45 protein-coding genes are annotated in these 46,233 nt (G+C 67.5%); 19 read left to right on the top strand and 26 right to left on the bottom strand.

The window, feature by feature from the left end; all coding sequences use genetic code 11:
• Positions 1 to 1,084: class I tRNA ligase family protein (locus RMO01_RS08110; protein WP_309628538.1), on the top strand; the 1,084-nt coding region annotated here is incomplete at its 5' end.
• Positions 1,085 to 1,481: 397 nt separating this feature from the next.
• On the opposite strand, the gene RMO01_RS08105 is transcribed toward RMO01_RS08110, so the two are convergent.
• On the bottom strand, positions 1,482 to 2,408 hold the full coding sequence (locus tag RMO01_RS08105; protein WP_309628537.1) for a hypothetical protein: 927 nt from the start codon (positions 2,406 to 2,408) through the stop codon (positions 1,482 to 1,484).
• A 99-nt stretch (positions 2,409 to 2,507) separates the two neighbouring features.
• Here RMO01_RS08105 and RMO01_RS08100 point away from each other — a divergent pair, with 99 nt between their 5' ends.
• Both RMO01_RS08100 and RMO01_RS08095 read left to right on the top strand, forming a co-directional pair.
• Complete coding sequence (locus RMO01_RS08100) at positions 2,508 to 2,966, top strand: RidA family protein (protein ID WP_309628536.1); 459 nt, start codon at positions 2,508 to 2,510, stop codon at positions 2,964 to 2,966.
• The gene (locus RMO01_RS08095) at positions 2,963 to 4,120 is read left to right on the top strand and encodes a GNAT family N-acetyltransferase (RefSeq protein ID WP_309628535.1); all 1,158 of its coding nucleotides are present in this window, start codon (positions 2,963 to 2,965) and stop codon (positions 4,118 to 4,120) included. Before RMO01_RS08100 ends, RMO01_RS08095 begins: the two co-directional genes overlap by 4 nt.
• 170 nt (positions 4,121 to 4,290) lie before the next feature.
• Here RMO01_RS08095 and RMO01_RS08090 read toward each other — a convergent pair whose 3' ends face one another.
• On the bottom strand, positions 4,291 to 4,641 hold the full coding sequence (locus tag RMO01_RS08090) for a hypothetical protein (RefSeq protein ID WP_309628534.1): 351 nt from the start codon (positions 4,639 to 4,641) through the stop codon (positions 4,291 to 4,293).
• A 118-nt stretch (positions 4,642 to 4,759) separates the two neighbouring features.
• On the opposite strand from RMO01_RS08090, the gene mutL reads away from it, so the two are divergent.
• A complete protein-coding gene (gene mutL / locus RMO01_RS08085; RefSeq protein WP_309628533.1) occupies positions 4,760 to 6,601 on the top strand; it encodes a DNA mismatch repair endonuclease MutL in 1,842 nt (613 codons plus the stop codon).
• An 18-nt stretch (positions 6,602 to 6,619) separates the two neighbouring features.
• Here the strand turns inward: mutL and RMO01_RS08080 are convergent, their stop codons facing one another.
• Positions 6,620 to 7,210 carry a helix-turn-helix domain-containing protein gene (locus RMO01_RS08080; protein WP_309628532.1) on the bottom strand — a complete coding sequence of 197 codons (591 nt, stop codon included), beginning with the start codon at positions 7,208 to 7,210 and terminating at the stop codon, positions 6,620 to 6,622.
• 97 nt (positions 7,211 to 7,307) lie between these two features.
• Between RMO01_RS08080 and RMO01_RS08075 the strand changes: the two genes are divergently transcribed.
• From RMO01_RS08075 to RMO01_RS08065, 3 genes are read left to right on the top strand one after another with little or no spacing between them, the layout of a single operon-like run.
• On the top strand, positions 7,308 to 8,138 hold the full coding sequence (locus RMO01_RS08075; protein WP_309628531.1) for a sterol desaturase family protein: 831 nt from the start codon (positions 7,308 to 7,310) through the stop codon (positions 8,136 to 8,138).
• A complete protein-coding gene (locus RMO01_RS08070; protein WP_309628530.1) occupies positions 8,135 to 8,977 on the top strand; it encodes an ABC transporter six-transmembrane domain-containing protein in 843 nt (280 codons plus the stop codon). The genes RMO01_RS08075 and RMO01_RS08070 overlap by 4 nt, the downstream gene beginning before the upstream one ends.
• Before the next feature lie 57 nt (positions 8,978 to 9,034).
• Positions 9,035 to 9,502: a low molecular weight protein-tyrosine-phosphatase gene (locus RMO01_RS08065; protein ID WP_309628540.1), complete on the top strand. Its 468-nt coding sequence runs from the start codon at positions 9,035 to 9,037 to the stop codon at positions 9,500 to 9,502.
• Here RMO01_RS08065 and RMO01_RS08060 read toward each other — a convergent pair.
• Positions 9,475 to 10,272: a MerR family transcriptional regulator gene (locus RMO01_RS08060; RefSeq protein ID WP_309628529.1), complete on the bottom strand. Its 798-nt coding sequence runs from the start codon at positions 10,270 to 10,272 to the stop codon at positions 9,475 to 9,477. The genes RMO01_RS08065 and RMO01_RS08060 overlap by 28 nt on opposite strands.
• Before the next feature lie 110 nt (positions 10,273 to 10,382).
• Between RMO01_RS08060 and RMO01_RS08055 the strand changes: the two genes are divergently transcribed.
• Positions 10,383 to 10,970: a hypothetical protein gene (locus RMO01_RS08055; protein ID WP_309628528.1), complete on the top strand. Its 588-nt coding sequence runs from the start codon at positions 10,383 to 10,385 to the stop codon at positions 10,968 to 10,970.
• Here the strand turns inward: RMO01_RS08055 and RMO01_RS08050 are convergent.
• A complete protein-coding gene (locus RMO01_RS08050) occupies positions 10,948 to 11,562 on the bottom strand; it encodes a heme-binding protein (protein ID WP_309628527.1) in 615 nt (204 codons plus the stop codon). The genes RMO01_RS08055 and RMO01_RS08050 overlap by 23 nt on opposite strands.
• A 157-nt stretch (positions 11,563 to 11,719) precedes the next feature.
• Positions 11,720 to 12,283, bottom strand: coding sequence for a 16S rRNA (guanine(966)-N(2))-methyltransferase RsmD (gene rsmD / locus RMO01_RS08045; RefSeq protein ID WP_309628526.1), 564 nt, complete (start codon positions 12,281 to 12,283; stop codon positions 11,720 to 11,722).
• A 45-nt stretch (positions 12,284 to 12,328) separates the two neighbouring features.
• Here rsmD and RMO01_RS08040 point away from each other — a divergent pair, with 45 nt between their 5' ends.
• Positions 12,329 to 13,273, top strand: coding sequence for a CPBP family intramembrane glutamic endopeptidase (locus tag RMO01_RS08040; protein WP_309628525.1), 945 nt, complete (start codon positions 12,329 to 12,331; stop codon positions 13,271 to 13,273).
• On the opposite strand, the gene RMO01_RS08035 is transcribed toward RMO01_RS08040, so the two are convergent.
• Positions 13,250 to 14,803, bottom strand: coding sequence for a pseudouridine synthase (locus RMO01_RS08035; RefSeq protein WP_309628524.1), 1,554 nt, complete (start codon positions 14,801 to 14,803; stop codon positions 13,250 to 13,252). The two genes, RMO01_RS08040 and RMO01_RS08035, sit on opposite strands and share 24 nt — an antisense overlap.
• A gap of 12 nt (positions 14,804 to 14,815) precedes the next feature.
• Here RMO01_RS08035 and tadA point away from each other — a divergent pair, with 12 nt between their 5' ends.
• From tadA to RMO01_RS08020, 3 genes are all read left to right on the top strand, one after another.
• Complete coding sequence (gene tadA, locus RMO01_RS08030; RefSeq protein ID WP_309628523.1) at positions 14,816 to 15,274, top strand: tRNA adenosine(34) deaminase TadA; 459 nt, start codon at positions 14,816 to 14,818, stop codon at positions 15,272 to 15,274.
• Positions 15,275 to 15,296: 22 nt separating this feature from the next.
• A complete protein-coding gene (locus RMO01_RS08025) occupies positions 15,297 to 15,701 on the top strand; it encodes an MliC family protein (RefSeq protein WP_309628522.1) in 405 nt (134 codons plus the stop codon).
• 106 nt (positions 15,702 to 15,807) lie between these two features.
• Positions 15,808 to 16,986 carry a cell wall hydrolase gene (locus RMO01_RS08020; protein WP_309628521.1) on the top strand — a complete coding sequence of 393 codons (1,179 nt, stop codon included), beginning with the start codon at positions 15,808 to 15,810 and terminating at the stop codon, positions 16,984 to 16,986.
• A gap of 26 nt (positions 16,987 to 17,012) precedes the next feature.
• On the opposite strand, the gene RMO01_RS08015 is transcribed toward RMO01_RS08020, so the two are convergent.
• Both RMO01_RS08015 and RMO01_RS08010 read right to left on the bottom strand, forming a co-directional pair.
• Positions 17,013 to 17,747 carry a transglutaminase-like cysteine peptidase gene (locus tag RMO01_RS08015; RefSeq protein ID WP_309628520.1) on the bottom strand — a complete coding sequence of 245 codons (735 nt, stop codon included), beginning with the start codon at positions 17,745 to 17,747 and terminating at the stop codon, positions 17,013 to 17,015.
• A gap of 491 nt (positions 17,748 to 18,238) precedes the next feature.
• On the bottom strand, positions 18,239 to 18,385 hold the full coding sequence (locus tag RMO01_RS08010; RefSeq protein ID WP_309628519.1) for a hypothetical protein: 147 nt from the start codon (positions 18,383 to 18,385) through the stop codon (positions 18,239 to 18,241).
• A gap of 320 nt (positions 18,386 to 18,705) precedes the next feature.
• Here RMO01_RS08010 and RMO01_RS08005 point away from each other — a divergent pair, with 320 nt between their 5' ends.
• A complete protein-coding gene (locus RMO01_RS08005; protein WP_309628518.1) occupies positions 18,706 to 19,290 on the top strand; it encodes a sugar transferase in 585 nt (194 codons plus the stop codon).
• A 117-nt stretch (positions 19,291 to 19,407) separates the two neighbouring features.
• Here the strand turns inward: RMO01_RS08005 and RMO01_RS08000 are convergent, their stop codons facing one another.
• The 3 genes from RMO01_RS08000 to RMO01_RS07990 all read right to left on the bottom strand — a co-directional run bounded on the left by RMO01_RS08000 (position 19,408) and on the right by RMO01_RS07990 (position 24,938).
• Positions 19,408 to 22,641 (bottom strand): TonB-dependent receptor domain-containing protein, encoded by a 3,234-nt coding sequence (locus RMO01_RS08000; RefSeq protein WP_309628517.1) that lies wholly within the window; start codon positions 22,639 to 22,641, stop codon positions 19,408 to 19,410.
• 426 nt (positions 22,642 to 23,067) lie between these two features.
• The gene (locus tag RMO01_RS07995) at positions 23,068 to 23,847 is read right to left on the bottom strand and encodes a LytTR family DNA-binding domain-containing protein (protein ID WP_309628516.1); all 780 of its coding nucleotides are present in this window, start codon (positions 23,845 to 23,847) and stop codon (positions 23,068 to 23,070) included.
• Positions 23,844 to 24,938 carry a histidine kinase gene (locus tag RMO01_RS07990; protein WP_309628515.1) on the bottom strand — a complete coding sequence of 365 codons (1,095 nt, stop codon included), beginning with the start codon at positions 24,936 to 24,938 and terminating at the stop codon, positions 23,844 to 23,846. Before RMO01_RS07990 ends, RMO01_RS07995 begins: the two co-directional genes overlap by 4 nt.
• A gap of 254 nt (positions 24,939 to 25,192) precedes the next feature.
• On the opposite strand from RMO01_RS07990, the gene RMO01_RS07985 reads away from it, so the two are divergent.
• Entirely contained in the window at positions 25,193 to 25,555 is a 363-nt protein-coding gene (locus RMO01_RS07985; protein WP_309628514.1) for a MarR family winged helix-turn-helix transcriptional regulator, read from the top strand.
• Here the strand turns inward: RMO01_RS07985 and RMO01_RS07980 are convergent.
• The 3 genes from RMO01_RS07980 to RMO01_RS07970 form a co-directional block, all read right to left on the bottom strand.
• On the bottom strand, positions 25,552 to 26,259 hold the full coding sequence (locus tag RMO01_RS07980; RefSeq protein ID WP_309628513.1) for a response regulator transcription factor: 708 nt from the start codon (positions 26,257 to 26,259) through the stop codon (positions 25,552 to 25,554). The two genes, RMO01_RS07985 and RMO01_RS07980, sit on opposite strands and share 4 nt — an antisense overlap.
• An 86-nt stretch (positions 26,260 to 26,345) precedes the next feature.
• Entirely contained in the window at positions 26,346 to 26,555 is a 210-nt protein-coding gene (locus RMO01_RS07975; protein WP_309628512.1) for a hypothetical protein, read from the bottom strand.
• A gap of 139 nt (positions 26,556 to 26,694) precedes the next feature.
• Complete coding sequence (locus RMO01_RS07970) at positions 26,695 to 27,993, bottom strand: hypothetical protein (RefSeq protein WP_309628511.1); 1,299 nt, start codon at positions 27,991 to 27,993, stop codon at positions 26,695 to 26,697.
• A gap of 243 nt (positions 27,994 to 28,236) precedes the next feature.
• On the opposite strand from RMO01_RS07970, the gene RMO01_RS07965 reads away from it, so the two are divergent.
• Positions 28,237 to 28,869, top strand: a complete 633-nt coding sequence (locus RMO01_RS07965; RefSeq protein ID WP_309628510.1) for a TetR/AcrR family transcriptional regulator — start codon at positions 28,237 to 28,239, stop codon at positions 28,867 to 28,869.
• Between the two features lie 127 nt (positions 28,870 to 28,996).
• On the opposite strand, the gene RMO01_RS07960 is transcribed toward RMO01_RS07965, so the two are convergent.
• The 7 genes from RMO01_RS07960 to RMO01_RS07930 all read right to left on the bottom strand — a co-directional run bounded on the left by RMO01_RS07960 (position 28,997) and on the right by RMO01_RS07930 (position 38,089).
• A complete protein-coding gene (locus tag RMO01_RS07960; protein WP_309628509.1) occupies positions 28,997 to 29,755 on the bottom strand; it encodes an A24 family peptidase in 759 nt (252 codons plus the stop codon).
• Between the two features lie 16 nt (positions 29,756 to 29,771).
• Positions 29,772 to 31,658, bottom strand: coding sequence for a ferrous iron transporter B (locus tag RMO01_RS07955; RefSeq protein WP_309628508.1), 1,887 nt, complete (start codon positions 31,656 to 31,658; stop codon positions 29,772 to 29,774).
• Entirely contained in the window at positions 31,659 to 31,931 is a 273-nt protein-coding gene (locus RMO01_RS07950) for a FeoA family protein (protein ID WP_309628507.1), read from the bottom strand.
• A gap of 94 nt (positions 31,932 to 32,025) precedes the next feature.
• Positions 32,026 to 35,262 (bottom strand): efflux RND transporter permease subunit, encoded by a 3,237-nt coding sequence (locus tag RMO01_RS07945; RefSeq protein WP_309628539.1) that lies wholly within the window; start codon positions 35,260 to 35,262, stop codon positions 32,026 to 32,028.
• Positions 35,262 to 36,410: an efflux RND transporter periplasmic adaptor subunit gene (locus RMO01_RS07940; protein ID WP_309628506.1), complete on the bottom strand. Its 1,149-nt coding sequence runs from the start codon at positions 36,408 to 36,410 to the stop codon at positions 35,262 to 35,264. The genes RMO01_RS07945 and RMO01_RS07940 overlap by 1 nt, the downstream gene beginning before the upstream one ends.
• A gap of 129 nt (positions 36,411 to 36,539) precedes the next feature.
• A complete protein-coding gene (locus tag RMO01_RS07935) occupies positions 36,540 to 37,325 on the bottom strand; it encodes a hypothetical protein (RefSeq protein WP_309628505.1) in 786 nt (261 codons plus the stop codon).
• Positions 37,325 to 38,089, bottom strand: coding sequence for a class II aldolase/adducin family protein (locus RMO01_RS07930; RefSeq protein WP_309628504.1), 765 nt, complete (start codon positions 38,087 to 38,089; stop codon positions 37,325 to 37,327). The genes RMO01_RS07935 and RMO01_RS07930 overlap by 1 nt, the downstream gene beginning before the upstream one ends.
• A 158-nt stretch (positions 38,090 to 38,247) precedes the next feature.
• Here RMO01_RS07930 and RMO01_RS07925 point away from each other — a divergent pair, with 158 nt between their 5' ends.
• The 3 genes from RMO01_RS07925 (at position 38,248) to RMO01_RS07915 (ending at position 40,760) form a co-directional block, all read left to right on the top strand.
• Entirely contained in the window at positions 38,248 to 39,384 is a 1,137-nt protein-coding gene (locus RMO01_RS07925; protein ID WP_309628503.1) for a DUF2336 domain-containing protein, read from the top strand.
• Positions 39,385 to 39,435: 51 nt separating this feature from the next.
• Positions 39,436 to 40,215 carry an NAD kinase gene (locus RMO01_RS07920; protein ID WP_309628502.1) on the top strand — a complete coding sequence of 260 codons (780 nt, stop codon included), beginning with the start codon at positions 39,436 to 39,438 and terminating at the stop codon, positions 40,213 to 40,215.
• A 65-nt stretch (positions 40,216 to 40,280) separates the two neighbouring features.
• Entirely contained in the window at positions 40,281 to 40,760 is a 480-nt protein-coding gene (locus RMO01_RS07915) for an Hpt domain-containing protein (RefSeq protein ID WP_309628501.1), read from the top strand.
• A gap of 260 nt (positions 40,761 to 41,020) precedes the next feature.
• Here the strand turns inward: RMO01_RS07915 and RMO01_RS07910 are convergent, their stop codons facing one another.
• On the bottom strand, positions 41,021 to 42,166 hold the full coding sequence (locus RMO01_RS07910) for a DUF2336 domain-containing protein (protein ID WP_309628500.1): 1,146 nt from the start codon (positions 42,164 to 42,166) through the stop codon (positions 41,021 to 41,023).
• 75 nt (positions 42,167 to 42,241) lie between these two features.
• Positions 42,242 to 43,033: a transglycosylase SLT domain-containing protein gene (locus RMO01_RS07905; protein WP_309628499.1), complete on the bottom strand. Its 792-nt coding sequence runs from the start codon at positions 43,031 to 43,033 to the stop codon at positions 42,242 to 42,244.
• Positions 43,034 to 43,224: 191 nt separating this feature from the next.
• On the opposite strand from RMO01_RS07905, the gene RMO01_RS07900 reads away from it, so the two are divergent.
• Positions 43,225 to 43,968 (top strand): TonB family protein, encoded by a 744-nt coding sequence (locus RMO01_RS07900; protein ID WP_309628498.1) that lies wholly within the window; start codon positions 43,225 to 43,227, stop codon positions 43,966 to 43,968.
• Here the strand turns inward: RMO01_RS07900 and RMO01_RS07895 are convergent.
• Together RMO01_RS07895 and RMO01_RS07890 are read right to left on the bottom strand one after the other, a co-directional pair.
• The gene (locus RMO01_RS07895) at positions 43,949 to 44,968 is read right to left on the bottom strand and encodes an FAD-binding oxidoreductase (RefSeq protein ID WP_309628497.1); all 1,020 of its coding nucleotides are present in this window, start codon (positions 44,966 to 44,968) and stop codon (positions 43,949 to 43,951) included. The genes RMO01_RS07900 and RMO01_RS07895 overlap by 20 nt on opposite strands.
• 38 nt (positions 44,969 to 45,006) lie before the next feature.
• The coding region (locus tag RMO01_RS07890; protein ID WP_309628496.1) for a phosphoenolpyruvate carboxykinase (GTP) at positions 45,007 to 46,233 on the bottom strand (1,227 nt) is incomplete at its 5' end.

Below are 46,233 nucleotides of genomic sequence, written 5' to 3'. Positions count from 1 at the left end.
CTGGTTCCAGTCCAACCTGCTCGAAGGCTCCGGCACCCGCGGCCGCGCCCCCTATGACGCCGTCCTGACCCACGGCTTCACCCAGGACGAGAACGGGGAGAAGATGTCCAAGTCGCGGGGCAACACGACCGACCCCGCCGTCGTCATCAAGGAATCGGGCGCCGACATCCTGCGCCTCTGGGTCGCCCTGGTGGACTACGCCGAGGACCAGCGGATCGGAAAGCAGATCCTCCAGACCACAGTCGACGCCTACCGCAAGCTCCGGAACACCGTCCGCTACCTGCTGGGCGCCCTGGCCGATTTCGACGAGGCCGAGCGCGTCGACTACGCCGAAATGCCGCCGCTGGAACGGTTCGTCCTGCACCGCCTGTGGGAACTCGACCTCCAGGTGCGCGGTGCCTACGAGACCTACCGCTTCCAGGACGTCGTCCGCCCGGTGCTGGAGTTCTGCGCCGGCGACCTCTCGGCCCTCTATTTCGACATCCGCAAGGACAGCCTCTACTGCGACCGCCCCGACGCGATCCGCCGTCGCGCGGCCCGCACGGTGATGCATGAGGTGTTCATCCGCCTGACCGCCTGGCTGGCCCCGCTGACGCCCTTCACCATGGAAGAGGCCTGGACGACGCTCTATCCGGACGCCGGGACCAACTGCGCGCGGGTGATCCCGCAGACGCCCGACGAGTGGCGTAATCCGGATGAGCAGGAGCGGTGGCTGAACATCCAATTGGTCCTGAACGTCGCAAACGACTCTCTTGAGGAAGCGCGGCGCGAAAAGCGGATCGGCGGCGCGTTGGACGCTTGGCCGAAGGTCTCGATGCGTCAGAAGCTGGCTGATCTCTTCGAAGGCCGGGCGTTGGATGGATCCGCGATTCCGCCCGTGGACTTGGCTGAGGTGCTCAGGACATCAGGAGCCGACCTGGTCCTCGATGAGACCCAACTGGCAGTCGAGGTACACTTGGCCGACTATCCGAAGTGCGCCCGCTCCTGGCGCCGCGTCCCCGACGTCGGCTCCGACCCGGAGTACCCCGATCTCTCCGCCCGCGACGCCGACGCGGTTCGGTGGTGGGATAGCAAGCACGCCTGACGGCGCCCCTCTCCCGGCGGGAGAGGGTGTTCCTTACTTTCGTCATTCCGGGCGCAGCGTAGCGAAGACCCGGAACAGGGCGGCGCCGAAGCGAAGCGCAGGCGATGGTTCAGCAAATACACTCGCGACAGGTTCGCGCTCTCGCGCGCCGCATCGTTCCGGGTCTGCTACGCTACGCGCCTTCGCCCGGAATGACGAAAGAAGAGCCCTTACCCATCATCAGACGCCCGAATTCGCTGAACGAATTCAACGCCCGGCGCTAACGAGAGGCCTTTTACCCATCACGGTCTGAAACGGCCATACACTGTCGCGCTCCAGAGAAAGGGAGGCGCAGCAAATCAACCCGTCCGGACGCTTCGAACGCTTCGAACGGTGTTTTGGAGTCCGGATCGAACCCTCAGGCCGCCTCGGCCATCGCCATCGCGGCCTTGCGCTGTTCCGCCCACGGAATCAGCGTCGATTTCGGCCAGGCCACCAGCCACGAGCTCGGCGTGTATTCGCCGCTCTCGATCATCGCCTTCCGCGTCGGCGACGACGCACTGGCCCGCTCCGAATGGATCGGCGCCGGGCCCTGATGGATGATGAAGGCCCCGCCCTTCAGCGGGTTCAGCCTGAGATAGGCCAGGCGCGGACTGATGGTCTCCAGCGGCGGGTCGTAGAACCAGCTCGAACCGATCATCCCGGCCAGTTCCGGCCGCGTCTTGCAGATCGCCGCCGCCGTCGCCCAGGCCCGGTCCCAGCCGGCCTCGTTGAAATCGGCCAGCTGGCGGCTTTCGGTATGGACCTCGAGCCAGGGCTTCTTCCAGCCCTGGGCTCGCGCATAGGAGACCAGCTGCGACCAGCCGTGGCCCTCGCGCCCGTTCCGCACCACCTGACCGGGCCCCATGGGCGACGACAGGTCGATGGTCTGGGTCAGGGCGCCCGGCACGCTCAGAACCAGGGCCATGCGCACGTCCTTGGCCCAGTGATCCGCGTCATAGGCGGCATCCGTATCGGCAGCCCCCGTCAGGAACTCGGCCATCCTGTCCATCCAGTAGGGATAGAGTTCCATGACCTCGCCCGGCAGGGCCGCCTGTTTCGCCCGCCCCGGCAGCTCCAGCGCCCAGGTCGCGACCAGGGCGCGGCGCATGGCGTCGGTGGCGTCCTCGCCCATCGCCTTGTGGGCGGCATGGGCCGGCAGGTCGAAGTTCCAGTGCGAGGCCGAGGCCGCCGCCGGATCCACGGCCTCGACCGAGGCGATGTGGACCCGCGTCCGCTCTTCGGCGGTCAGTCGGGCCCGGATGGCCTTGAAGGCCTCGATCTGTGTCTTCGAGAGCGTTTCCATGCGCCGATCATGGCACACGCCGGTTGGCGAAGACTTAAAGGGTGGCGGGGTGTCGCGGCCCCGCGCTAAACCGCCGCAAACGCCTATATGGAGCCTACGATGAGCATCGCCGCCCGCCTCGCCGAACTCGGCATCGCCCTGCCCCAGCCCGCTGCGGCCGTGGCCAACTACGTGCCGTTCGTGCGCACCGGCAACCTCGTCCACATCTCGGGCCAGCTGTCGAACGACGCTTCGGGCGGCCTCAAGGGCACGGTCGGCGAGGACGTCTCTCCGGAACAGGCGAACGCCGGCGCCCGCCTGTGCGGCATCAACCTGCTGGCCCAGCTGAACGCCGCGCTCGACGGCGACCTCGACCGGGTCGTCCGCGTCGTCAAGCTCGGCGGCTTCGTCCAGGCCGGCCCCGGCTTCACCGCCATCCCCGCCGTCATCAACGGCTGCTCTGACCTGATGGTCGAGGTGTTCGGCGACGCCGGCCGCCACGCCCGTTCGGCCGTCGGCGTCTATCAGCTGCCCCTCGGCTTCGCCGTCGAGGTGGACGCCATCGTCGAGGTGCGGTGAGTCCACAGCCCGAGTTCACCCTCCAGGTCCATGACAGCCTCGCGGCCATCGGTCGCGAGGCGTGGGACGCCTGCGCCGCCCCGACCGGAGATCCCTTCGTCTCGTTCGACTTCCTGAACGCCTGCGAGGCCTCGGGCAGCGCCGTCGCAACGGAAGGCTGGGGCCCTCGCCACCTGACCCTGATGGGGCCGGACGACACGGTCCTCGGCTGCATGCCCCTCTATCTCAAGGGCCACAGCCAGGGCGAATACGTCTTCGACCACAGCTGGGCCGACGCCTACGAGCGTGCCGGCGGCCGCTACTATCCCAAGCTGCTCGGCGCCGTCCCCTTCACCCCCGCCACCGGCCCGCGTTTCCTGCATGCTCCGGGTACGGATGAAGACGCCGTCCGCGCCGCCCTGATCCAGGGCGCCCTGACCCTGACCGAGCGCCTCGGCGTCTCCTCCCTGCACGTCAACTTCCCGACCGGGCCGGAATGGACCGCCATGGGCGAGGCCGGGATGCTGCGCCGCCAGGACATGCAGTTCATCTGGCGGAATGACGGCTACCAGACCTTCGACGACTTCCTGTCGGCTCTGTCGTCCAACCGCCGCAAGACCATCCGCCGCGAACGTCGCGAGGCCCAGGCCGATCTCGACATCCGCGTCCTGACCGGGAACGACATCACGGACGCCCACTGGGACGCCTTCTTCGACTTCTACCAGGACACCGGCGCCCGAAAATGGGGCCGGCCCTACCTGACCCGCGACTATTTCAGTCTTGTCGGCCAGACGATGGCTGACCGCATCGCCCTGGTCATGGCCTTCCGCGACGGCGCGCCGATCGCCGGGGCCCTGAATTTCATCGGTCGCGACGCCCTCTATGGCCGCCAGTGGGGCGCACTGGACGACGTGCCCTTCCTGCATTTCGAGCTCTGCTACTATCAGGCCATCGAATTCGCGATCGCGCACGGCCTGTCCCGCGTCGAGGCGGGCGCGCAAGGCGAGCACAAGATTGCGCGCGGCTACCTGCCCTCCCCCGTCTACTCCGCCCACTATATCGTCGACCCCGCGTTGCGCACCCCGGTGGCGCGGTATCTGGAGCAGGAACGGGTGGGCGTGGAGGCGGAGATCGCGGCGATGACCAAAGAGCACTCGCCCTACCGCACCGCCTGATCGCCAGGCGCCGCCGCGGCGGGTCATACTCCGGAACCCCGACCTTCAGCCTTCCTGTTGAACGCCGCAACCGCGACCAGCCGCCCGGTCAGTCGGGCGCTGGTTTCACAGGCGGCCTAGCAATTGAAAACGGCCGGGACCTTCGCCCCGGCCGTCCCCGAAAGTCAGTTTCAGCCGCCGTCGTTGAGGTCCAGCGACTCGCCGTTGATGGCGCAGAAGTCGACGCCCATCACGATCAGGTCGGGGGTCTCGTCGTCGAACACGACCTTGATGTCGTATTCGCAGTCTTCCAGGCCGTCATCGATGGTGACCTGGACGCTGTCGCCGCTGCCGACGACCTGGTCGCCGAGAATGTCTTCTTCCCAGTCGTTGGTCGACGGGACGGAGATGAACAGCTGGACGACGACTTCGCTGGTGCCGTTATTCAGGGTGAAGTCCAGCGGGCCAGTCTGGGCCGAGGCGCTGGAGGCGACGCAGGCGAAAGCGAGCGCGGCGGCCGCCGACAGAAGCTTGATGGTCATGGTGGTCTCCCCAGGCCCGACGCGGACCCTGGCGCATATGGCTACACCGGTTTTCGCCACGAGCAAGCCACGCAATCTGACGACCGCGCAGGCTTTAGGCGCTAGGATCGCGAATCCCATGCCTATCCGCCGCCTCCCGCCCGAGACCGTCAACCGCATCGCCGCCGGCGAGGTGGTCGAACGCCCGTCCAGCGCCATCAAGGAACTGGTCGAGAATGCCCTCGACGCCGGCGCGACGCGGATCGAGATCCAGGCGGACGGCGGCGGCCTGTCGCGCATCCTGATCGCCGACGACGGCCACGGCATGGCTCCGGATCAGCTGGCGCTCGCCGTCGAACGCCATGCGACGTCGAAGCTTGAGCCCGACGACGCCGGCGACGTCGACCTTCTGCGAATCTCCACCCTCGGCTTCCGGGGCGAGGCCCTGCCGTCGATCGGCTCGGTCGCGCGCCTGACGATCACCAGCCGCGCGCCCGGCGGCGACGCCCACCAGATCACCGTCGAAGGCGGCGACCAGCGCGCGGTCGCCCCCGCCGGCTTCCCGGGCCCCCACGGCGCCCGCGTCGAGGTCCGCGACCTGTTCTACGCCACCCCGGCCCGGCTGAAGTTCATGAAGTCGGAGCGCTCCGAGGCCATGGCCATTTCGGAGGAGATCAAGCGTCAGGCCATGGCGCATGAGGGCGTCGCCTTCACCCTCGACCTCGATGGCAAGACGACGCTCCGCCTGCCGGCCGAACACCCCGGCGACGAGGGCCGGCTGAAACGTCTCGCCGCCCTGCTGGGTCGCGATTTCGAAGCCAACGCTCTGCTGATCGATCAATCGAGGGAAGGCATCCGCCTGTCGGGCTACGCCGGTCTGCCGACCTATTCGCGCGGCAACGGCGGGCACCAGTATCTGTTCGTCAACGGCCGCCCGGTGCGCGACCGCCTGCTGCAAGGGGCCCTGCGCGGCGCCTACGCCGACTTCCTCGCCCGCGACCGGCATCCGGCGGCGGTGCTATTCCTCGAGATCGATCCCCTGTTCGTCGACGTCAACGTCCACCCCGCCAAGGCCGAGGTCCGGTTCCGCGATCCGGCCCTGGTGCGCGGCCTGATCGTCGGGGCTCTGCGTCACGCCCTGCACGCCGCCGGACACCGCGCCTCCACCACCGTGGCCGACAATGTGCTGGCCGGGTTCACCGCGCACACGGGCCCGGCCTACAGTCCTTCGTCTCCAACCGCGCGAGGCTTCAGCGGCTGGACCGGTTGGGACCGCCCCGCTGCGGCCAATCAGGATATCCCCGGCCTGTCGGAGATGTCGGTCCGCGTCGAAAGTCCTCCGCCCGGCTTCTCGGCCTGGCCCGATCAGTCCAGCCCCGCCAGTGTCCCGGACCCGATCGACCAGCCGCTGGGCGCCGCCCGGGCCCAGGTCCACGGCACCTATATCGTCGCCCAGACGCGCGACGGCATCGTCGTCGTCGACCAGCACGCCGCCCATGAAAGGCTCGTCTACGAGCGGATGAAGACCCAGATGGCCGAGGGCTCCGTCGTCCGTCAGGCCCTGCTGACGCCTGAGGTCGTCGAACTGGACCCCGCCGAGGCCGACCGCGTCATCGCCCGCGCCGATGAACTGGCCCAGTTGGGTCTGATCGTCGAACCGTTCGGCGGTGGAGCGGTGCTGGTGCGCGAGACCCCGGCCCTACTGGGCGACACCGACGTCCAGGGCCTGATCCGCGACATCGCCGACGACCTGGCCGAACACGGGGCGGCCCTGGCCCTGTCCGAACGTCTGGGCGAGGTCTGCGGCACCATGGCCTGCCACGGCTCCGTCCGCGCCGGCCGCGTCCTGTCCGCCCCCGAGATGAACGCCCTGCTCCGCCAGATGGAGGCCACCCCGCATTCGGGACAGTGCAACCACGGCCGCCCGACCTATGTCGAGCTCAAGCTCAACGACCTCGAGAAGCTGTTCGGACGGCGATGAGGGGGCGGGCCAGCGAGACTAGGGCTGCAGCGACCTGATCGACGGAGAGAAAGGGCCTATCAATGCGGTGATGGACTGGCCGGGTTCGAAGCGGAGCCGCAGGGCGAGGGCGTCGGCAAGGGTCAGATACAGTAACGCAAACGAAGGCAGATCGGCATCGGCGCTGAGCCGTCCTGCTGCCTGATGCGATGACAGGGCGGCGACAAGTGCCGTGTGCAGCGCCCGCTCGTCTTCTTGAAGGACCGCGGCGACGCGGGGGTTGCGACAGGCTTCGGCGGCGACCTCGGTGACGAGGTCGATATAGCCCGGCTCACCCGCGACATTGACCATGTCCGCCAGAAGGTTTTCGAGGCCTGCAACGGGATCCGTGATGTCCGCCAGAGCCGCGATCTCGGCCAGCAGGGGCGCGCGATCGATAGTCGCCGCTGCCGCAATGAGCGCCGCCTTATCCTCGAAATAGCGATACAGCAGCCCCATGCTCACGCCCGCCTCGCGCGACACGTCCTGCATACTGGCTCCGTGAAACCCCTTGGCCAGAAACACGCGTGCGGCCGCGATGGCGATTTCACCCGATCGACGTCGGTGAAGGTCGGGGTCAGCAGTGCGCAAGACGGCTCTCCATTCGATAAGCGAACGCTCACTTTCTGTTGACGCGTGTTTTCGCTCGAGTCAAAATGTGAGCGTTCACTCATCAAAAGGTGCAGGTGTGACTGTCATTACCTTTTTCGAAGCCCTGGCCGCAGCGCTGTCTGCGGCCATCCTGATCATGCTGCCGATCGAGCTCTGGTCTCGCCGGCGGTCTCTCAACATTGCGGCCCTTAAAGAAATGGCCGCCAGCGCCGGCGTCCTGCTGCCCGCCCTGGCCACCAGCGGTCTGGTGCTCGCCTTCGTCTCCGCGCTCATGACCACGGCCGATGCCCTGACGCCCTGGCGCATTCCCACGACATGGTGGAGCGCCCTGCTATGCCTGCTGCTGGTCGACTTCCTGTTCTATTGGGATCACCGCATCGCCCACCGGGTCCGCTCGATCTGGGCGGTGTCCCACTCGGTGCATCACTCGTCGCATCAGTTCGACCAGACGACCGGGCTGAGGGTGTCATTCGCGGACGGATTCATCTCGCCGTGGTTCTACCTGCCGGCCGTGCTGACCGGCTTTGACCCCCTGTTGGTGGCGGCCTCTTTCGGGGTGATGGTGGGCTATCAGCAGTGGCTTCACACCGAGACGATCGGACGGCTGGGCTGGTTTGACCGGGTATTCAACTCGCCGGCCAATCACCGCGTCCATCACGGCTCGCAGGATCATTATCTCGACAAAAACTACGGCGGCATTCTGATCGTCTGGGACCGGCTATTCGGCACCTGGGAACCGGAGGGCGAACAGCCGGTCTATGGCCTGACGACGCCCATCGGCTCCTCCCACCTGTGGACGGTCCATACCGCTGAGATCGGGACCCTGTGGCGGGATCTGAAGGCCGCCGGCTCGTGGCGGGACCGCCTGCGCCTGCTGCTCGCCCCGCCCGGAACGGTGGCGCCATGACGGCGTCCTCGCTGACCCTTTTCGGGCCCGAGCGGCTGCGGGTCCTGCTCGCCTATGGTCTGCTGCTGATCGAGGAGATCTCGCTTCTCGCCCTGCCGGCCCTCATCGGCCTGACGATCGATCGGCTGCTGGCCTCGGACCGGAGCGGCCTGTTCCTGCTGGCCGGAGGGGTCGCGGCCATCCTGCTGTCCGGGGCCCTGCGCCGCTTCTATGACACCCGGGTGTTCGCCACAGCCGAACAGCGGCTGTCGCAGGCGGTGATGTCGGCGCCCGACCTGCCGGGTGTGAAGGTCGCCCGGCTGCGTCAGGTCCATGAGGTCGTCCAGACATATGAACGCAGCGTGCCCGAGGGTCTTGCCGCCATCATGGCGGGCGTCGGCTCACTGCTCGTTTCCGCCTTGTACGACTGGAGGGTGGGCTTTGGGGCGCTTGTCGCGACTGTAGCCCTCATCGGCATGGACAGGCGTTATGCCTGCAAAGTCGAGCGGCTGAACACCGCCTTGAACGACCGGACCGAGCGTGATCTTGATGTGCTGAACCAGTCCGGGCCGGGGAGCCTGCGCGCTCATCTGACGGAGCGGCGCGCATTGCGGGTGGCGCGCTCGGATGCAGAAATCGGGGTCTATCTGCTGAACTGGATTGTGCTTCTGGCGCTGATCGTCGGCACGCTGGCGCTGATTGCAACGCCCGGCGTCACACCGGGCGCCGTCTTCGCCCAGCTCTCCTACATCCTTGCCTTTGCCGAGAGCTGGAACCGCTGGCCCCTGCTGACCGAGAGGCTGTCACATGCGCGGGACGTGACGCGTCGTCTGCAGAGCTGTTTGCAGGCGGACGGTTGAGGCCACTGCCGCAGACCGACTTTTGCCGAAGGCCTGGCGATGCCCTATCTCCCCCCAATGCCCTCCGTCCTCTTCGTCTGCCTCGGCAACATCTGTCGCTCTCCGCTGGCCGAGGCCGCCCTGCGCGCAGAGGCCACACGGCTGGGCCTCGATGTGGTCGTCGAATCAGCCGGAACCGGCGACTGGCACATCGGCGATCCGCCCGACCCCCGCGCCCGCGCGGTCGCCGCCCGCCAGGGCATCGACATCTCGGGATATCAGGGCCGGCAGGTGAAGCCGGCGGATTTCCGCCTCTTCACCCACATCGTCGCCCTCGATCACGACAACCTCGCCAACCTTCGCCGGCTTGCTCCCGCCGACGCGGTCGCCCGGCTCAGCCTTTTGCTGGACCATGTGCCGGGTCGGGAGGGCCAGCCGGTGACCGATCCTTATTTCGGCGACGACGACGGCTTCGACGTCACCTGGGCCGAAGTCACGGCTGCGGCGGCGGGGCTGGCTCAGGTGCTGAGAACCCGCGCTCCATAGGCCGCCATCGCCTCGGCCATCCATTCCGCCAGACCCGGGAGGGCGGCGTCGTACATGGCCTTGAACTCCGCGTTCTCGACATTGAGCCGCCCCAGCGCTGCGTAGCCCTCAGCCGTCGGTGGAACGCCGGTAGTCACCGTCACCCACGCGTGGTGTCGCTGAAGCAAAGGCTCCAGCGCGGCGTCATCGGGAGCTATGCCGTCGGCCATCGCCTTGGCGAAAGCGTCTCTCAACGCGGTCGCCTCGGCCATCCACTGCGATTTCTGCTCGGGCGACATCGCCGCAATCGCCTCAAGGCCCTGCGCCATGCGTTCCCGCCCCGCGCTCTCGCCGTGTTCGTCGATCAGCCAGTCCTCGTAGTCGGCCTCAAGCTTGGGGCTGAAGCCGTCGAAGAGATGCTTGTCCATGATGGTCGCTCGTCCTTCCAGTTCGGCGATCGTGCGGTCGATCGTCCGGGCCAGACGGCGATAGCGGTCCGCTTCCTGTTCCAGTCGCGACCGCTGCTCACGCAGGGCCGACAGCCGGTCGGGGTCCCCGGCGTCCAGCAGGGCCGGGATGTCGCTGAGCGCGACCCCGAACTCCCGATGGATCAGGATCTGCTGCAACCGCAGCAGTTCCGTTCGCCCATAGTAGCGGTATCCGTTCTCGCCGACCGTCGCGGGCTTCAGCAATCCAGTGGCGTCATAGTGGTGCAGCGTCCGGACCGAGGTCCCGGACAGCCGCGCCAGCTGGCTGACGGTGTAGGTTCTGAAAGCCGCGTTGTTCCGCATGGACAGACCTATGAGGCCTCACGCGGCGTGAGGGTCAAGCCCTCAGTTCGACTCGTCCCCCCCCCTGCTGCGTCCGATTCTGACGTGGATATATGGCAGGCTGCCTCCCCATGACCGACCTCTATCGCATCCGTCCCGCCGACGTCTGGGTCCAGGCCCGCGACGACTATCTGTCCGGCCTCAGCGCCGAGACGGTCTGTCGCCGGCATGACCTGGGCCTGTCCGCCTTCCGCCGCCGCGCCCGCAAGTTCGGCTGGCGGCGCAGCGATCAGGTCGAACCCGACCTCTGCGCGACCGACCTGTCGCTCTATGACGACATCCAGCTGGAGGAACAGATTCAGACGGCCCGGCTGCGGTTCGTCCAGGCGCTGGAGATCGGCAAGGCGATCGAGGCCAGCCGGTGGCGCCGTCTGTGGCTGGACCTGCGCGAGGCCGCCGATATCCTGCATACAGAGTTCTACGCGGGCATGAGCTCCGAGGAGATCGCCGACAGTCGGGGGGCTGATACATCTGACGAGACGGAGGACGAGGCGATGCTGCTGGGGCCGCCGGCGTCCTCGACCGCCTTGCTGTCGGCACCCCCGGCGCCAGCGCTCCAAGCCCCCGGAATGTACACCAATCTGCACCCGGAAAAATTACCGGCTCCCGATCCGGTCGGAACCGACCCCTCCGCGATCAGCGCGCGACCGGGGCCATGACCTCGTTGCGGCGCATGAACCACAGGGTCCAGGGCGGGTCATACTGGGCCAGGGTGGTCGGGCCGGTGCGGCGCAGCCCCCGCCGGGCCAGCTGTTCGTCCAGTTCCTGCTCGCGTCTTTCGACCTGACGGCCGTCGGCGATGCCCGAAAACCGGATCACCGCCATCCGCTGCGCCGGTTCCTCACGCAGGGTGATCCGGCCGTCATCGGGCACAGGCAGGGTCGCCATCGTATATTCCGAGGGCATGATGAACCGCACGGCCCAGTTGCCGCCCGTGGCCGTCTGGGTGACCGGGGCGGTCATGGCGATAGTCTCACTGGTCCGGTTCTGGGCCACCGGGGCCGTCATGGCGATCGACTGGCGCCGTGTATTGCCGCCGAAGATATAGCCGGCCAGGATTCTGAAGCCCTGACTGGAGGCCCGGTCCTGACTGCCCGACACCGTGACCTCGGCCACCACATTCGGCAGATAGTCGCGGATCTCGAAGTCCCCGTCCTTCATCACCAGGGTGAATTTGGGTTCCTCGGTGGCCATGGCGGGCGTTCCAACTGTGCAGAGCATCAGTAACAGGGTCAGGATCAGGCGTTTCATCGGCGACTCCATCAGGCCTTCGGGACCGACCCGCGTCCCGGAGGATGCAACAGGCCAGTGAAATCGCCGTTATGCGATCCTGACAGATACGCCAGCGCCCCGGACCGGATCGGGTTCCGCATCATTTTCCCGATATCGGCCGGACGAGGCTGGCCCTTCAGGCGACCTTGAGGAACAACACCCGGGCCGCCCCATAATCCCGCGCATCCAGCCGCTCATAGCCCGGCGTGTCGATCTCCGGTTCGTCGGAGCCGCGTTCGAACACGACGATGGCGCCGGGCTTCAGCCAGTCGCCCTCAGCCAGCCGTTGCAGCGCCTGTTCGCCCAGGCCCTTGCCGTAGGGCGGGTCGAGGAAGGCGACGTCAAACGCCTCTCCGTCCGAGCCGGGTCGCACGCCCAGTTCGACGGCGCTCCGCCGGTGGACCCGTGTCGCGCCCATCAGGCCATAGGCGTCGGCGTTCTCGCGGATCGAACCGCGCGCATCGTCGTCGATCTCCACGAAGACACAGAAAGTCGCGCCCCGGCTCATCGCCTCGAAACCGAGCGCCCCCGACCCGGCGAACAGGTCCATGACCCGCGCGCCCTGCAGCGGCTCCGCCCACGAAGCATGCTCCAGCACGTTGAACACGGCCTGACGCGCGCGGTCGGACGTCGGGCGGGTGCCCTGTCCCTCCGGCGCCACGATGGCCCGACCTTTCAGCTTTCCGGCGACGATCCTCATGGCCTGCCTCTGGACCGAAACGCCGACGCAATGCAACGGTCGGTCATGTCCCCGTATGAAGCGCTCGTCCGCGCCGTCCCCGTCGCGCGCCGGTCGCCCATGATCACCGGCTTCAAGCCGGACCGCCCCTGGCTCAAGCTGGGCGGCTTCATCGCCCTGGCCATGCTGTTGATGGTCGTCGTCACGATCATCCTCGACATCATCGTCCGCATCATTCCCGGGGCGACCGATCAGCTGAGCCTGTCCGGGCCCTTTCCGGAAACACCCCTGCGGTTGATCGACGAGAGCGTGAATACCCTTCTGCTGGCGGCGATTCTCGGCGGCATGGCCCTGGCCATTCTGGCGGCGGCGGCCCTGATCTATCGGCGGCGCCTTTCGGACTTCCTGTGGCCCGGCCGCAGATTCAACGCCTGGGACCTCGGCGTCGGCTTCCTCGCAATGGCCTGCGTCAGCGTGATCCTGTTTCCCTTCTATCTGCTTATGGGCGGAGAGTGGACGCCGCCGCTGCTCGGCCCGACCTATGCCGACTGGACGCGGCCGGTCTTCGTCGTGGCGAGCATCATCGGCCTGCTCGGCGCGGCGGCGGCGGAAGAGGTCATCTGTCGCGGCGTCCTGTTACGGCTCACCACACAGCTGATGCGCCATCCGGTCGTCGTGTGCCTGATCAACGGCCTGCTGTTCTCGGCCCTGCACCTGGACCCGGATCCGGTAGCCTATGTCGCGCGGGCCCTGTCCGGCGCGATCTGGACCTGGGCCGCGATCCGGCTGGGCGGGCTGGAGTTCGCCATCGGCGCCCATCTGGCCAACAACCTGATGATCTGCCTGTTCTGGCAGCCCCTCTCGGCGATGGAAGTGGGCGCCGACTCAGAGTGGATCCAGCTGGCGCCCGAGGTCTTCGTGGCCGTCGTCATGCTGGTCGTCGTGGAGCGACTGGCCGACGGCCCGCGCGACTGGCGACCCGCCCGGTCAGCCCCGCGAGGGACCGCGTGATCCGCCCGGCTTGCCGCCGGTAGGGCGAGACGCGCCGGGACCAGACCTCGGTCCGCTGGAACGCGGCGCGGCGCCATCACGCGGCTTGAAGTCGCGTTTCGGCCCAGCCTTGCCGGATTTGTCCCCGTCGCGAGCCCAGGTCGCCGACTTCGGCCCGATGATCTTGTCCTCGCGCGGCTTGAACACGCGGGCAGGCCGTTCGTCGGCGGCGCCTTCGCGAGGGGTCCAGGCCTTCTTGGTCGAGGGCCCGCGCGGATTGGGAGCGCCCGCCTTGGCCCAGCCGGCCTTCTTCGGCGGCCGGTTGGCGCGTTCGACGCCCTGGACGTGAGCGTCCTCGGCGGCGCGCACACGGCTGGGCTTGCGCGACGGGTCCGACATGGCCGAACCCGAGACGCCCGCCACCCTGGGCGTGCTGGTCCGGCGACCCGGCACGGGCGCGGGCGTGGCGACGGTGTTGCCCTCGGGCAGGTTGTCGGGGCGGATGTGCTCGCCCAGCAGCTCGCGGATCACGCGGGGGCCGATTTCCTCGACCGAGCCGGTCGCCAGGGTCCCCAGCTGGAACGGGCCATAGGCCAGGCGGATCAGGCGGTTGACGGTCAGGCCGACCGATTCCAGCACCTTGCGGACTTCGCGGTTCTTGCCCTCGGCGATCTGGACGCTGATCCACAGGTTGGCGGCCTGCGAGCCGTCCTCCTTGGTCGTCGCCTTGTCGATGGTGGCCTCGACCGGGCCGTAGCGGACGCCGTCGACGGTCACGCCGTCTTTCAGCTTGTCCAGATCGGCCTGGGTGACGCGACCCCGGGCCCGCGCCCGGTACTGACGCACCAGGGCCGTCTCGGGCAGTTCCAGCGCCCGGCTCAGCTCGCCGTCATTGGTCAGCAGCAGCAGACCTTCGGTGTTGATGTCCAGACGCCCGACCGAGATCACCCGCGGCAGGCCGCTGGGCAGGGCGTCGAACACCGTGGGGCGGCCCTGCGGGTCGTTGTGCGAGGTCAGCAGGCCGACCGGCTTGTTGTAGCGCCAGACCCGCGTGGCCTGGGCCGCCGCGATCGGCTTGCCGTCCACGGTGATGACGTCGTCGCGGGTCACCAGGGTGGCCGGCGTATCCAGGATACGGCCGTTGACCGCCACCTTGCCCAGACCGATCAGACGCTCGACCTCGCGGCGCGAGGCGATGCCCGCGCGCGCCATGGCCTTGGCGATCCGCTCGCTGCGTTTCGGTTCTGCGGGCGCGGCGTCCTTGCCCGGCTTGCCGCCCGCAGGCTTGCCGCCGGCCTTGGGGCCCTTGGAGTCGTCAGAATAGCGCTTGCCCTTGATCGGCTTCTCGGGCCGCGCGCCCTTGTCGGGCGCATAGGCGCGACCGCTTGAGCCCCGGCCGCCCTCGAGCGATTTGGTGACCGTCTGGAAGCTTGCGGCGGAGGCCGAGCCGGGTCGCGCGGACCCGCTCTTGGGCCGGTCGCCGGGCTTGTGCGCCCTCAGGTCTTGACTGGGGCGGGGCTTCTTGTCGTTGTCGTCGGTATGGCGGGCCATGATGAGCGGTTCATGCGCATGGCATTGGACCTGGCGCAAGCGGCGGCGGACGCCGGAGAGGTGCCCGTGGGCGCCGTCGTGGTCGATGAAGCGACGGGAACCGTCGTCTCGACGGGCGCCAACGGCCCTGTCGCGGCCCGTGATCCCACCGCCCACGCCGAGATCGTGGCGATGCGCGCGGCGGCGACGGCGACCGGGAATTATCGCCTGACCGGCCTCACCCTCTATGTGACGCTGGAGCCCTGCGCCATGTGCGCGGGAGCCATCAGCCACGCCCGAATCGGCCGCGTGGTCTGGGCCGCCGACGATCCCAAGGGCGGCGCGGTGATCCACGGTCCCCGGTTGTTCGAGCAACCGACCCTGCATTCGCGCCCGGCGACCGAGGGCGGCCTGCTGGCCGAGGAGGCGGCGGCGATGTTGCGCAGCTTCTTCCGGGAACGACGCTCATCCAGGCCCGTTAGCCAAGCCTGACCGTTACGCGCTAGAGGACCCGATGCGTCTCCTGTTCCCCGTCCTCGCGACCGCCGCCCTCCTCGCGGCCTGCGGCCAGCAACCGGCCAAGGCCCCCACTGATGGCGAAGCGGTGCGCCAGCGCGCCATCGACGCCCAGACCGCGCGCCGTCGCACCGGCGCAGAGGTCCAGGACCGGGCCCTGAACCGCGTCATCCGCACCGTCTATCTATGCGACAACGGCGAGCGGCTCTCGGTCGATTTCGACAATCCGCGCGCCATGGCGACGGTCCGCAACTCCAACGGCGAGGCCGTTGATCTGTATCAGGAACGCGCCGCCGACGGCATCTGGTACAAGTCCAGCGCCTATGAGTTGCGTGGCAAGGGCATCCTCGCGACGTGGACGGCTGACGGCCGTCAGCCGACAGAGTGCCGCGCGATCGACTAACGCCTGGCGATGACATTCGCCTTATCCGTGTATTGAGAACGCTTTGGCGACTGCATCGCCTATGCTACGTGTGCAGTGCACCATGGGCTTGGCGGGGGCGGCGCCGATGACGGTTTCAAGGCTGACCTCTGATCCGGAAGCGCCGAGAACCCTGACGGGTCGCGCTGTGGTCGTCGCCAGGCGGATCCGGGCCTGGGCCTCGACCGAAGCGGGCGGCTGGACCATCGTCGGCGTGCTTCTGGTGTGCGCGCTCGCGGCTGCCTGCGCCACCGTCGTCCTGCCGAAGATCAACGCGGCCAGGCCGCTCCTGACCGCCGACGCCTCACTGGATCCGACATCCGGATCCGCGCCGGCCCAGATCATCGCGGACTTCACCCTTGCCCCCGAAGCTGTGCAGGACATCAGCCAGGACGCCGCCCGCGCCTGGAACGCCGCCCTGCCCTTCTCGACCGATCCGGTCCGGCCGTCGGCCCCCTTCTTCGCTCCGGCGGTCGACGTCGAAAGCTACAGCCGGGCGCTAGATTGCCTGACGACCGCAATCTACTATGAGGCCGCATCGGAAAGCGCCGCCGGCCAGGCCGCCGTCGCCCAGGTCGTGCTCAACCGCGCGCGTCATCCGGCCTATCCGCGAACCGTCTGCGGCGTCGTCTTCCAAGGATCCGAACGGACCACGGGCTGCCAGTTCAGCTTCACCTGCGACGGAGCCATGGCCCGCCCGCCGTCGATCGCGGGCTGGCAGAGGGCGCGGGCCGTGGCTTCGGCCGCCCTGAACGGACATGTCGCGACGGCCGTCGGCACGGCCACCCACTATCACACCGACTGGGTCGCGCCCTACTGGGCGGCCCGGCTGTCAAAGGTCGTCAAGATCGGGACCCATATCTTCTACCGCTGGACCGGCGCATGGGGCCTGCCGGCCGCCTTCCGCGGTGTCTATGCGGGGGCCGAGCCGGTCGTGGCCAGGATGGCCGCATTGTCCACGATCTCGTTTGAACCCCCGGCGGAGGTTCTGGACGCGTTTGTCCCCCTGCCGCTTTCGGCGGAGACCGATCTAGCGTCCCCGACCCTGCGGCTGGCGTCACGGCTTTCGCTTCTGGAAGGCGACGACGCAGCGAACGTGACCGGTGTCGTGGAAGAGTCGGACCTTCCCGCCGCGACGCCCGAGGCGCCGGTCGGCCGGCCGGTGGTGCTTCAGCGCGATGCGCCGATCATGGCCGATCCGCTGGCCAGTCCAGGCGCGACGCCGCCCCGGCAACGCCAGCGCATCGCAGCGCCGTCAGGCTGGTAGCCTGGCCGGCGATCGCGCGTCGTGGGCTATGCAGACGCCCGGGTCGCCGCCTGAACCCAGACCAGTGGCTGGCCCGGAGCCTGCCGCTCGAGCCATTCGTAGGGCGCCTCGTTCCACAGCAAGACCCAGGGCGTCAGGTTGTCCAGAACCCGCTCGCCCTCCGGCGTGGCCACCAGAAGGACGGCGTGAAGCTCGCCGCCCCGCGTGCGGACGATCGCGATCGACATCGCGGCCGGATCCACGCCGACTTCGATCAGGGCGCGGCGCTTGGCCAGGACATAGTCCTCGCAGTCGCCCACGGCGCCGCGTCCCTGCGGGACGACCCAGATATCCGCGCGTCCATGGGCGTCGGCGTCGGAGGCCCGGCGGATCGCCCGGTTGACACGTCGGCTGACCGTCTCGAGGCGCTGAACGGTGACGTCAGCGAGCGGCGGGACCGGAGCCGTCGTCACGGGCGGTGGGGCGGCAGGCGGCGGGGCCTTGGCTCTCGCGACGCGGCGGTGTTTCCGACGCCCGTCCTTCAGGGCGCGGATATCCTGAGGCGTCGGCTTCAGGCGAGGGGAGCCGGCGGTCGAGCGCTCCGCGACGGCGACGGAGACGGGATCAAGGTCGCTGGCCGGCGCGGCGGGAACCGCGATCGCAGGGGCGGGAATGGCCGCTGGCGCGCTCGACACGCCCGCAGTCTGGAAGACGGCGCTCCAGCGCGCGCGTCCGGCCCAGGTGCGGACCTCGGAAAGCATGGCGTCGGTGGGACGGGTCACGGCGAGGCATTCGGACGGCGTGCGCTCGCACATCTCCATGAATCCCGCTGGAGCTGAGGACGCAGGCCCCAGAGGCATGGCGCCTGGTTGGCCGTCGGCGGCCCAGGCCGTTCCGAAGGCCAGCCCGAAGAGAACAACGGCCAATGGTGCGGCGCGGGCCAATATTTGACAAGTCATTCGAAGCCCCATCTGCTGGGGCTACTACTGCACGATGACTTATAAGGTTCGGATTATAGACTTGGTTCAGTCTGTATTTAAGATTATGGTTTTCGGTAGTTAACCTTACTGTCTGTCAACTTTATTTCGGCGCGGCGCATCATTGACATTTCGTCGGTCTCCGGTTTCGCACTGCGGCCCACTTTGACCCGATCCGTCGAAAGCGCGCGGGCAACTTGCAAGAGCGTGGACGATCACACCGGCAACCTTCGGATTTCGTCCGGAGCGGCGGAGTCAGCCCCGGAAAGCACTTTCCGCTGAACTCCAGACGGCGTTCAGACCAGCGCTGAAAGCGCCAGCGCTGCGGCACCCCAGACCAGAGCCGAGCCGCCGATCATCAAGCTGTAGCCGAAACGCGGCGACCAGCGCCGGGTGTCGCGACCTGGCGTCACACCGGTCCGGCTGAGGGAAGGATGGGTCACGCTCGAACTCCGACGATCAATGTCGCATCCTGTTTGCGTCAGGCCAGGTTGCGATGCCCGTAACGCATTGGGTTAAGAGTGATTCATCCCCACGGTTGTGTGCCCTGCATGACACAGACCATCGTTCCCTGAACGGCAGGCCGCCAAATCTATTGCGCTGCAACATCGGACCACGCTTAACTCCCCATTAAGTAAACCCTTGGGGAAAGGGCTATCTCGATATGTTTGACGGCGTTGTCTCGCACCGATCCCGCTCTGCCGTCGTCTACCGCGCTGACGGCGCCCACTGGCGGCCGCGGTTCGGTCGTTCGGTCCTCTGCATGTCGCTCAAACGGGCCTTCGATGTTGTTGCGGCGTCACTGCTGCTGCTGTTCCTGTTGCCGGCCTATGCCCTGATCTCCGCGGCGATCGCTCTGGACAGCCCGGGTCCGATCTTGTTCCGCCAGCAACGCACCGGCCGGCACGGGCGGATTTTCAACATCTACAAGTTTCGCTCGATGACGGTAGCCGAGCCCGGCGTTTCCGCCAGCCATGCGACGCGGGACGACGCCCGGGTGACCCGCGTCGGTAAATTCCTGCGCGAAACGAGCCTGGACGAGGTTCCTCAACTCCTGAACGTGCTCCGCGGCGAAATGGCTCTGGTCGGTCCGCGTCCGCATGCGGTGGAGCATGATCGGCACTACGCCGCCATCCTGCCCAACTACGACCGCCGCTTCGCCGTCCGCCCCGGCCTGACCGGCTTGGCCCAGATCCAGGGACTGCGCGGCGAGATCCACGATATCACCAGCATGGCCCGCCGGGTCGACGCCGATGTCCTGTACGCCAGTCACTGGAGCTTCCCGGGCGACCTGGCGATCATGATCCGCACCGTGCCCCTGCTGCTCGCACGGGTGAACGCCTACTAGCGTCCTGCACCGGGCACCCTCCCCCGCGCGTTCGAACCACGCGACGAACCCCTCCGCTGAAACAGAAACGGGGCGGCTCTTTCGAGCCGCCCCTCCCGCCTGTACGCCGGACTGGTTTCACCAGACCTTGTAGTTGACGTTGACGAAGAAGCGACGGCCGAACAGGTCGAAATTGTCGGCCGTGGTGTTGCCCAGCCATCGGGCCGGTTCCTGGTCAAAGGCGTTGATCACCCCGGCATTGACCGTCAGGTCGTCGAGGATCTGGTAGCGCACGGTGAAATCGTGCTGGCTGAACGCACCGGTCTCCAGATATTCGACCGAGTCATAGCGGTCCGGGTTGGCGACCAGGACATCGACATCCTCGATCTCCTGGCTGGACTGCCAGTCCCAGTCCCACGACACGGAAAGACGATCCGTCGGGGACCAGGCGACGGTCGACAGGAAGCGGACCACCGAGTCGTTGTACAGGAAGGAGGCGGTTGGATCCTGATAAAGGCCTTCCCGGTCGAGGTGCACCGCCGGATTGGCGATGTTGGTGAAATCCTGACGCTGGATATTGTAGGATCCACGCGTGTTCCAGTCGATCCGGCCCCAGTCGTGGCCGAAGACATCCTCCAGCTCGAAGTTGAACCGGGTCGCGAAGTCGACACCCTCGGCGGTCAGCTTGGCGTAGTTCAGCGAGCCCTGAACGAAGGTCGTCACCAGCCAGGTGTTCGGGTCGCGGGTCAGGGTGGCGCAGGCGGCGGCGTTGATGGTCGCGCCGCTCACGCACTGGGTGGCGTTCTGCTGAGCCGTGGTGGCGGCGATCGCGTCGTTGATCACGATGTCATAATAGTCGAGCACCAACGAGAAGTTCGGGAACATACGGGGCGTCCAGACCATCGAGACGGTGAAGGAGTCCGACGTCTCCGCCTGGAGGAAGGGATTGCCCCCCGCAAGACCGGCAATACCGCCCGTTCCATAGGCCGGAAGATAGGCGTCCGGGGCCGTGGTGGAGTTGAAGCTGAAGTTGAAGCCGGCCGCCCTCGACAGGGCCTGACAGTTGGCCCGCTGGTTCGCCTGGGTCGTGGGGTCGGCCACGGCGTTGATCACCGTGATGATGCAGGGGTCGACGAAGCCGTTGGCGAAGGTCTGGGTCTGAGGGGCGTAGAGTTCGCCGAGGTCCGGAACCCGGATCGAGGTGTTCTGGGTCGCCCGGAGCAGAAGATCATCGACAGGACGCCACGACCCCTGGATCGAATAGGTGTCCTGAAGCCCGATCGAACTGTAGTCCGACGTCCGGTACGAGCCCGAAATCTCCGCCGACCGTCCCAGCCAGCTGTCCTTCAGCAGCGGAAGGCGCAGTTCGACGAAGGCCTCGCGGGTCTCATACGACACGGCGGGGAACCCCGGCCCCGTGTTCAGGAACAGCAGCCGATTGACGGCGCCGTTGTCGTCACGGCCGTTGCCCGAGGTCGATTCCTTGCGGCTTTCGACACCGAGGGCGAATCCGATCTCGCCGGCCCCCCAGAAGTCCCACAGATTTCCCGACGCGAAGGCGAGGAAGTCCTGCTGCCGGTTCTGGTCGGTCTTGACGATTTCAGCGCCGATGTAGTCCCGTGCGGCGTCGGAAATCCCGCCGGGGCCGAAGATCCTCATAGGCACGCAGTTGTCGATGATCTCGTCCGTGTACTGGTAGGTCCCCAGGGCGGGCGCCGGCCGGGGACGACCCTGGGCCTTCAGCAGGCGAACGCGGCAAACGATCTCGCCGGGCCGGCCGTTGACGATCCCGGCCGTATCGACGACGGCGTCAGCGGCGGACTGAACCTCGAGATAGCCGTCGGCGACCTCGACGTTGCGGTTGTTCATCTCGCCGAAGGTGTAGCCGATTTCCCAGTTGACGTTCCGCACGAAGCCGAGATCTCCGGCCTCGCCGCGCAGTCCCAGCACATAGCGCTGCAGGTCGCGATTGTTGGTCTGGGTCCGGTCCGTGGGATACAGCTTATGCTGGGCGCGGGGATCGGCGACTGTGCCGGTGATGGCCCCCGCCGCATTGTAGACCGTGCGGACGTTGTTCTGGATCGCCAGACGGACGTCGGCCGGCAGATAGGCGTTGTCCAGACCGATGCCGAGGGCCCCTCCGGAGGTGATCGGGTTAATCCCGCCGACCGGGGTCTGGTAGATGTTGAAGTCATAGAAGGTGCGTTGACCCGAGTCGAAGGTCTCGTCCTCGGCGTACTTGGCCTCCCCGAACAGGGTGACGCGATCGGTCATGTCCCAGGTGAAGCCTGTCTGGGCGCGCCATTCCCGGGACTCAGGCAGCCGGCTGTTACCGCCCTGCTGCGTATTGAGCAGCTGGCCGTTGCCGCCGTTCGAGACATTGCCGTTCACCGCGCGGGTGGAGCCGAACTGCAGCGGCATGGTCTGACCGGCGTCGTTGTAGAGGAAGGCGTTGGTCAGGCGGTTCGGCGGAGCGATGAAGAAGCAGTTGCCGGACCAGTTCGCACCCGGGGCCGCCGTGGCGCAGGTCGAGAAGGCCAGATCCGGGTCGGCCGCCGGGGACGGCTGGGTGGAGGTCGCCAGGATGGTGATGCCACCACGATCGGTGCCGCGAATGAAGGTGTGGGCGTTGTTGATCAGGATGCGATCGGTCACGCCGTCGCTGGGGGCGCTGTTCGGATCGACATCGTTGGTGATCAGGGTCCAGCCTTCGCGGCGCCAGTCGACGTCCTTGTCCTGCACCTCGTCGTTGCGCTTGTATTCGCCGGTCAGATAGACGTTCAGGGTGTCGTTGAAGAAGTTCCGGCCCCACAGGACGCTGAGGCGTTCCGACGACTGGCCGTCCTGGTTGATCTGGGCCCAGGCGCTGTCGACTTCCAGGCCCTCATAGTCGTCCTTGAGGATGAAGTTGGCCACGCCCGAGACAGCGTCAGCGCCGTAGACCGAGGCGGCGCCGCCCGTGATGATCTCGACACTCTCGATCAGCAACCGGGGGATGGTGTCGATGTCTACGGCGAGGCTGTTGGGCTGCGAGCCGACGTGACGTCGACCGTCGACGAGGGTCAGGGTCCTCGCTGCACCGAGGTTGCGCAGGTTCAGCAGGGACAGGCCGCCATCATTCAGATTGGCCCCTGTGGTGTCTTCAGGCACCTGCGAGAATTGCAGGGCCGGAACATCGGCGAGGAAGTCGATGACATTGGCCTCGCCGGACCGGTCGATGTCCTCCCGCGTCACCTGGATCAAGGGTGTCGGGGCTGTGGTCGCACTACGGCGGATACGCGATCCGGTGACCACGATCTCTTCCACCTCGGTGGTTTCGTCGTCCTGCGCCGGCGCGGCGTCCTGGGCGAAGGCTGGCGACGTCATGGTCATCAAGGCGCCGGTGAAAATGGTCGTCGCCAACAGTCGTTGACGGGTGAAGTGAGTTCTCAAAACCTGCCCTCCTGAGCCGCCGGGACGCCTGCGGAGACTTCCGCACGGTCCTGGCCGTTGATACACACCAGCAAGCTGCCGAATGCAGATGATTGCTGATTGGCAGGAAGACTATCGACATGACACTCGTCACGGAACCGTCGAATTACGTTCTCATGCAAATGACTATAATAAGACGCCGCTCGAACACACTAGAACTATTTGCCGGCTGACAATTTGTTTATTTCGACTGGCCAATACGTCTGTTCTGGTTGCTTAAACGCAAGAATTGCCGGGCTCGCGGCCGGACAACTCCTTCGCCGGTCTCATCAGGGCAAGGCAGGTTTTCGGTAACCGTCGGCGACGGTGATGGCGGCCAGGCGCGCCTCAGCGTGATCGCTGGATATTCATCGACCGGGTGACCTGGTCGACATAGCTCGGTCCCACGACGAGCTCCTTACCGGTCGAGAGGGTCAGGATGAAGCCCTTGCCCGTCCGGCGCCTCAGCCCCCGGACCCGCTCCATGTTCACGATCACCGAGCGGTGGCAGCGCAGGAAGCGCGCGGGGTCCAGCCGCTGCTCCAGCGAGCTGATCGTGTCCCGCAGCGTATGCGAGGCCGCCTGCAGATGCAGTTCGACGTAGTCGCCCTGGGCCTCGACATAGTCGACCTGGTCCAGCGCCAGCCGGTGCAGGCCCGTCGCCTTGCGGACCCAGATCTCGGTCTCATAGTGGGCCGTCTTCGCCGCATCCTGCGACGCCGCCACCAGCTTCTGCAGCTGGGCGAACCGGTCGTCGGCGCTGCGCGCCTCCAGCCTCACCTTGGCCCTGCGCACGGCGGCCCTCAGCCGCTCGAACTCGAACGGCTTGGTGATGTAGTCGGCCGCCGCGATATCGAACGCCCGGACTGCGTATTCCGAAAAGGCGGTCAGGAAGATGATCTCCGGGATATGGTCCGCCGGCTGCAGCCGCTCCACAAGCGTCACCCCGTCCACGCCCGGCATCTGGATATCCAGGATCGCGACATCGGGACGAAGCTGCTGGATCAGCCGCTCGGCGTCGCCGCCCGACCGCACGGCGCCCACCATCTCGACCTCGGGAATACAGGCCAGCGCCTGTTCCAGCCGCTTGAGCGCCAGCGGCTCATCGTCAGCGATCAGAACCTTCATGCGGTCGCCTCGACATCGAACGGCAGGCTGAGCATGGCCCGCCATCCCCCTTCGGCGCGGGGGCCGTAGGCCATTTCGAAGTCGCCGTCGTAGATCATGTCGAGCCTCTGACGCACATTCGGCAGGCTCCGTCCCAGACCGGTCACGGCGGGAACGCTCTCCGTTCGCGCGTCGTCGCAAATGGTCAGCCTCAGCCGGCCCCCCTCGCAATCGGCCCGGATTTCCACGACCGTCGTTCCTGTCGAACAGGCCAGGCCGTGCTTGATGGCGTTCTCGACGAACGGCTGAAGGATCAGGCTTGGCACGAGCGCGCCCTCGGTCTCCGGAGCGACGACGATGCTGGTCTTCAGCCGGTCGGAAAAGCGGACCTCCTCGATCGACAGATAAAGGCGCTGGGCATCGACCTCGGCAGTCAGGCTGACGAACTCGCGTGGCGCGGCGGCCAGGGTGTGTCGGTAGAAGGCGGCCAGTCGCAACAGGGCCTCGTCCGCCTCGCGCGCGCGCCCCTCCCCGATCAGACCGGAGATCGCGTTCAACGCATTGAACAGGAAGTGCGGCTGGATCTGGTAGCGCAGCGCCGCGAGCCTGGCCTGCTGGGCCGCCTCCCGCGCATCGGCCATCGCCCTGTCCTGGAGCCGCAGGCTCTCCGACCCGACCAGAGCCGCGTACAGCGCCGCCCACGCCATGAAGATCCACAGGAAGCCAAAATAGGTCGGAATGAATTCGGACGCCGAGAGATAGAGTTCCGGCTTGACCTCGTAGTAGGCCGACCACAGCTTGAAGAAGGTCTCGTTCAGCGCTGTCTGCGGGACGCAGGCCACGAGCGAGGCGAGGGCCGCGCGCCTGAACTCGTCCAGAATCCCACCCCCTCGAAACCGGCGAAGCAACGCCAGCATGGTCAGGGTGATGATCACCCCCGCGGCCGTCGTGCAGGCGCGGGCCAGCATGGAGCCCGGGTCGCTGGTGGAACCCAGGAAGACGGCGCGCCCCGCCTGGATGGCGCCGTGCGCGACCCAGATGATCACGCACAGATAGACCATCATCCGCTCGTAGCGGTTCTGATCGCCCGTGGTTGAAGATGCAGTCGGCATGGGCGGTGTCGTCTTCCGGAGTCTGATGCAAGGGGCCACGAAAAGGCCGGGAGATCAAAGGCTCTGCGACCAAGCGGCGCCGCCACGCGACGAATATGCAATGCGCGGGCCGCACGCCCGACAGCTTGCGGCGGGAGTCCCGTCGAAAGCGACGAACGGTCGGACAATGCGGCGAACCGACCGTTCCGGGCGACGGGTCCCGGCGGGATCGTCCTAGGCTGGAGCTGTTCGTTCTACCGGTCCCGAAGCGGTTCATGGTTCACCTCTCCCCTTCAGAAACCGCTGCCGGCTCCAGCCTCCTCGCCTGTCTCGCCCTCGTCACCCGGACCGCGCCGGAGATGCGGCTGAACCAGGTCGTCATGTTCCTCATCACCGCCCGCAACGAGGGCCTGCTGATGGCCGACCTCGCCCACCAGTGCGGAGAGAGCTATTCGACGGTCTCGCGCGGCATCCGCAAACTGGCCTCGCCGGGTGATCCGGGCGCCCTCGCCCCCGCCTACGGTCTGGTGGAACTGCTCAGCGACGCGGCCGACCGTCGCGCCCGCCACATCGTTCTGACGGACAAGGGGCGCGCTCTCGCCCAGCGCCTGACGGCTGCGTTGGCGGGCCGGGGCTAGACCTCGACCAGGGGCGGGGCGAAGAAATAGCCCCTGCCCCGCGCGGTCATGACGATGGACCCGTCATGATCTCCCAGCGTCCGTCGCAGCCGGACGATATTGGTCCTCATCGCCCCCTTGGGATTGGTCAGCACCTGCCCCAGGACCGTGCTCGAATTCTCATGGGTGATCAGAAGGTCGGGCTTCTGCAGAAAGTCTGTCAGCATCGTGTACTCAGCCGGAGTCAGTGCGATCACGGTCCTGTCCGGCCTGGTCACAGTGCGCAGTCTGGAACTCAACAGCCAGGACGCGTCGGGCGAGACCCGGCCATGTCGCCCCACCGTCGCGCGCCTCAGCAGGGCTCGCATCCGCGCCAGCAGCTCGCGATGATTGCAGGGCCGCTGAAGCAGGTCGTCGGCCCCGACCTCCAGCGCCAGAATTCGCTCGGTCAGGTCGGCGTCATCCGACAACACGATGGTCAGCATCGAGTGCTCGGCCATCAGGGCGCGGAACAGTTGCAACCCGTGCATGGTCGGCGAGGACCCGACGATCATCAGATCGACGTCCTGTTCGCCCAGAAGCGTTCGCGCCTCCTCCGCGTCTACGGCGGTCGCAACGTCGAACCCCTGCCGCTCCAGAAATCCGCCGAGGTCCGCCAGCAGCGCATGATCCTGATCGAGCAGGAGAACCGTCGCCTGCGGCTCGACGTTCGGCGGGGGCTGCAAATGGCGGCTCCATCTGACCTGCGGCGATTGAAGCTGGTGTATCTGCATGTCCTCCCTCCCGGGGATGGGCTACGACAGGGCCGGGCTCAGTTCACAGCTGACTGCGGACCCTGATAGACGCGCGGGGTTTCCGCCCGCTTCGACAGGCGCGGACGCCGCTCCGTGACCCGCAGGTCGACTGCCGCGAAAGTCTCGCGCAGGCCTTCGACATAGCGACGAATTTCGGCCTCGCGCACGCGGGCCTCCAGGAAGTCCTGGCATTCGAAATCGAGGGTGATGATCGCTTTGCGTTTCATGGCCTTCGCCCCGGTCTGTGGCATTGAACCTACCCCGGACCGCCACGGAGTCGTCGCGCCGCACCGCCGCTTTGTCGCAAACCGGAGGCCTTCGTCGCATTGCAGACGCGGGTTTCGGGCGTCGGGACGCCGTTCCCGGTCACTTTCCCAGACGCGCCAGAGGCAGGGCCGAGATCACGGCCGTATCGGTCCGGTCCGCACGGGGGCGGCCTTCCCGGTCGAAACGGCCCCACTGGCTCTGCTGGATAAACAGCACCGCGTCTGCTCCGATCGCGAGGCCCGAGGGCTGGTCCATATATTCCAGATTGGCGGCCTCGACCGTCGCCTCTACGACCCCTCGCCAGTCGGATGTCAGCTCCAGGCGCATCAGCCGGCTGGGCGAGACGCCGTTCTGGACCAGCCAGAGCGCACCGTCGCCCGACAGCGCCATGCCGTCCGTCGAAATCAGCGTCAGTCCATCCGGCATCATGACCGGGGCAACCTCTCGCGTGCGCAGGTCGATCCGGTAGAGCCCGGCCGAATAGTCGGCGATCAGCAGCAGTCCGGCGTCTGGCGAAAAAGCCATTCCCTGCGGCGAGCCGAATGCGCCCGGACCGATCAGCGGCTCCAGACCACTTCCGCCCGGACGCAACAGGAAGACTTCGCCCGTGGTGGAATCGGACACCGAGACAGTCCCGTCGCCCGCCACGGCGACATCGCCGAAGTTCCGGCGCGGAGCGGGCGGCGGCGCATGGCGCGCCAGGATTCGACCGGACGACAGCTCGATCTCCAGAAGCTCAGTGCGGCCCGTATCAGCCGTATCGGTCGCGCCCGACTCCGGTGATCCGACCGACGCGGCCCACAGCCGATCCCCCCCCTCATCGATCGCGAGCCCATAGATTCCCAGCGACTGCGCCGGCTGCAGCCACGGGACGAGGCCGCCGTCGTCGATGCGATAGATGGTATGGTCACGGATGCTGGAAACCAGCAGTTCGTCGCCGCCGCTGTTCCACGCCAGCCCCTCCAGCAGATGGAGCTGATCATCCCGGAGGATCGCCGACGGTTCGCCCACCGAGGCTCGATTCCGCCTCAACTGTTCCGCGACGGGCGCGAAGCCCGAATCAACGACGACCTCGGCAAACAGCGGATCGGCAGCGATATCCGCGATCAGGCCGAAGTCCGCATAGCGAGACAGAAAGACAATCGCCTCTGGCGCGTGACCGCCCGCGGCCGCGATCCTGGCCTGCATCAGAATCAGGCCCGTGTGGGTCGGCATGATCGCCGCCGCCTGCCTCAACCTGTCGGCCGCCGCCTCCAGATCGCCCGAGCTGGCCGCTGCGACGCCCTCGGCCCGGAGCTGACGAAAACGAGCGACGTCGATGGTCTCGGCGTGCGCATTTCCCGGCGCGAAAAGGGTCAACCCAGCCGCGGCGGCCATGGCGAGAATGCCGGAACGCATGTCGGCCTCCAATTTCTTGGACACTGTGCCCGGGGGCCGCGTCCGTAAAGCGGCTGCGAGACGAAGCCCGGCCATGACGCGCCGAACCCCTCGTGAATGCGCCGGACCCGCCGGTCACATAGTCAGAGCGTTGCTTTGACGGCCAATGTCAAACCATGCAAAACGCAGTGACGCTGGCTGCCGAGCGGATGTCGCGGGGGCAATCCCGCAGCCGGCGCCACCCTTACTCCGGGCCTCCTCCCCATGGCCGAACGCGCGATCAACAAGCTGGGACACCGCATCGGCGCGCGGGGCGGAAAGACGCGCGCCGCGATCCTGGACGCGACCCGACGTCTGCTGGATCGTCAGCACCTGGGCGAGATCCGCGTCGCCGACGTGGCCCTGGAAGCGGGCGTGTCCCCGTCCAATTTCTACACCTATTTCAAGACGGTGGAAGAGCCGGTTCTGGCCCTGTGCGAAGCGGCGGCCGTCGACTTCGCCCCCCTGTCGCGCCACCTCGAGGGCGACTGGTCGGCGGATCAGGCCTTCGGCGCCGCCCGGGACTACGTCATGGACGTGCTGCTGATCTGGCGCGAACACGGCCCGGTCCTGCGCATCGAGCACATGCTGGCCGACAAGGGTGAGGTGGGGTTCGTCGAGGCCCGTATCCGCCGCCTGCGCCGGGTCCACCTGTCACTGGAGCGGCGCATCGCCGTGGCCCACGCGACCGGCTACCATGCGCCTGGCCTGGATCCGCGCCTGACCTCCTACGAGGTCGCCAACCTGGTGGAATCAGTCGCCGCCGGTTTCGACCTGATGCGACGCGGCGACACCCCGCCAGACGCCATCATCGACACCACGGCCCATATCGTCGTGAAGCTGGTAACCGGGCGCTGAGGCGACCCTTGCGTCCGCTCTCGACGCACCCACATGCCAGAACCGCGATACACGGTCTTTGGCATCGATAGAGCGAACGCTTCGGACGGTTCGGACGCTTCGGACGGTGTTTTGCAGTCCGGAAGGTTCAGGCCCCGAACGGCCCGTACAGCCAGGTCAGCCATATCCCGATGGCCAGAAAGGTCCCGAACGGCAGCTTCTGCGTCATCTCGACCTTCCGCCGGGTGATCAGCAGGGTCAGGACGATGCTGAAACCCGCCGCACAGGCCCAGAGCAGGACCGTCGGAAGTCCGGTCCACCCGACCCAGGCCCCGGCGCCTGCGAACAGGATTGGATCGCCCCCGCCGAGCCCTTCCCGGCCCCGCGCCCGGCGATAGACCTCGGCCAGAAGCCACAGGATGCCGAACCCGACGACGGCCCCGACCAGTTGCGGGATCGGCCAGCCCCGGGCCAGCAAGGCCGCCGCGATCAACCCGGTCGCGATCAGCGGCAGGGTTAACTCATCCGGCAGCCAGAAATTCTCGGCATCGATCAGGGCGATGAGCAGAAGCTGCCACCCCAGGGCCGCCGTCGCCCCGACCAGAAGCCAGCCGCCGTCGTATCCCCACAGCGCCGCCCAGACGCCGATGGCCGCCGCCGCGCACTCGATCAGGATATAGCGCGGGGACACGGCCGCACCGCACACAGCGCAGCGGCCGCGCTGAACCAGCCAGCTGATCACGGGAACCAGCTGCCACGGCTTCAGAGTCGCGCCGCAGCTCATGCAGTGCGACGGCTTCACGACGATCTCTTCGTCCCTCGGCATGCGCACGGTCACCGCGGCGATGAAGCTGCCGAAGATCAGGCCCAGCAGGCCCATGACGATGGCGAGGACGACGGAAGACATGGTCCCCCCTTACCCGTCAGCCCCCGCCCAGCGCCACCGCGATCCGGTAGGTGGCGAACGACGCCAGATAGGCCAGGGCGAACATGTAGACGACCATGACCCACATCCATTTCCAGCTGTTCAGCTCCCGCTTCACCACGCCGAGCGTCGCCACGCACTGGGGCGCGAAGACATACCAGGCCAGGAAGCTGAGGCCCGTCGCCAGCGACCACTGCGCCGCCAGGGTCGCGCCCAGCAGGCTGCCGACGGCCTCCGCATCCGCCACCGAATAGACGGTGCCCAGGGCGGCTACGGCCACCTCACGCGCCGCCATCCCGGGCACCAGGGCCACCACCATCTGCCAGTTGAAGCCGATGGGGGCGAACAAGGGCTCCAGCGCATGCCCGATCATCCCGGCGAAGGAATAGTCGATGGCAGGCAGGGTCGCGCCCTCGGGCGGATACGGAAAGGTCGAGGCGGCCCAGACCAGGATCATCAGCGGCAGGATGATCCGCGCCGCCCGCTCCATGAAGATCCGGGCCCTGATCCACAGGTTCAGCAGAACCGACTTCACGTCGGGAGCCTTGTAGGCCGGCAGCTCCATCATGAAGGGCTCCACCGCCCCCCGCCAGAACACCTTGCGGATCACGAACGAGACCAGCAGCGCCGACACGATCCCTGCCGCATAGAGGCCGAACATCACCAGCCCCTGCAGGTTGGCGAAGCCCCAGACCGTCTCCTGCGGAATGAAGGCCCCGATGATCAGTGTGTAGACCGGGATGCGCGCCGAACAGGTCATCAGGGGCGCGACCATGATGGTCGTCAGCCGGTCCCGCTTGGCGTCGATCACCCGCGCCGCCATGATCCCCGGAATGGCGCAGGCGAAGCTGGACAGCAGCGGAATGAAGGCCCGTCCATGCAGCCCCGCCCCGCCCATGATCCGGTCCATCAGGAAGGCCGCCCGGGCCATGTAGCCGAAGTCTTCCAGCAGGATGATGAAGGCGAACAGGATCACGATCTGCGGCAGGAAGACGAGTACGCCGCCGACGCCTGCGATCACCCCGTCGACGATCAGGCTCTGAACCAGCGGCCAGACCGGCCCGCTGTCCGGCACAACCGCGCTGACGCCAGCCCCGATCAGGCCGAAGCCCGCCTCGATCCCGTCCATCGCCGGCGTCGCCCAGGCGAACACGGCCTGGAACATGACGAACAGCAGGGCCATCAGGATGACCAGGCCGATGACCGGATGCAGCAGGACGCCGTCGATCTTGCCGGTCAATGTGTCCGGGCGCTCCGGCGCACGCACCGCCGCCCGCATGATCTGCTCGGCCCGCTTGTGCGCGCCGCGAATGGCCTCGGCGTCCGGCGCGGTCCAGGTATCGCCTTCGGAGACCCAGCCCGGCCCGACGGCCGTCTCGATCTCGGCCACCAGTTCCTCGATGCCGCGCTTGCGCGTCGCCACCGTGGTCACGATCGGAACGCCCAGCTCGGCGCGCAGCGTCTCCAGATCGATCCGCAGCCCCTGCCGCTGGGCGATATCGTACATGTTGAGCGCCAGCACCATCGGCCGGCCGACAGCCTTCAGCTCCAGGATCAGCCGCAGCACCAGACGCAGATTGGTCGCATCGGCAACGGCCACGATCACATCGGGCACGGCCTCGCCCTGAAGCCGTCCCAGCACGGCGTCGCGGGTGACCTCTTCGTCCGGGCTCCGCGCGCGCAGTGAATAGGTGCCCGGCAGGTCCAGCACGGACATGGACCGGCCCGAGGCGGACTGGATGCGGCCCTCCTTACGCTCGACCGTGACGCCGGCGTAGTTGGCCACCTTCTGGTGGGCGCCGGTCAGGGCATTGAACAGGGCGGTCTTGCCCGAGTTGGGGTTTCCGACCAGGGCGACCCGCACGGGCCTGACAGCGACGTCCATCTATTCGGCGGCTTCGGCGAACAGTTCGACCGTCAGGCCTCGCGCCTCGTGCCGACGCAGGGCCACACGCATGTCATCAACTTTCAAGGCCATCGGATCCCGGCCGAAAAAGCCCTGGTGCAGAAGCTGGACCTGCGCCCCTTCGACGAATCCAAGCTCGAGCAGCCGGCGTTCCAGTTCGGCGCCATGCTCATCGCCGCCGACCGTGCCGACCCGGGTGATAACCCCCCGGTCGCCCAGCCGTGCCTCGCTCAGGGAAATGACATTGCTCATGACGCTCGTTCTCTGCGGCTCGCCCGCCCACCCCGGCGGTGCTCCGATTTCTGCGAACGCTTATCAGGAGCGAAGCCGCTTCGTCCAGTGCGACCTATTCGGCCGCCGCCGGGACCGGATCGTTGGCGGTGGCTTCCTGGGCCTCCCACTCCTCGATCTTGCGGGCTGTGTATTCGGGCGATTTGGTGAAGCGGGCCAGGGCCCCATAGATCACCGGCACCACGAACAACGTCAGCAGGGTCGAGAACATGGCCCCGGTGAAGATCACCACGCCGATGGTCTGGCGGCTGCCCGCCCCCGCCCCCTGCCACAGAACCAGCGGCAGGGCGCCGAACGCCGTGGCGATCGAGGTCATGATGATCGGACGCAGACGCAACGCCGAACTCTCGACGATAGCCTCCTTGATCGACCGGCCCTGATCCCGCAGCTGGTTGGCGAACTCCACGATCAGGATGCCGTTCTTGGCCGCGATCCCGATCAGGATGATCAGCCCGATCTGGGAATAGATATTCAGGCTCGACCCTGCCATCAGCAGGCCGAACAGCCCGCCGGCCGCCGCCAGAGGTACGGTCAGCATGATCACCGCAGGGGTGATCCAGCTCTCGAACTGGGCGGCCAGCACAAGGAAGACCAGCAACAGCGCCAGGCCGAACGCCCAGGCCACGGCGCCGCCGGCCTCCTGCTGATCGCGGGCCGCGCCGCCGTACTGGATCGTGACGACCCCCTGCGGCTGCTCGGCGATCTGCTGTTCCATGAAGGCCACGGCATCGGCGATCGTCATTCCGGGGTTCAGGTCAGCCGACAGGGTGATCGCCCGCTGGCGGTCGAGGCGACGACGATCGGGCGTATCGCCCGAAGTCTGGGTCGTGACCACCGACGACAGCGGCACCAGGGCGCCGGACCCCGCCCCCACATACAGCCGTTCAAGATCCCCGACAGAGGTGCGATTGGCCCGCTCGGTCTGCAGAATGACGTCATATTCCTGACCGCCACGGATGTAGGTCGTGGCCAGACGGGATCCGAACATGGTCTCCAGCGTCCGGCCGATCTCCTGCGAAGACACGCCGAGGGCGGCGGCCTTCTCGGGATCGACATCGACCAGCAGACGGGGCGCATTGGGCTCGTAGTTCAGACGCGGGCGCGAGAATCCCGGGTTATCCAGCGACGCCGCCAGAAGCGGTTGCAGCCAGTTGTAGATCTCCTCGTACTCCGCGCCTGTGGCGATCAGTTCGATCGAGTTTCCGCCGCCGCCGCCGCCGCCACGCTGGAAGGCCCCGGGCGTCGACGCGTTGACCTGGGCGCCCGTCTGGGTGCGCAGCTTGCCGTTCAGCTCCTGGGCGATTTCGTCCGCCGAACGCGAGCGCTCCGACCAGTCCTTCAGTATCAGCGAGGCATTGCCCGAGTTGTAGCTGCCGCCACCGAAGCCCGGGGCGGAAATCAGGAAACTTTCGACCTCGCCCGCGTCCTTGTACTCCGCCAGGATGGGCTCAAGGCCCAACATGATCTGGCGGGTGTAGTCGAAGCCGGCGCCTTCCGGACCGGCGACGCGGATCTGCACCCGTCCTCGATCTTCTGGCGGCACCAGTTCGTCAGGCAGGGTCATAAACATCAATCCAGCCCCGCCGCCGACCAGCAGGATCAGCGCGCCGACGCCGATAACGGCCGCGCGCCTGCCGACCATGGCGTCGAGGGAGTGGGCGTAGGAGTTTTTCAGGCCATCCATCGCGCGATCGACGTTGCGGGCGACCCAGCCCGAACCCGCTGCGGGTTTCAGTATCTTTGACGCCAGCATCGGCGACAGGCTCAGCGCCAGGAAGGCGGAGAAGGCCACGGCCGCGGCGATGGCCGCCGCCAGCTCGACGAACAGCCGCCCGACGTATCCCGGCAGGAACAGCAGGGGGGCGAACACGGCCAGCAGGGTCACGGTCGTGGCGATGACGGCGAAGAAGACCTGACGCGTGCCGCGCTCTGCGGCCACCAGCGGCGGTTCGCCGTGGTCGAGGCGACGCTGGATGTTCTCGGTCACGACGATGGCGTCATCGACCACCAGACCGATGGCCAGCACCAGCGCCAGAAGGGTCAGCAGGTTCAGCGAGAAGCCCAGCGGCGCCAGAACGATGAAGGTCGACAACAGGCAGATCGGCGCGACGATCGAAGGGATCAGGGCCGCGCGGAAGCTCCCCAGGAAGATGAAGTTCACCAGGGCCACCAGCACCATGGAGATGCCGATGGTGATCCACACCTCGTCGATCGCGTGCGAGGTGAAGACCGAATTGTCCGATCCGACGACGAGCTCGGTCCCCGGCGGCAGGGTGCCCTGCAACTCCTCGACCAGGGCTTCGACGCCCTTGGAGATTTCCAGGTCGTTCGACTGGGCCTGACGGGTCACGGCCAGGCCGATCTGGTCCAGGCCGTTGCCGCGGAACAGGCGGCGCGCTTCGGCCGGGCCTTCCTCGACGCGGGCGATATCGCCCAGACGCGTGACGTAGTTCGCACGGGCCTGCAGGGCGCCGGTCGCGCCCGAACCGTTGGGTATCGAGCCGGTCGAGACCGAGCCCGAGGCGCCGGCCGAGCCGATCGAGGCCGATCCGCCCGTGCCGATCGGCAACTGGGCGAAGTCCTGGGGTCGCGCATAGGTGCGGGCCACCCGAACGGTATAGTCCTTGTCCGTTGACTCCAGCGCGCCGGCGGGCAGTTCGACGTTCTGGCTGGTCAGGGCCTGTTCGACGTCGGAGACGGTCAGGCCGCGCGCGCCCATGGCGGCGGCGTCCAGCCAGATGCGCATGGCGTAGCGCTGCTCGCCATAAATCTGGGCCTGGGCCACGCCCGGCACGGTCGCCAGACGGTCCAGCAGGTTGCGGTCGGCGTAGTCGGTCAGCTCCAGCCGGTTCATCGACGACGACCGCAGGAACAGGATCATGATCGGCTGGCTGTCGCTGTCTGCCTTGGCGACTTCCGGCGGCTGGGCCTGGTCAGGCAGGCGGCCCTGCACGCGGCTGACCCGGTCGCGCACGTCCGAGGCCGCGACGTCGATGTCGCGATCCAGGGCGAATTCGATTGTCACGTTCGACCGGCCGTCCCGGCTGGACGAGGTGATCCGCTCCACCCCCTGGATGCCGGCGACCTGCTGTTCGATCGGCTCGGTGATCCGGTTCTCGATGACCTCGGCCGAGGCTCCGGCATAACTGGTCGAGACCGAGACGATCGGCGGATCGACGTCCGGCAGTTCCCGCACCGGGAGGAAGAAGAAGGCCGCCGCCCCGATCACGCAAAGCACGATCGCGGCCACGGCCGCAAACACCGGCCGCCGGACGGAGACGTCGGAGAGCATCATCGTGCGGCCGCCTGCGGAGCCGCAGCCTGAGCCGGGGCGCCGCGAGCAACGCCCGCCCCCGCCACCGTGATCGGCGCATTGGGCTGGATGCGGTTCAGGCCGGAGCCGACCACGCGGTCATTGGCCGAAAGACCCGAGACGATTTCGACAAAGCCGTTCTCGACGGCGCCGGTCTCGACCGTCACTCGCTGGGCCGTGGAACCGCGCTCACCGGCGGCGATGCGATACACGAACGCGCCATCGCCTTCGTACTGGATCGCGGATTCAGGCACCGACGGCGTCTGCCGCTGGCCCTGCTGGATGCCGACCCGCATCAGCATCCCGGGGCGGATCCGTCCGCCGGGATTGGGGAATTCGGCGCGGGCCGTCACGGCGCGTGTCGTCTCGTTGATCCGGGTGTCGATCAGGGCGATCCGCCCCGAGAATTGTTCCGCCCCATAGGCGTCGGCCGTGGCCACGATCGGCAGCCCCTGACGCAGCACGCCGAGATAGCGTTCCGGCACCGGAAAATCGACGCGGATGATCGAGGTGTCGTCAAGGGTGGCGATGACCGCTCCGGGGCTGATCAAAGTGCCCGCCGTCACCGTCGACAGGCCCAGGGTCCCCGCGAACGGCGCCCGGATCATCCGGTCGCCGCGACGCGCCTCGGCCGCCGACAACGAGGCTTGGGCCGTTTCCAGCGCCGTTTCGGCGTCCTCGGCGGAGACCCGGGGAGCGACTCCCCGCTCGGCCAGCTCCCTGAACCGGTCGTACTCGCGCTGGGCCTGAGCGACCTGGGCGCGGGCCTGAATGATCGAGGCGTCTTCCTCGCGCGCCTGCAACTGGACCAGCGGTGTTCCCGCGGCCACCCGCTGACCGTCGCTGAACAGGACGGCGGTGATCAGTTCGGAAGTACTGGAGGTGATGTTCACAGAGCGGCGTCCGCGCGCCACGCCGAGGACATTGATCTGGTCGCTGAAGGGCCGCAGCGTCACCACGGCCTCCGACACGGTCTGGCCGCGCCCGCCGCCAGGTCCGCCCCGACCTCCGCCCGTTCCGCCTGCCCCGCCCTCATCCCCGGCGAAAGCGACGCGCAACACGGCCGCGACGATCATCAGACCGAGCACGGCGGCGGCGATGACGAGGAACAAATGACGTCTGATCACGCGGTACGGTCTCTATCAGCAGCGGGGGAGCGAGCGAGCGGCCCGGCATAACCATTCCGCCCTCCGAGGCAACCTAAAGAGTTTGTAACGTCTGCCGTTCCGGTTTCCGTCGCGCCACACTGTCGCGGATCAGAACCGCCGCCACAGCGCGATGACCGCGCCTTCCGCGAGCGGCGTCTCCCGTCCCGCGACGGTTCGTCGCCACCCGGCCTGCAGGCTCCATGGCCCCAGGTTCCGCACGACCGAGGTCTCCACTGACAGCCAGCGTGAGCCGTTCCCGTCCGTTATTCCGCCGAACGCCTGACCCAGCACCATCCAGCCTTCGCCGAAGTGGCTCCCGATTGTGACATCCGCCCGCGTCTCGTCGGGCAGTCCGTCGCGCATCCGCCTCGCCGCCTGCACCTCCACGAACGATCGATCCGGTCCCCAGCCGCCTGCCAGCCCCCGGCCCGGCCCGCCCAGCGACCGGCCGGCGGAGACCCGCACCTCCCAGTCCTGCTTGCCCACGCCCGGCGCAGCGTAGCCCGCGTTGCGCCCGTCGCCGGACAGCGAATAGCTGGCATAAAGGCTGACGGCGTTGCGATCGTCGCGGTACGCCTGCCACGTCAATCCGAGTTCGACCGGCCCCCGCCCTTCATAGTCGACGAAGGCGTCCTCTCCCGACTGCCAGTCCCCCTTGAACTGGACCGTCAGCGTCTCGGTCAGCCCGTATTCGGCGAACACGCCCAGCGACCGATCCGCGCGTTCCGTCGGCAGGGGCAAGACGGCGCCGGACGGGTCGTAACCCTCCCTGGCCCGCATCGCCTCCCCCTTGACGATCACCTGTCCCTTTCCCTTTGGCTGGGTCCAGGCGTTGGCCGAGGCCGACGAGGCCGCCGTCGCGAGCAACAGGCCCGCGAGGCAGCGATGCAGCATCAGGCGTCGTAGCCTGGTGATTTCCGATCCAGCAGCCGCAACGCCCCGGGCCAGGCCAGGGCGGAGATGAAGCTGATCCCACGGCCCTGCTCTTTCGTCTCGGCCTGGGCTGCGTCGGGCGCCATCAGCACATGCTCGCGTCCGCCGGACAGGGCCGCAACCTGCTGGGCGCAGGCCCGCTCAAGGAAGAACATCCCGACCCAGGCCGCCGCCGCCGTCTGACCGACCGCCAGCGTCCCGTGGTTACGCAGCAGCATCAGCGGCTTGTCGCCCAGATCCGCCACCAGCCGCTCGCGCTCGTCGTGGTTCAACGCCAGCCCCTCGTAGCCGTGGTAAGCGACCTGATGCTGCAGCAGGCAGGCGTTCTGGCCGATCGGCAGCAGCCCCTCCTGCTGCGCCGCCACGCCGACGCCGGCCACGGTGTGCAGGTGGATGACGAAATGCGCATCCTCTCGCGCGCCATGGATCGCCGAGTGGATGGTGAACCCGGCCGGGTTTATGAAACTCTGCGTCTCCTGGACGATGTTCCCCTCCAGATCGACCTTCACCAGCGATGAGGCGGTGATCTCCTCGAAATAGAAGCCGTAGGGGTTGATCAGGAAGTGATGTTCCGGCCCCGGGACACGCGCCGAGATATGGGTGAAGATCATGTCGTCCCACCCGTGCAGAGCGACGAGCCGATACAAGGCGGCCAGATCGACCCGCGCCTGCCATTCCTCGGCCGACACTCGGGATTTCAGAGACTGGGCGGCGCCGTCGGCCATGATTTCCTCCAAAGCCTCTTGGCGGGCGAGGCAGACACCGTCGCCCCAACACCGGATCGGGTCAAGGCGAACGACATTCAGGCTTCATTAACCGAGTTTTCACCACCTGCGGTCAAGCTGGAAACTGCTCGGATGCTTATGTCCGGCCGGAGTTCGCCGTGACCGCTGTCGTGCAGCTACAGTCCCATCGCTCTCCGGACGCGGAGGCCCTGTCTTCCGCCCAGCATCTGCTTGAGCTGGCGCGCGGCAAGGGCGTGGACGATCGCCGCAGGTTGCTGCTCGGCATCGCGGCCTTGTGCGACGCAACCCCGCCCGGCGCCGAGGCCTCCCCCATTCTCGGCGAGATCTTCATGGTCATCGCCCGTCAGGCCGAACGCGATATCCGAAAGGCTCTGTCGGACAGCCTCGCCGCCGCCGAATGGGCCCCACCCGCCCTGATCGCCATGCTGGCGCTCGACGAGATCGAGATCGCCCGCCCCGTCATCGCCCAGAGCCCGCTCCTCAAGGATCAGGACCTCCTGCGCGTGCTGGTCGAGGCCACCATCGAGCATCAGATCGAGGTCGCCCGTCGTCCGCGGATCAGCGGCCGCGTGGCCGACGCCATCATCGACCGCGGCGAACCGGCCAGTCTCACGGCGCTGGCCGGCAACAAGACCGCCGAGGTCAGCGAAGACGCTCTGGGCCGCCTCGTCGAACAGTCGCGTCGTGTGGCCGCTCTGCGCGCCCCCCTGACCCGCCACCCGCGCTTGAATGACGCCCTGGCGACGCAACTCTATCAGTGGGTGGGCCAGTCCCTGCGCGAAGCCATAGGCGAGCGTTTCCGGGTCGACGAAAGCAAGCTGGCCGAGGCCATCGACGCCGTCGTCCGTCCCGCCCCTCCGGCGGGAGCCGAACCGCTAGGGCTCGACGCCGCCGAAGTCACCGATCCCGAAGAGATGGAACGCCGTCTCGTCGCCAAGCTGCAGAGCGCCGGCCAGCTGCGCGCCGGTTTCCTGATCCGCGCCGTCCGCGAGAAACGCCTCACCCTGTTCGAACACGGCATTGCGGCCCTCGGCGGTTTCCCGATCACTCACATCCGCGCTGCGATCGTGCGCCCCAGCCCTGACGCCCTGTTCCTGGCCTGCGCCGCCGTCGGCATTGACCGCGCCGTCTTCCCGGCCGTGCTCGACGAGATTCGCAAGCTGAACGGCGGCTGGCCCGGCGACGGCGACGAAGGCTATGCGGGTCGCATGACCTTGCCTCCGTCCGCCGCCATGCGCGAATTCCGCGCCCTGATGGGTCACATCGGCTCCTGAACGACCGCGACGGCGTTTGACTTCCCGGCCCGGCTCCGCTTCTCGTGCGGGGTGAGCATAGACCCGTCATCTCTCCGGATCGCCTTCTGCGCCAGCGACCGGCCCGAGGCCTTGCTGGCCCGCGAGCGGCTTGCCGAGCGCTACGGCTCGGTCACCGAGGCCCAGGCTGACGTCATCGTGGCCCTGGGCGGCGACGGCTTCATGCTCGAGACCCTGCACACCAACCTGATGCGAAAGATTCCCGTCTACGGCATGAACCAGGGCTCGGTCGGGTTCCTGATGAACGACTACGATGAGGAAGGGCTGCCCGAAAGAATCGCCGCCGCCGGACGTGCGGTCATCCACCCATTGCAGATGGACGCAGTGACCGGGACTGGGGAGACGCACACGGGCCTGGCCATCAACGAGGTCTCTTTGCTGCGCCAGACCCGCCAGTCGGCGAAGCTCAGGATCAGCGTCGACGGCAAGGTCCGGCTGGAGGAACTGGCCTGTGACGGTTGCATGGTCGCCACGCCCGCCGGCTCGACAGCCTACAACCTGTCGGCACACGGTCCGATCATTCCTCTGGACGCCCGCATGCTGGCGCTGACGCCGATCAGCGCCTTCCGCCCGCGTCGCTGGCGCGGAGCCCTCCTTTCCCACCGCGCCAGGGTGGAGTTCGAGGTTCTGGAGGCCGACAAACGCCCTGTCAGCGCCGTGGCGGACGGGCTGGAGATCCGTCAGGTCGTGAAGGTCGCCGTCAAGGAACGCCGTGACGTCGGCCTGACCATGCTGTTCGATGCCGGGCGGTCGTTCGAGGAACGTGTTCTGGCCGAACAATTCACCGGCTGACCACGAGTCACGGGTTCTTAAGGGCCGCCGTGCATCTTGTGCGGGTTAGTTCTCAGGAGTTCGTCGTGAGCAACCCGGCCCAGGTCATTCGCCCGCCCAACATGCTGCGCGCCAAGGTCGGCGGCGGCTTCGGCGGCATCAACGCCGATGCCATCGCCAAGGCTGAAGAGGCCTTGAAGGCGATGTCCAGCCAGTTCGGCCAGTGGCTGCAAGACGAGATCACCAAGCTGGACGCCGCCCAGGTCGCGATCCGCACCGAGGGCTACAACACCCAGACCGCCGAGGGCCTGTATTTCCGCGCCCACGACCTGAAGGGTCTCGGCGCCACCTACCAGTATCCCCTGGTCACCCGCCTCGCCGGTTCGCTGTGCAAGCTGCTGGACGATCCGACCAAGCGCCTCGAAGCCCCAATGATGCTGATTGACGCTCACATCGACGCCATCCGCGCCGTCGTCCGCGACCAGATCCAGACCGACGACCACCCTACGGGCCGCGTCCTGTCGGAAACCCTGGAAGCCAAGGTCGCGGCGCACCGGGCCGGCTGACCTATCCCTCCCCCTGGGGAGAAGGGGAATGCGGCGGGTCTGTGCGGAATTTATTCTTGCTCAGGCCTTGTATGTCGGCCCGCGACACCCACGTCCACGCCCGGGTCTTTGACAACCCAGCGCGACGCCGCGAGCAAAACCATCCGAAACAGGGGCTCTCGGACAAACGCTTTAAGCCAAGCCCCTGATCTTCCTTCGGCGACTAACCGTTTCGTCCGAATTGTCCGCTAATTTTCGTCCGGACGTAGCGGACGATCGCCCTAAGCCGCGTTCGCCGCCGATATCCGCCCGGCCGCCATGGCCGGCTGATCCAGCCGTTCCATCAGATAGGCCAGGTCATCTCTCGGCGCGTTCGGGCGCTGGGTCAGGAACCGTTCCAGCATCCGCTCGCGGAACGCCTCGCCCGACGTATCCGCGCCTTCAGCCGACAGCTGACGCCAGGTGTCGACGCCCGCCCGGAAGGCCTGGAACAGGCGCGGCGGCAGTCCGGCACGGTCATAGATCGCCTTCAGCCCCAACGGCCCGGCGTCATGCACCATCAGCCAGGCCCGTTGGTGCGGCGTAGACGACAACTCCGCCACCCCATGCTCGAACAGGGTCATCTTGCCCCGCGCCAGGGCCCGCAGCAGCAGCGAAGCCGTCAGGGCCTTGCGCGCATTCAGCTGCGACACGAAGGTCGCCAGATCGGCGCTTGCCCCCGCTTGGTCGATCAGATCGACGGTGGCGCGTTCCCGAGCGAAGCTCGACAGGCGGATCGCGGTCTCGGGCGCAACGGCGTGGCGGGTGATCAGGTGCTCGCGCACCGCGTCCGACGCCAGGGCGACCAGCCGTTCGGTGATATCCAGCGGCAGGACCTGGCGATAGGCCAGCGCCGCCACGACCTCGGGCGTGTCGCCGAACCGGTCGACCACCTTGCCCATCGCCGCTTCGGAAATGTCGGCGTTGTCGTTGGACGCCAGGGTCCGCACCGCAGTCTCGCACCCGTCGGAGCTCAACACATCCGCCACGTCCCGCGACACGGTCGGACGGGCCGCGATCGCGACCTGACGAACGGCCGATCCGGCGCGCACGATCTCGATCAGGTCCTCGTCGGTGAAAACAGGCGACGATCCGATGATCGGCAGGGCGATGGAATCCACATCGGCGGCCAGGATCCTGGCTACGTCGCGCGGCAGCAGGTCTGAACTCTTCAGCGTCACCGCCAGCGCCCGGCGCACCAGTTCGGCGGCGTCGTTGGCCAGAACGCGCATGATCTTCTGGGCCGCCTCGCGGTCCTCGTCGGTCAGATCGACCCTGTCCATGCTGCGGCACAGCTTGTGTGCGGCCGAAGCGCGGTCGTCGTCGTCAGTCGCCTTGATCAGGCGGCGAATGTCGAACTCGGTCAGGCGGGCGCGGTGAGCGGTCATGGGGTTCTTCTGGCGAGTCGCGATCGGACGACGTCACGGTGAGCCTGCAGGCTTAACACCCGGTTTACTATGGGCTCAGACGCCGGATTTGGCTTCGGGCGAGAAGGCGCCGCCGAAGCCCCCGCCCTTACCGTCTCCGTCCTGACCCAGCAGCAAGGCCAGCAGGCTCTGGTCCTGTTTCAGCCGGTCCAGACGCGCCGCCAGGGCCTGATCCTGTTCGCTCAGCAGCGGCGCCTGCGGCCCGGTCGGCGCTACGACCGACCCCTCACCTGCCGACCGCTGCAGATTGGCGTGCACCTCGGCCACGGTCGCCGCCCGCCCGTCGCGATAGAAGATCGAGCGGTTGGCCGCCGCCGCTTGCGGGAACATGGCCACGGCGCTTGATCCCGGCCGTGTCGTCATGGCCTCCATGATCTGGGCGGCGCCTGCAGGTCCCAGGAAGTGGGCGGCGTAGAGATCGCCCGCCCCCGGCTCCCTCCCGGTCCGGCCGCGCAAATAGGCGGCGTTCGACGCCGTCAGCTCGCCCGCCATGGTCGAGGCGGCCTGCGGGTCGAACCGCAGGTCCAGCACCACGTTCCGCGCCGAGCCTTCCACTCGCCAGCGCCCGTCGGAGCCGCGATGGATCAGGTCTGCGTACTGGCCGTAACCGTGTTTGGCGCCATGCTGTTTGACCGTCGCCAGCCAGGTCTGCTCGATGAACTGGAACAGGCCTGACGCCGAGGAGGTGGGAGCCTTGGCATTGGGATTGAACGAACTCTCCCGCCGCGCCGTGCGCATCAGGAAGTCGTAGTCCACGCCGGTGCTGCTGGCGGCGCGACGAATCGCGGCCTCCACCCCTCCCGACGCTGGAATCGCTCCGACGCTCATACGTACAAGTTCGGAGATCATGGTTAATCGAGCGTTAATGTCCGTTAACGCCGCTGCTTCCCGGCCACAGAGACAGCTGATCGATGATCAGTCAGAAACGGGGGTTTCGGACGCCCCAATCCCGCCACGGACCGCGCGCGTCATTCTCCCGTGGGTTGCTGGGGAGCGGCACTGAGAGGGAAGTGACGGCCATGATGATGCAAACCGCAGGCGGCTCCGGACTGGTCAGCCCCATTGACTTCGGCGAGCGGCGAAAGCCCCTACCCCGCACGACCTGGATCGCCATCGGCGTGGTCGCCCTGGCTCACATCGGAATTGGGACCGCGCTCTATTATCAACGGTTCGAACTCAAGACCCTGCCGGATCGCAGCGAGCCGCAAGTCATCGACGGCACCGTGATCGTGCTCGAACGCAAGCCGCCGCCCCCGGTCGTCTCCATGGACCCACCGGCGCCGAATCCGCCGGTGCATCGTCCTGAGACGCCGCCCGCCAACGTCGAGCCCCTGACCACGGTCATCCCGGATATCCCGACGGCCGCGACCGGCACGGTGATCAACACCACTGTCCTTGTCGATCCGACGGCAGCGACCGGCACGGCCAGCGAACCCGCAGTCGACGCACCCCGCGGCCCCCCGGTCATCCGCTCGCCGCAGTGGATCAGCCGTCCAAACGGCGACCAGTTGACCCGCGCCTACCCCTCGCGCGCTCTCATCGCCGAGGTCGGGGGCTCGGCCACCCTCAGCTGCCGCGTCCAGGCGGCGGGCACCGTCACGGGTTGCACCGTCGTGTCGGAAACGCCGGGAGGCTATGGCTTCGGCCGCTCCGCCCAGCAGCTCTCTCGCTACTTCCGCATGAGCCCGCAAACGGTGGACGGCCAGGCCGTTGACGGCGCCCAGGTCAGCATCGGCATCCGCTTCAACCTGCCGGAAGACTGAACCTCAGCGGATCGAGGGCGGCTGCATGAGCTCCGCGCGGCCGCCCTTCGATTCCGTCCGCCACGACCCGCGCCACAAGCGGCCCCAGCAGCCATCCGTTCCGCCTCGGTGCCAGCGCCAGATGCAGTCCGTCCCCGACCGGCCCCGCCAGCGGCAGGCCATCCGCCGTCGCACCGCGCACGCCGCCGCGCCACTCGACCTCCGGTACGGAAGCTCCTGACAGGCGCACGGCAACCTCAACCAGCCTTGCGGAGGCCGCCGGATCGGCCGCCGTCTCACGACTGCCGCGAACCATCGTCGCCCCGATCAGAGACCCTGACGCCGCCGGCGCGAGGTAGCCCCCGTGGCCTCGCACCACCCGATCGGTCAGGGGTACGCAGGACCGCCCGATCTGCCCGGCGATCGGCTCGATCCCGTCGATGATGCTCGCGACCGATTGGGGGAGGCCCGGCAATGCGGCGGCTACACCGGTGGCGATGACCAGCCTGCGAGCTTCGATCGGCCCGGCGGTGGTCTCGACCCACCAGCCCTCCGCCTTCCATTCGGCGCTCCGTGCAGCGGCGACAACGAGCGCCCCGCCCAGTCCGACCTTCAGCGCCTTGAGGGCGGCTTCAGCGTCGATGCGCACATCGCTTTCTGCCCGGACGACATCGCCCTCCGCCTTGACCGGGAACCCCAGACGGCTGAGCGCTTCGGCGACCTCGCCCGCATCCGCCCCACGCCACCCGGCCGGCGTCATGTCCAGCACCAGTCCTGACCGCGCGGCGAAGGCCGGCCACAGCGCCGCCGCATCGCGCAGCAACGCAGAGCGGGCGGCGTCAGCGCCGTCCATCAGGCTCTCGAAGGCCGGAGCGATCATACCGGCCGCGACCGACGAAGCGTTCGGCCCTCCTGGATCGACCACGCGGACATCATGCCCGCGCGCAGTCAGTTCGGCGGCGACCGAAAGGCCCAGCACGCCGGCCCCGACCACCACGATGTCACAGGAGATGTCCGCCACGGCCGGTCCTTCGACCGGCCGTGCGGCGATTTCAAGCCTTACTCAGCCGCAAGCCCGGCGGACCTCAGGTCCCGGGCCGCGTCCAGGCGATCCACCAGAGCGTCGTGCTGACGCCACAGGGCGGTCGGCAAGCGCTCGGCGAACTGGGCGTAGAACTCCGGGATCAGGGCCGCCTCTTCGGACCAGACGTCCACATCGACGTCCAGCAGGGTCGACAGCGCCGTGTCCGACAGCGACAGCCCTTCGAGGTCCAGCGCGGCCCGCGTCGGCACGCGGCCGACGGCCGTGTCCACAGCCTCGGCCTTGCCGTCCAGACGCTCGGATATCCACTTCAGGACGCGGGCGTTGTCGCCGAAGCCCGGCCACACGAACCGACCGTCCTCATCCTTGCGGAACCAGTTGACGAAATAGACGCCCGGCAGCTTGGCCGGATCGGCCTTTTCGCCGAGGGCCAGCCAGTGGGCGAAGTAGTCGCCCATGTTGTAGCCGCAGATGGGCAGCATGGCGAAGGGATCGCGACGGATCTCGCCGATGGCGTTCTCCGCCGCTGCGGTCCCCTCGGAGGCGACGTTCGACGCGAGATACACGCCATGGCGCCAGTCGTATGCTTCGGTCACCAGCGGCACGCTGGTGGCGCGGCGGCCGCCGAACAGGATCGCGCTGATCGGCACGCCGCGGGGGTCCTCCCACTCCGCCGCGATCGAGGGACACTGTCCGGCAGGAACCGCGAAGCGGGCGTTGGCGTGGGCCGCGGGCCCGGGCGTCTCGGGCGTCCATTCGCGGCCGCGCCAGTCGGTCAGCCGGGCGGGCGCTTGTTCGGTCATCCCTTCCCACCAGACGTCGCCGTCGTCGGTCAGCGCCACGTTGGTGAAGACGACGTTCTCCCTGAGCGTCTCCATCGCGTTCTTGTTGGTCTTCTCGCCCGTGCCCGGGGCGACGCCGAAGAACCCGGCCTCGGGATTGATCGCGTAGAGCCGCCCGTCCTCGCCAAAGCGCATCCAGGCGATGTCGTCGCCGACCGTCTCCGCCTTCCAGCCCTTCAGCGTCGGCTGCAGCATGGCGAGGTTGGTCTTGCCGCAGGCGCTGGGGAAGGCGGCGGCGATGTAGACCGGCTCCGCCGCCTTGCCGTTGGGCGGCGGGGTCAGCTTGAGGATCAGCATGTGCTCGGCGAGCCAGCCCTCATCGCGGGCCATGACGCTGGCGATCCGCAACGCGTAGCATTTCTTGCCGAGCAAAGCGTTGCCGCCGTAGCCCGAGCCGTACGA

Source organism: Brevundimonas sp., from assembly GCF_031412435.1.
Taxonomy (GTDB): domain Bacteria; phylum Pseudomonadota; class Alphaproteobacteria; order Caulobacterales; family Caulobacteraceae; genus Brevundimonas.
The sequence above is the reverse complement of the archived record's forward strand: the minus strand, read 5'-3'. Positions and strand labels throughout refer to the sequence as shown.

Coding starts and splice junctions, on each gene's coding strand:
- RMO01_RS08105 (WP_309628537.1), bottom strand. CDS start 2,408: ATGGAAACGCTCTCGAAGACACAGATCGAGGCCTTCAAGGCCATCCGG.
- RMO01_RS08100 (WP_309628536.1), top strand. CDS start 2,508: ATGAGCATCGCCGCCCGCCTCGCCGAACTCGGCATCGCCCTGCCCCAG.
- RMO01_RS08090 (WP_309628534.1), bottom strand. CDS start 4,641: ATGACCATCAAGCTTCTGTCGGCGGCCGCCGCGCTCGCTTTCGCCTGC.
- mutL (WP_309628533.1), top strand. CDS start 4,760: ATGCCTATCCGCCGCCTCCCGCCCGAGACCGTCAACCGCATCGCCGCC.
- RMO01_RS08070 (WP_309628530.1), top strand. CDS start 8,135: ATGACGGCGTCCTCGCTGACCCTTTTCGGGCCCGAGCGGCTGCGGGTC.
- RMO01_RS08065 (WP_309628540.1), top strand. CDS start 9,035: ATGCCCTCCGTCCTCTTCGTCTGCCTCGGCAACATCTGTCGCTCTCCG.
- RMO01_RS08060 (WP_309628529.1), bottom strand. CDS start 10,272: ATGCGGAACAACGCGGCTTTCAGAACCTACACCGTCAGCCAGCTGGCG.
- RMO01_RS08055 (WP_309628528.1), top strand. CDS start 10,383: ATGACCGACCTCTATCGCATCCGTCCCGCCGACGTCTGGGTCCAGGCC.
- RMO01_RS08050 (WP_309628527.1), bottom strand. CDS start 11,562: ATGAAACGCCTGATCCTGACCCTGTTACTGATGCTCTGCACAGTTGGA.
- rsmD (WP_309628526.1), bottom strand. CDS start 12,283: ATGAGGATCGTCGCCGGAAAGCTGAAAGGTCGGGCCATCGTGGCGCCG.
- RMO01_RS08040 (WP_309628525.1), top strand. CDS start 12,329: ATGTCCCCGTATGAAGCGCTCGTCCGCGCCGTCCCCGTCGCGCGCCGG.
- RMO01_RS08035 (WP_309628524.1), bottom strand. CDS start 14,803: ATGGCCCGCCATACCGACGACAACGACAAGAAGCCCCGCCCCAGTCAA.
- tadA (WP_309628523.1), top strand. CDS start 14,816: ATGCGCATGGCATTGGACCTGGCGCAAGCGGCGGCGGACGCCGGAGAG.
- RMO01_RS08025 (WP_309628522.1), top strand. CDS start 15,297: ATGCGTCTCCTGTTCCCCGTCCTCGCGACCGCCGCCCTCCTCGCGGCC.
- RMO01_RS08020 (WP_309628521.1), top strand. CDS start 15,808: ATGACGGTTTCAAGGCTGACCTCTGATCCGGAAGCGCCGAGAACCCTG.
- RMO01_RS08005 (WP_309628518.1), top strand. CDS start 18,706: ATGTCGCTCAAACGGGCCTTCGATGTTGTTGCGGCGTCACTGCTGCTG.
- RMO01_RS08000 (WP_309628517.1), bottom strand. CDS start 22,641: ATGACCATGACGTCGCCAGCCTTCGCCCAGGACGCCGCGCCGGCGCAG.
- RMO01_RS07995 (WP_309628516.1), bottom strand. CDS start 23,847: ATGAAGGTTCTGATCGCTGACGATGAGCCGCTGGCGCTCAAGCGGCTG.
- RMO01_RS07990 (WP_309628515.1), bottom strand. CDS start 24,938: ATGCCGACTGCATCTTCAACCACGGGCGATCAGAACCGCTACGAGCGG.
- RMO01_RS07985 (WP_309628514.1), top strand. CDS start 25,193: ATGGTTCACCTCTCCCCTTCAGAAACCGCTGCCGGCTCCAGCCTCCTC.
- RMO01_RS07975 (WP_309628512.1), bottom strand. CDS start 26,555: ATGAAACGCAAAGCGATCATCACCCTCGATTTCGAATGCCAGGACTTC.
- RMO01_RS07970 (WP_309628511.1), bottom strand. CDS start 27,993: ATGCGTTCCGGCATTCTCGCCATGGCCGCCGCGGCTGGGTTGACCCTT.
- RMO01_RS07965 (WP_309628510.1), top strand. CDS start 28,237: ATGGCCGAACGCGCGATCAACAAGCTGGGACACCGCATCGGCGCGCGG.
- RMO01_RS07960 (WP_309628509.1), bottom strand. CDS start 29,755: ATGTCTTCCGTCGTCCTCGCCATCGTCATGGGCCTGCTGGGCCTGATC.
- RMO01_RS07955 (WP_309628508.1), bottom strand. CDS start 31,658: ATGGACGTCGCTGTCAGGCCCGTGCGGGTCGCCCTGGTCGGAAACCCC.
- RMO01_RS07950 (WP_309628507.1), bottom strand. CDS start 31,931: ATGAGCAATGTCATTTCCCTGAGCGAGGCACGGCTGGGCGACCGGGGG.
- RMO01_RS07945 (WP_309628539.1), bottom strand. CDS start 35,262: ATGCTCTCCGACGTCTCCGTCCGGCGGCCGGTGTTTGCGGCCGTGGCC.
- RMO01_RS07935 (WP_309628505.1), bottom strand. CDS start 37,325: ATGCTGCATCGCTGCCTCGCGGGCCTGTTGCTCGCGACGGCGGCCTCG.
- RMO01_RS07930 (WP_309628504.1), bottom strand. CDS start 38,089: ATGGCCGACGGCGCCGCCCAGTCTCTGAAATCCCGAGTGTCGGCCGAG.
- RMO01_RS07910 (WP_309628500.1), bottom strand. CDS start 42,166: ATGACCGCTCACCGCGCCCGCCTGACCGAGTTCGACATTCGCCGCCTG.
- RMO01_RS07905 (WP_309628499.1), bottom strand. CDS start 43,033: ATGAGCGTCGGAGCGATTCCAGCGTCGGGAGGGGTGGAGGCCGCGATT.
- RMO01_RS07900 (WP_309628498.1), top strand. CDS start 43,225: ATGATGATGCAAACCGCAGGCGGCTCCGGACTGGTCAGCCCCATTGAC.